The following is a 55,708-nucleotide window of genomic DNA, read 5'->3' as shown; positions in this document are numbered from 1 at the left end:
GCTGTCCCGCACGTGGGTGGCATCACCCGGATGTCCGGGACCGCCGGATCAGACGAGGCCGCCCTCCTCCCCGCGCAGGTGGACGATGTCCCCGGCCGACACGGGCTCCTGGAGTCCGTCGCCCGTGGCCAGCACGAGCCGCCCGTCGCCGTCGATCGCCACGGCCTCGCCGACGACGGACCGGTCGCCCGGCAGTTCGGCCCGCACCGTCCGGTCGAGGGTGGCGCAGCCGGCCGCGTACGCCGCCTGGAGCCCGCTGTCGGCGGCGTCGCCGTGGGCGCCCCGCCATTGCCCGTACCACTGCTCCAGTGAACGCAGGACGGCCCGGAGCAAGGTCTCGCGGTCCGTGGAGACCGCTCCGGCGAGCGCCAGCGAGCCCGCGTGCGGGGCGGGCAGCTCGGCCGCGCGCAACGAGACGTTGAGGCCGATGCCGATGACGACGCCGTCCCCGGCCCGCTCGGCGAGGATGCCGCCGGTCTTGCGTTCCGTGCCGTCGATCATCACCAGGAGGTCGTTGGGCCATTTCAGTGCCATGTCGACGCCCGCCGACTGCGCCAGGCCCGTCGCGGCCGCGACACCGGTCAGCAGCGGCAGCCAGCCCCACCGTTCGACGGGCACGTCGCCGGGGGTCAGGTACACCGAGAGGAAGAGCCCCGAGCGGGGCGGCGCCGTCCAGGTCCGGTCGAGGCGTCCGCGGCCGGCGGTCTGCTCCTCGGCGACCAGCACGGCGCCTTCGGCCTGCCCTCCGGCGGCGGCCCGTGCCGCGAGGTCGGAATTGGTGGACCCGGTCGCCTCGACGACGTCGAGCGAGGTCCACAGCCCGCCTGGCTTCAGCAGCCCCCGACGGAGCGCCGCGACGTTCAGTGGCGGCCGCTCGAGGTCCGACCAGCGGTTGTGCGGCGCATCAGGAGGTGTCATGCAACCCACATTAGGTGTGGCCAACGACGCACTGCCGACGGGTATCCGCGCCGATACGCTACGGATCAGTAGCTGAGCCGACGAGCAGGCAGCCGTCGTGCACCGATGGGACCAGAACCTCTACTGGATGAACCAGCCGTCCCCGTGATCAGGCAGGGAGCCGCCACCCGATGTCCGAGCCGCAGAGCGATATCCACACCACCGCCGGCAAGATCGCGGACCTGCAGCGCCGTATCGAAGAGGCCACACACGCAGGTTCCGCACGTGCGGTCGAAAAGCAGCACGCGAAGGGCAAGTTGACCGCCCGGGAGCGCGTCGAGCTCCTGCTCGACGAGGGCTCCTTCGTGGAGCTCGACGAGTTCGCACGGCACAGGTCCACCAATTTCGGGATCGAGAAGAACCGCCCTTACGGGGACGGTGTCGTCACCGGTTACGGCACGGTCGACGGCCGTCCCGTCTGCGTGTACTCGCAGGACTTCACGATCTTCGGCGGCTCGCTCGGCGAGGTCTACGGCGAGAAGATCGTCAAGGTCATGGACTTCGCGATGAAGACCGGCTGCCCCGTGATCGGCATCAACGACGGCGGCGGCGCGCGCATCCAGGAGGGCGTGGCCGCCCTCGGGCTGTTCGCGGAGATCTTCCGCCGCAACGTGCACGCCTCGGGTGTCGTCCCGCAGATCTCCCTGATCGTCGGGCCGTGCGCGGGCGGCGCGGTCTACTCCCCCGCGATCACCGACTTCACGGTGATGGTCGACCAGACCTCGCACATGTTCATCACCGGACCGGACGTCATCAAGACGGTCACCGGCGAGGACGTCGGCTTCGAGGAGCTGGGCGGAGCCCGCACGCACAACACCACGTCGGGCGTGGCCCACCACCTGGCGGGCGACGAGAAGGACGCCATCGAGTACGTCAAGTCCCTGCTGTCCTACCTGCCGTCGAACAACCTCTCCGAGGCCCCGGCCTTCCCGGAGGAGGCGGACCTGGAGACCACGGACCAGGACCGCGAGCTCGACACCCTCATCCCGGACTCGGCGAACCAGCCCTACGACATGCACACCGCGATCGAGCACGTCCTCGACGACGGGGAGTTCCTGGAGACCCAGGCGCTGTTCGCGCCGAACATCATCACGGGCTTCGGACGCGTCGAGGGCTACCCGGTCGGCATCGTCGCCAACCAGCCGATGCGGTTCGCCGGCTGCCTGGACATCGACGCGAGCGAGAAGGCCGCCCGCTTCGTCCGCACGTGCGACGCGTTCAACGTGCCGGTCCTCACCTTCGTCGACGTCCCCGGCTTCCTGCCGGGTGTCGACCAGGAGTACGGCGGGATCATCCGCCGCGGCGCCAAGCTGATCTACGCGTACGCCGAGGCGACCGTCCCGCTGATCACGGTCATCACCCGCAAGGCGTTCGGCGGCGCGTACGACGTCATGGGGTCCAAGCACCTGGGCGCCGACCTGAACCTGGCCTGGCCGACCGCGCAGATCGCGGTGATGGGCGCCCAGGGCGCGGTGAACATCCTGCACCGCCGCACGATCGCCGCCGCCGACGACCCCGACGCCACCCGCGCCGAGCTGATGGCCGACTACGAGGACGCGCTCCTCAACCCGTACGTCGCCGCCGAGCGCGGCTACGTCGACGCGGTGATCATGCCGTCCGACACCCGGGCGCACCTCGTGAAGGGCCTGCGCCAGCTCCGTACGAAGCGCGAGTCCCTGCCGCCGAAGAAGCACGGCAACATCCCCCTCTGACCACCGGGAGTCACCATGATCAAGGTCGTACGGGGCAATCCGACCCCGGAGGAGCTGGCCGCCGCCCTCGCGGTGGTCCGGGCACGCGCGGCGTCGGTGGCCGCGGAACCGTCCGGTGCTCCGCTGCCGCCCGAGGAGTGGTCGGATCCGGGCAGGATCGCCCGCCGGGGCGCGCTGCGGCCGGGGCCCCGCTCGTGGGCACGGACGTACTGGCCCTCCTGAGGACCCGCCGAGCGGCGCTTGAGTACGCGTACTCAGGCGCCGCAGCCGTGTCCGGAGCACCATCGGAAGCATGCTGTGGTCCGACCCCGAGAACAAGCCTCCGAAGGAACTGCGCGACGCCCAGGACATGATGCGCCGCGCGGGTCTGCTGCTCGCGCTGGCCATGGTCGTGGCGATGTTCGTCCTGGGCACCCGCTGAGGGTTTCCGCCCCGCCTACGATGGCGGGTATGACTGCTCAGCGCCGCCTCGTGCTCGCCTCCGCCTCCCCCGCCCGTCTCGGCCTCCTGCGTCAGGCGGGTTTCGCCCCCGAGGTGATCGTCAGCGGTGTGGACGAGGACGCTCTCACCGCGCCGACCCCGGGTGAGCTGGCGCTCGTCCTGGCCGAGGCGAAGGCCGGCGTGGTGGCGGCCCTTCCCGAGGCCGCGGGCGCGCTCGTCATCGGCTGCGACTCGGTACTGGAGCTGGACGGCGAGGCACTCGGCAAGCCCGCCGACAGCGAGGAGGCCACCGCCCGCTGGAAGTCGATGCGCGGCCGGTCGGGCATCCTGCGGACGGGGCACAGCGTCATCGACACGGCCACCGGCCGTACGGCGTCGGCCACCGCGTCCACCGTCGTCAGGTTCGGCGAGCCGACGGACGCGGAGGTGGCGGCCTACGTCGCTTCGGGTGAGCCGCTGCACGTCGCCGGGGCCTTCACCCTGGACGGTCGCTCGGCGCCGTTCGTCGAGTCGATCGAGGGCAGCCACGGCAACGTCATCGGGCTCTCACTGCCGCTGCTGCGCCGACTGCTCGGCGAACTGGACGTGTCCGTCACCGACTTGTGGGTCTGAGCGGCACCGTCACACCGGCGCCCGCTCCGCAACGATCCCGCCCGCTTCCGGTTCACCCCGTTCGTACGCCACCAGCGTCAGCACGATCAGGGCCAGGACGGCCATCAGGAACGCGAAGGCCGCCCAGCCGAGCAGCCCCACCGCCAGTGCGCCCAGCACCCCGTGGACGACCGCGCAGGCGACGAGGGCGATCCTGCCGAAGCGGCCGGGGGCCCGGTCGCGTATCCCGGCCAGCAGCGGGATCAGCCCGCAGAGCACCAGCAGGACCCCGGAGGCACCGCCCATCACCCACGTACCGGTGACCATGACGTCCGGGTCCGTCCCGGCCAGGGACATGCTCTGGTTCCCGGCGACCGTCGCGAGGACGCCGTTGACGACGACGATGCCCACGGCTTCCACGAACAGAACGATCGCGGTCACGAAGGCCACTGGTCTGCGCACCACGGCGCCTCCCCCTGTTACCTGCAGTACGTGCGTAGCGCGGACCTTACATGGAGGCACCCCCCGCTCGTTAAGGGCTCGGGGGAAGGCAATAGTGGGGACAAGGGGTGGCGCACGGACGGGGCCGCCCTCACGGCGCGGCAAAGAATCCCTCGGCCGTTCGTAGGGACTCCACAAAGAAACGCCGCGCGGCGTTGACCGTCCGGACAGAGACTTGGGCCACACTTCGTGGCTACTGTGCGGTTGAGGATCCCGGCGTACCTTGGTGCGACAAGGGATTTCGCGACTCGAGCAAGCATCGAATCACACTCCGTGTGGGCAAGTTCACTATTGGGGACGGGTCGTACGGCCGTGTCGGTAGTCCCTAAACTCAGCTTGTTCTCAAGGAGGGAGTCATCGTGCGCAAGGTGCTCATCGCCAACCGTGGCGAAATCGCTGTCCGTGTTGCTCGGGCTTGCCGGGATGCCGGAATCGGGAGCGTAGCCGTCTACGCCGATCCGGACCGGGACGCTCTGCATGTGCGCGCGGCCGACGAGGCGTTCGCTCTGGGCGGTGACACCCCGGCCGCCAGCTATCTGGACATGGCCAAGGTGCTCCAGGCCGCCAAGGACTCCGGGGCGGACGCGATCCACCCCGGTTACGGCTTCCTGTCGGAGAACGCGGAGTTCGCCCAGGCCGTGCTCGACGCGGGCCTGACGTGGATCGGCCCGCCGCCGCACGCGATCCGGGACCTCGGTGACAAGGTCGCCGCCCGTCACATCGCGCAGCGCGCCGGTGCCCCGCTGGTGGCCGGCACGCCGGATCCGGTGTCCGGTTCGGCCGAGGTCGTGGAGTTCGCCGAGAAGAACGGTCTGCCGATCGCGATCAAGGCGGCGTTCGGCGGTGGCGGGCGCGGGCTGAAGGTGGCCCGCACGCTGGAGGAGATCCCCGAGCTGTACGACTCGGCGGTCCGGGAGGCCGTGGCGGCGTTCGGCCGGGGCGAGTGCTTCGTGGAGCGCTACCTCGACAAGCCCCGGCACGTGGAGACCCAGTGCCTGGCCGACACCCACGGCAACGTCGTGGTCGTGTCCACCCGTGACTGCTCGCTGCAGCGCCGCCACCAGAAGCTGGTCGAGGAAGCCCCCGCGCCGTTCCTGTCCGAGGCGCAGAACGAGCAGCTGTACGCGGCGTCGAAGGCGATCCTGAAGGAAGCCGGTTACGTCGGCGCCGGCACCGTGGAGTTCCTCGTCGGTGCCGACGGCACGATCTCCTTCCTGGAGGTCAACACCCGCCTCCAGGTCGAGCACCCGGTCACCGAGGAGGTCACCGGCCTCGACCTCGTCCGCGAGATGTTCCGCATCGCCGACGGCGAGGAGCTCGGCTACGGCGACCCGGCCGTGCGCGGGCACTCCTTCGAGTTCCGGATCAACGGCGAGGACCCGGGCCGCGGCTTCCTGCCCGCCCCCGGCACCGTCACCCTGTTCGCCCCGCCGGCCGGCCCCGGTGTCCGTCTGGACGCGGGCGTCGAGTCCGGCAGCGTCATCGGTCCGGCATGGGACTCCTTGCTGGCCAAGCTGATCGTGACCGGCGCGACCCGTGAGCAGGCCCTGCAGCGCGCCGGGCGTGCCCTGGCGGAGTTCCAGGTGGAGGGCATGGCGACCGCCATCCCGTTCCACCGTGCGGTCGTGGCCGACCCGGCCTTCACGGCGGACCCGTTCCGGATCCACACCCGGTGGATCGAGACCGAGTTCGTCAACGAGATCAAGCCGTTCGCGGCGCCCGCGGACGCGGAGGCGGACGAGGAGTCCGGCCGCGAGACCGTCGTCGTCGAGGTCGGCGGCAAGCGCCTGGAGGTCTCGCTGCCCTCCTCGCTCGGCATGAGCCTCGCGCGTACGGGCCTGGCGGCCGGCGCCAAGCCCAAGCGCCGCGCGGCGAAGAAGACGGGCTCCGCCGCCTCCGGTGACACCCTCGCCTCCCCCATGCAGGGCACGATCGTCAAGATCGCGGTCGAGGAGGGCCAGGAGGTCAAGGAGGGCGACCTCATCGTCGTCCTCGAAGCCATGAAGATGGAGCAGCCCCTCAACGCCCACCGCTCCGGCACCGTCAAGGGCTTGGCGGCGGAGGTCGGCACCTCGGTGTCGTCCGGCGCCGCGATCTGCGAGATCAAGGACTGAGCGCACTCTTCCCGCACTGGGGGCCCGGCATCCGCCGGGCCCCCAGTGGCATCCTTGGGACGCGGAGCGGACAGCAGGAGGACAGAGCGATGGCGATGAGCACGGCACCGACACCGGCACGGCCGATGCGCGCCGACGCGCGCCGCAACTACGACCGGCTGCTGAGTGAGGCGCGTACGTCCTTCGCCGCGCAGGGCACGGACGCCTCGCTGGAGGACGTCGCCCGGCGGGCGGGCGTCGGCATCGGCACGCTCTACCGGCACTTCCCGAACCGTCAGGCCCTGATGAACGCGGTGTTCCAGGAGGCCTTGACCGCCCTGCTCGCCCGCTCCCGCGAACTGGCGGAGGCGGACCAGCCGTGCAGCGCCCTGGTGGAGTGGCTGGGTGCGATCGTCACCCATGCGGGTGAGTACCGCGGCCTGGCTCAAGCGCTCATGTCGGCTTCCGGGGACGAGACTTCGGCGCTGACGTCCTGCCATGTGCCGCTGCGCCAGGCGGGTGCGCGACTCCTGACGCGCGCGCAGTCGAGCGGCGCGGTGCGGGCGGACGTGTCGATCGACGACCTACTGCAGCTGACGAACGCGATCGCGCTGGCCGCGGAGCAGACCCCGGCCGATCCCGCCCTGGCCGACCGCCTGCTGCGGCTGACGCTCCAGGGCCTGAAGGCCCACCCGGTGGGCCACGACGCAGCGCCGGGCCCTGCCGACGGTGACTGAGCGCGCCCTCTCGCGCCCGCCCGGTGCTTGCCGCAGCCCTACCGGCGTCTTAGATCCGCGACCCGCCCCTCCGCCAGCGCGGCGGCGCTCCGCAACTGCGGGCCGAGCCCTCCGGGCCCGCCATGGCCGCTCTGGGTGCGGCGTTGACCCGGCAGCGGCATCTCCTGACGGGTCTGCCGCCCGGGCGGCGGGGCGTCACCCGCGGTGGAGTTCGCGTCGGGTCCCGCGACCGTGATCTCCACGCCCTGGTCGGCCAGGGCCTGCAGTTCCGTGGCGGCGCGCTCGTCGTGGGCCGGCGGCCCGTCCGTCACCAGACGGGTGATCAGCTCCGTGGGCACCGTCTGGAACATGGTGTCGGAGCCGAGCTTCGTGTGGTCCGCCAGGACCACCACCTCGGCCGCGGCCTGTACCAGGGCCCGGTCCACGCTCGCCGAGAGCATGTTGGACGTGGACAGACCGCGCTCCGCGGTCAGCCCGCTCCCGGAGAGGAAGGCCCGGCTCACCCGCAGCCCCTGGAGGGACTGCTCGGCACCGCTGCCGACGAGTGCGTAATTGCTCCCGCGCAGGGTGCCGCCCGTCATCACCACTTCCACCCGGTTGGCATGGGCCAAAGCCTGGGCGACCAGCAGTGAGTTGGTGACCACGGTCAGGCCGGGCACCCGCGCGAGCCGGCGGGCCAGCTCCTGCGTGGTCGTTCCGGCGCCGACCACGATGGCCTCGCCCTCACCGACCAGGCCGGCCGCCAGGTCGGCGATGGCCGTCTTCTCCGCGGTGGAGAGATGGGATTTCTGCGGAAAGCCGGACTCCCGCGTGAAACCGCCCGGCAAGACCGCACCGCCGTGCCGGCGGTCGAGGAGTCCTTCTGCCTCCAGTGCCCGCACGTCCCGCCGTACGGTCACTTCGGAGGTCTGGACGACGCGGGCGAGCTCACGGAGCGATACCGCCCCGTTGGCGCGCACCATTTCGAGGATCAATTGACGACGTTCTGCAGCGAACACGAAACTGACAGTAACCTGGCCGTAGGTTGCTTTTCAGCAGTTTGCGCCGAATAAGAGAAGTTGCGCACAGACAGGGCCCCCTGGTGGTATAGGAGGCCCTGCGGTCGTGAGGAACGGTCGGTACTACGCCTCGCCCGCGCTCTTACGGGTGTGCAACTGCCGGGCCACTTCGGCGATCGAGCCGGACAGCGACGGGTACACGGTGAACGCGTTCGCGATCTGCTCCACCGTCAGGTTGTTGTCGACGGCGAGCGAGATCGGGTGGATCAGCTCACTGGCGCGCGGCGCGACGACACAGCCGCCGACCACGATGCCGGTACCGGGGCGGCAGAAGATCTTGACGAAGCCGTCCCGGATGCCCTGCATCTTGGCGCGCGGGTTGCGCAGCAACGGCAGCTTCACGACACGGGCGTCGATCCTGCCGGAGTCGACATCGGCCTGGCTGTAACCGACGGTCGCGATCTCGGGGTCGGTGAAGACGTTCGCGGAGACCGTCTTCAGGTTCAGCGGGGCCACCGCGTCGCCGAGGAAGTGGTACATCGCGATGCGGCCCTGCATCGCCGCCACGGAGGCCAGGGCGAAGATCCCGGTGACGTCACCGGCCGCGTACACGCCGGGGGCGCTGGTGCGGGAGACCCGGTCGGTCCGGATGTGCCCGGACTCCTTGAGCCGCACCCCTGACTCCTCCAGGCCCATGCCGGCGGTGTTGGGGATCGCGCCGACCGCCATCAGGCAGTGCGTGCCGGAGATGACGCGGCCGTCGGCCAGCGTGACCTCGACACGGTCACCGACGCGCTTGGCGGACTGGGCGCGGGAGCGGGCCATGACGTTCATGCCGCGGCGCCGGAAGACGTCCTCCAGCACGGCGGCGGCGTCCGGGTCCTCACCGGGGAGCACCCGGTCACGGGAGGACACCAGGGTCACGCGCGAGCCGAGCGCCTGGTAGGCGCCGGCGAACTCGGCGCCGGTGACACCGGAGCCGACCACGATGAGCTCCTCGGGGAGCTCGTCCAGGTCGTAGACCTGGGTCCAGTTGAGGATGCGCTCGCCGTCGGGCTGGGCGTCCGGGATCTCCCGGGGGTGGCCGCCGGTCGCGATCAGTACCGCGTCGGCGGTGAGCCGCTCCTCGGTGCCGTCGGCCGCGGTCACCACGACCTGACGGGACCCGTCGGCGGCCTGGAGGCCGTCCAGCCTGCCGCGGCCGCGCATGACCCGGGCGCCCGCACGGGTGACGGAGGCGGTGATGTCGTGGGACTGGGCGAGCGCGAGCCGCTTGACCCGTCGGTTGACCTTGCCGAGGTCGACGCCGACCACCCGGGCGGCCTGCTCCAGGTGCGGGGTGTCGTCGGCGACGATGATGCCGAGTTCCTCGTAGGAGGAGTCGAAGGTGGTCATCACCTCGGCCGTCGCGATCAGGGTCTTGGAGGGCACGCAGTCGGTGAGGACCGACGCGCCGCCGAGCCCGTCGCAGTCGACGACGGTCACCTCCGCGCCGAGCTGGGCGCCGACCAGTGCCGCCTCGTATCCGCCGGGGCCGCCGCCGATGATCACGATCCGGGTCACGAAATGTCCGCCTCGCGTGGTGTCATCCCACGGCCGTCTGCCGCCCCGGCCGGGGGTCCGGGGGATCGCCCCGGCGTATGCAGTACGTAATTCATTGTCCCGCACGCGCCAAGCTGCTTCTCCCCGGGGCCCTCCATACGGGAACGCCGCCGGTCGGGGCAGGGCGTCCGGTCCCCCGCACACCCCCACGACCGGGGGGTTTTTCCTCGCCGGATCCGCCACACCCCCCGCCGCCTCCCGTACCCTCGACCCCATGTCGCTCTACGCCGCGTACGCCGGCAACCTCGACGCGCGGCTGATGACGCGCCGCGCACCGCACTCCCCGCTGCGCGGCACGGGCTGGCTCAACGGCTGGCGGCTGACGTTCGGCGGGGAGCAGATGGGCTGGGAGGGCGCGCTGGCCACGGTGGTGGAGGCGCCCCGGTCGCAGGTGTTCGTCGCGCTGTACGACCTGGCTCCGATGGACGAGGACTCCATGGACCGCTGGGAGGGTGTCGGCCTCGACATCTACCGGCGCATGCGGGTGCGTGTGCACACGCTGGACGGCGAGGAACCGGCCTGGATGTACGTCCTCAACGGCTACGAGGGCGGGCTGCCCTCGGCCCGCTACCTGGGCGAGGTGGCGGACGCCGCCGAGTCAGCGGGCGCGCCCCACGACTACGTGATGAACCTCCGCAAGCACCCCTGCTGAACCGGGCCGCCGGGCCCTTCCCGCCCCGCTGCTGTACGAAGATACGAACACGATCGGCCAGACTCTCCGGGGCCACATCTACGCGCGTAGGGATTCAGCGGTTACCCTCATCCGCGTGAACGCATCTGTTATTCCGGACCACATCCAGGGCGACCCGTACGCCGCCGCTGCCGACGCCGCCGCCCGCCTGCGCGAGCTGACCGGCGCCGAGACCCACGACGTCGCTCTCGTGATGGGCTCCGGGTGGGCCCCCGCCGGCGATGCGCTCGGCGTCCCGGAGGCCGAGTTCCCTGTCACCGCGCTGCCCGGATTCCCGGCCCCGGCCGTGGAGGGCCACGGCGGCACGATCCGCTCGTACCGGATCGGCGAGAAGCGCGTCCTGGTCTTCCTGGGCCGCACGCACTACTACGAGGGCCGAGGGGTCGCCGCCGTCGCGCACGGCGTCCGGACGGCCGTCGCGGCGGGCTGCGGGACGGTCGTCCTGACGAACGGCTGCGGAGGTCTGCGGGAGGGCATGCGCCCCGGCCAGCCGGTCCTCATCAGCGACCACATCAACCTCACGGCGACGTCGCCGATCGTGGGCGCGAACTTCATCGACCTGACCGACCTGTACTCGCCCCGTCTGCGCGCGCTGTGCAAGGAGATCGACGAGACGCTCGAAGAGGGCGTGTACGTGCAGTTCCCCGGCCCGCACTACGAGACCCCGGCCGAGATCGGCATGGTCCGTGTCATGGGCGGCGACCTGGTCGGCATGTCCACCGTCCTGGAGGCCATCGCGGCACGGGAGGCGGGCGCGGAGGTGCTGGGCATCTCCCTGGTCACCAACCTCGCCGCGGGCCTGAGCGGTGAGCCCCTCAACCACGAGGAGGTCCTCCAGGCCGGCCGCGACTCGGCGACCCGGATGGGCGCGCTGCTGGCGCGGGTCCTGGACCGGATCTGAGCAGCACCGGCCCGGCCCCGGGGCCCTGGGCAACAAGAATCGTCCCCGCCGGCGTCTGAGGCGCGGGGGCCCGGGTACAGAGCCCCCGGCAGCCCCGCGCCCCGGCCCCACACACCCGCACCCGCACCCGCACCCGCAGAAAGGCGGACACCGTGCAGCAGGACCTCATCACGCGGGCCAGGACCTGGCTCGCCGAGGACCCGGACCCCGAGACCCGCGCGGAGCTCGCCGGACTCATCGACGCCGGTGACCTCACCGCGCTCGCCGACCGCTTCGCGGGCACGCTCCAGTTCGGCACGGCCGGCCTGCGCGGGGAGATCGGCGCCGGTCCGATGCGGATGAACCGCTCCGTCGTCATCCGCGCCGCCGCCGGACTCGCGGCGTACCTGAAGGCGCGGGGTCGGATCGGCGGGCTCGTCGTCGTCGGCTACGACGCCCGCTACAAGTCCGCCGACTTCGCCCGCGACACCGCGGCCGTCATGACCGGCGCGGGCCTGCGCGCCGCCGTACTCCCCCGCCCGCTGCCGACCCCCGTCCTCGCGTACGCCGTACGGCACCTGGGGGCCGTCGCCGGGGTGGAGGTCACGGCCAGCCACAACCCGCCGCGCGACAACGGCTACAAGGTCTACCTCGGCGACGGCTCGCAGATCGTGCCCCCGGCCGACGCGGAGATCGCCGCGGCGATCGCGGCGGTCGGCCCGCTCGACGGCGTACCGCGTCCGGAGTCGGGCTGGGAGACCCTCGGCGACGAGGTCCTGGCCGCCTATCTCGCCCGTACGGACGCCGTCCTCAGCCCGGGCTCGCCGCGCACCGCGCGGACCGTCTACACGGCGATGCACGGCGTGGGCACCTCCGTCCTGACGGCTGCCTTCGCCCGGGCGGGCTTCCCCGAGCCCGTGCTGGTGGCCGAACAGGCGGATCCCGACCCCGCGTTCCCCACCGTGACCTTCCCCAACCCGGAGGAGCCCGGCGCCATGGATCTCGCGTTCGCGACCGCACGCCGAGCGGGACCGGACATCGTCATCGCCAACGACCCGGACGCCGACCGCTGCGCCGTCGCCGTACCGGACCCCTCGGCCGGGGGCGGCTGGCGGATGCTGCGCGGCGACGAGGTCGGCGCGCTGCTCGCCGCCCACCTGGTGGAACAGGGCGCCACCGGGGTGTTCGCGGAGTCGATCGTGTCCTCGTCCCTCCTCGGCAGGATCGCGGAGAAGGCGGGCCTGGGCTACGAGGAGACCCTGACGGGCTTCAAGTGGATCGCCCGCGTCGACGGCCTGCGCTACGGGTACGAGGAGGCGCTGGGCTACTGCGTGGACCCGGAGGGCGTCCGCGACAAGGACGGCATCACGGCCGCGCTGCTGATCGCCGAACTCGCCTCCGTACTCAAGGAGCAGGGCCGCACCCTCCTGGACCTGCTCGACGACCTCGCGGTCGCACACGGCCTGCACGCCACGGACCAGCTGTCGGTCCGGGTCGAGGACCTGACGGTCATCGCGAACGCCATGCGACGCCTGCGCGAGACGCCCCCGACCGCCCTGGCGGGCCTCCCCGTCACCTCGGCCGAGGACCTGTCCCGGGGCACGGACGCCCTCCCGCCCACCGACGGCCTGCGCTACCACCTCACGGGCGCGCGGGTCATCGTCCGCCCGAGCGGCACCGAGCCCAAGCTCAAGTGCTACCTGGAGGTCGTGGTCCCGGTCGCCTCGGCGGACGAGCTGCCCGCAGCGCGCGCGAGGGGCGCGGAACTGCTGGCGGGCATCAAGCACGACCTGGCGGCGGCTGCCGGGATCTGACCCGGCCCGCGGTCGGGGGTCGTCGGGGGATACGGACAGACCGACGCCCGTTCTGAGCAGATATCGCTGTCCGTAACTCCCCGGCGACGAGGTGCCGCCGGCGCCCCGCGCCGGCCCGTCAGCTGATCGCGAGCAGCACCACGAGCAGCACCGCGCCGACGGCGGCCGGGGCGAGCACCTCGTAGGCCCAGCGGACCGACGCGGTGGTCGTGCCCGGCTCCTCGCGGTGGCCGGCGCGCTCGGCGAGCTCCCGCAGGTCCGCCACCGTCCGGTCCGCGGCCGCCACGCGGGCCTGGGTGTCGCGGACGTCGGCGGTCGCGGAGGTCCGGCCGTACGGGTCGTCGGTGGCCTGCCGGGCCGCCTTCCTGGCCGCGCGCTTGCGCTCGCGCAGGGAGACCGGGACCGCCCACAGCTGGTACTTCGCGCCGCTGTGGGTGAAGAGCTCGCTCGAGTACGAGGCGCGCACGGTGGAGACGTCACTCCAGGGCAGCACGATCGTGCGGAAGGGGTTGCGGATCCGGATCCGCTCCTCGTCGGCGAACACCGCGGGCCGCAGGGTGAACGCCACGATCAGCGGGATCACCGTCAGCAGCGCGGCCAGTGCCACCCATGGCACCCACCCGGCGCCCCGGAACACCGCGTCGCCGCCGATCCAGCCGACCAGCAGGATCAGCAGCACGCCGCTGACCAGCCCGGCGCCGGAACGGTAGGTCCGGTCGGCGTAGGCGGGCTCGTCGGGGGGTGTGGGGCTCGTCATGCGTCGATTCTGCCTGAAGGGGGGACGTGCCCGAGGAGGGGCCTCGTCCGGGCTGGTGGAGGACCCGGAACGGGAGGGCCCCTGTACAGGTCGCTACGCGCGTAGATATGCTCAGGTGGTGACCATGCCCACCACTGCTCCGGCATTCTCCGACGCGACGGCGTCCGACAGTGCGCTGCGCCGCTTCCTGCACGGGCTGCCCGGCGTCGACACCGTCGGCCTCGAAGCGCGCGCCGCCGCCCTCGGTACCCGATCGATCAAGACGACCGCCAAGGCGTACGCCATCGATCTCGCCATCTCGATGATCGACCTGACCACGCTGGAAGGCGCGGACACCCCGGGCAAGGTCCGGGCCCTCGCCGCCAAGGCGGTCAACCCCGACCCCACCGACCGTACGACCCCGCGCACCGCGGCCGTCTGTGTCTACCCCGACATGGCGGCGACCGCCGTCGCCGCGCTGGCCGGCTCCGGAGTGAAGGTCGCGTCCGTCGCGACGGCCTTCCCCGCCGGGCGTGCCGCGCTGGACGTCAAGCTGGCGGACGTCCGCGACGCCGTGGCGGCCGGGGCCGACGAGATCGACATGGTGATCGACCGGGGTGCCTTCCTCTCCGGCCGCTACCTCAAGGTCCACGAGGAGATCGCCGCCGTGAAGGCCGAGTGCGGCTCCGCGCGGCTGAAGGTGATCTTCGAGACCGGCGAGCTGTCCACGTACGACAACATCCGGCGGGCCTCCTGGATCGGGATGCTGGCGGGCGCGGACTTCATCAAGACGTCGACCGGCAAGGTCGCCACCAACGCCACCCCCGCGAACACCCTGCTGATGCTGGAGGCCGTGCGCGACTTCCGGGAGCAGACCGGCGTACAGGTGGGCGTGAAGCCCGCGGGCGGCATCCGTACGACCAAGGACGCGGTCAAGTTCCTCGTCCTGGTGAACGAGACCGCGGGCGAGGACTGGCTGGACAACCACTGGTTCCGCTTCGGCGCCTCCAGCCTGCTGAACGACCTGCTGATGCAGCGCCAGAAGCTCAGCACCGGCCGTTACTCCGGCCCCGATTACGTGACGGTGGACTGATACGCCATGGCATCCGCATTCGATTACGCACCGGCTCCGGAGTCCCGCTCCGTCGTCGACATCGCACCCTCGTACGGCCTGTTCATCGACGGCGAGTTCGCCGAGGCGGCCGACGGCAAGGTCTTCAAGACCGTCAGCCCGTCCACCGAGGAGGTGCTCTCCGAGGTTGCGCGAGCAGGCGCCGAGGACGTGGACCGGGCCGTGAAGGCCGCCCGCAAAGCCTTCGAGAAGTGGTCGGCGCTGCCCGGCTCCGAGCGCGCCAAGTACCTGTTCCGGATCGCGCGGATCATCCAGGAGCGCTCGCGCGAGCTGGCAGTCCTGGAGACCCTGGACAACGGCAAGCCGATCCGGGAGACGCGCGACGCGGACCTCCCGCTGGTCGCCGCGCACTTCTTCTACTACGCGGGCTGGGCCGACAAGCTGGGCCACGCGGGCTACGGTCCGGACCCGCGCCCGCTCGGCGTGGCCGGCCAGGTCATCCCGTGGAACTTCCCGCTGCTGATGCTCGCGTGGAAGATCGCCCCGGCGCTCGCCACCGGCAACACGGTGGTGCTCAAGCCCGCGGAGACCACCCCGCTGTCCGCGCTGTTCTTCGCCGACATCTGCCGCCAGGCCGGACTGCCCAAGGGCGTCGTCAACATCCTGACGGGGTACGGCGACGCGGGCGCGGCCCTCGTCGAGCACCCGGACGTCGACAAGGTCGCCTTCACCGGCTCGACCGCCGTCGGCAAGGCCATCGCCCGGCAGATCGCGGGGACGGACAAGAAGGCCACCCTCGAACTGGGCGGCAAGGGCGCCAACATCGTCTTCGACGACGCCCCCGTCGACCAGGCCGTCGAGGGAATCGTCACCGGCATCTTCTTCAACCAGGGCCAGGTCTGCTGCGCGGGCTCCCGGCTCCTCGTACAGGAGTCCGTGCACGACGAGGTGCTGCATGCCCTCAAGCGGCGGCTGTCCACGCTCCGGCTCGGCGATCCACTGGACAAGAACACCGACATCGGCGCGATCAACTCCGCGGAGCAGCTCTCCCGGATCAGCGCGCTCGTCGAGACGGGTGAGGCCGAGGGTGCCGAGCGCTGGTCGGCTCCGTGCGAGCTGCCGTCCGCCGGATACTGGTTCGCGCCGACGCTCTTCACCGGTGTCACCCAGGCGCACACCGTCGCCCGCGACGAGATCTTCGGCCCGGTGCTGTCGGTGCTGACGTTCCGTACGCCGGACGAGGCCGTCGCGAAGGCCAACAACAGCCAGTACGGCCTCTCGGCGGGCATCTGGACGGAGAAGGGCTCCCGCATCCTGGCGGTGGCGAACAAGCTCCGGGCCGGCGTGGTGTGGGCCAACACGTTCAACAAGTTCGACCCGACCTCGCCGTTCGGCGGATACAAGGAGTCGGGCTTCGGCCGCGAGGGCGGCCGTCACGGTCTGGAGGCCTACCTCGATGTCTGACGGGCGACTCAGTGTCTTCAAGACCTACAAGCTGTACGTCGGGGGCAAGTTCCCCCGCTCCGAGAGCGGCCGGGTGTACGAGGTGACGGACTCGAAGGGCACGTGGCTGGCGAACGCCCCGCAGTCCTCCCGCAAGGACGCACGGGACGCGGTCGTGGCCGCACGCAAGGCGTTCGGCGGCTGGTCGGGCGCGACCGCGTACAACCGCGGGCAGGTCCTCTACCGCGTCGCGGAGATGCTGGAGGGCCGGCGGGAGCAGTTCGTGCGCGAAGTGGCGGACGCCGAGGGGCTGTCGAAGTCCAAGGCGGCGGCCGTCGTCGACGCGGCGGTCGACCGCTGGGTCTGGTACGCGGGCTGGACGGACAAGATCGGCCAGGTCGTGGGCGGGGCGAACCCGGTCGCGGGCCCGTTCTTCAACCTGTCCACCCCGGAACCGACCGGTGTGGTCGCGGTGCTGGCTCCCCAGGAGTCGTCGTTCCTGGGCCTCGTCTCGGTGATCGCCCCGGTGATCGCCACGGGGAACACGGCGGTCGTCATCGCCTCGGCCGACGCTCCGCTGCCCGCGCTCTCGCTGGGCGAGGTCCTGGCGACCTCGGACCTTCCGGGCGGTGTGGTGAACATCCTGTCGGGGAGGACGGCGGAGCTCGCCGCTCCCCTGGCCTCGCACCAGGACGTCAACGCCATCGACCTGACGGGAGCCGACGCCGCTCTGGCGAAGGAGCTGGAGATCGCGGCGGCGGACAACCTGAAGCGCGTACACCGCCCGCCCGTCTCCCGCCACCGCCCGGAGAAGGAAGCGCACGGCGCCGCTCGTCCACAGGCTGTGGGCGGCGCGGACTGGTCGGCCGATCCGGGCACGCACCGCCTGACGGCCTTCCTGGAGACCAAGACGGTCTGGCACCCCACGGGCGCCCTGGGAGCCTCGGGCTCCTCGTACTGACCGCCGAGACGCGTGTGGGCCGCCTCCGGGCGGCCTCACACGCGTGTACGGGATCAGCCGGTGACCAGAGCGGCCGCCTCTCCGGTCACGGGCAGGTCGCTGAGCGCCGCGCCGCTGGTCACCGGGTCGGTGACCAGCGCCGTGGTCACGGGCTTGAAGTCGGCGACCTGGGTGCCCACCGCGTTGTCCAACGGGTCCACGCCCGTCCCGGCCAGCGGGTCGAGCTGGAGGTCGGTGACGGGCTCGACGGCCCCGGCGAGGCCGTAACCCAGCGCGCTGGTCACCGCGGGGGCCGCCGCGTCGCCGACCGCCTCCAGGGTGCTGTCCGCGGTGTCCGCACCGGTCACGGGCGGAGCGGGCAGCGGCGCGGCCTGGGCGGCCGCACCTCCCGCACCGAGCGCCGCGCCCAGCGCGGTGAGGGTCAGACCGGCGCGCAGCAGAGCGCGCTTCCGGGGCTTGGACAGTGCATGACGTGCCATGTTTTCCCACCTGTACGGGACGTTTCGGGTAATCGTCCGTGCGCGAAGAGTAATTGAGGTGTGATGCTCGATACCAACAGGACCTCCCGGGGATCCCCTGCGCGGGTCAATGCCTCACACTTCTGTTCTGTGAGTTCCCAACCGATCCCCACACGCGTCGTGCTGCTCGCCGGTCCGTCCGGCTCCGGCAAGTCGTCCCTCGCGGCCCGCAGCGGTCTTCCGGTGCTGCGCCTGGACGACTTCTACAAGGAGGGTGACGACCCGACACTGCCGAGAGTCACCGGCAGCGCCGACATCGACTGGGACTCGGCACTGTCCTGGGACGCGGACGGCGCGGTCGAGGCCATAGCGGAACTCTGCCGCACGGGGCGTACGTTCGTTCCGCTGTACGACATCGCCACGAGCTCGCGGTCCGGCCACGAGGTGCTCGACATCGAACGCACCCCTCTCTTCGTCGCCGAGGGCATCTTCGCGGCGGACATCGTGGAGCGCTGCCAGGAGCTGGGCCTGCTGGCGGACGCCCTGTGCCTGCGCGGCCGGCCGTCGACGACGTTCCGGCGACGCCTGGTGCGGGACCTGCGCGAGGGACGGAAGTCGGTGCCGTTCCTGCTGCGGCGCGGCTGGCGTCTGATGCGTGCCGAACGGCGCATCGTGGCCCGCCAGGCGGCACTGGGCGCCTACCCCTGCGCCCGACAGGAGGCCCTGGGCCGCCTGGCCGCGGCGGCGGCGGGCCGCTGCCGTACTCCACGGAGCCGGGTACCGAACTGACAGCGGGGGTGGACAGGACCCCCCGGCCTGTCCACCCCCGCTGCGTACCGCCGCCTCCCCCGAAGCCGCGGCCTTTCCCCCGTACCCCCGTGCTGTTCCCCCGTGCCCCCCGTAGACCTCAGGCCACCAACTCGCCGAAGGACTCCTCCTCGTCACGGCCGAAGCTGAGGACCTCGTCCTCGCGCAGCCGGCGGAGTGACCGCCAGATGCTCGACTTCACCGTGCCGACACTGATGTCGAGGATGGACGCGATCTCCGGGTCCGTGCGGCCCTCGTAGTAACGGAGGACCAGCATCGTGCGCTGGAGTTCCGGCAGCCGCGCGAGCGCCTGCCAGAGCACCGCGCGCAGTTCCGTGCCCCGCATCGCGTCCGTGTCGCCCACCGTCTCCGGCAGCTCCTCGGTCGGGTATTCGTTCAGCTTGCGCCTGCGCCACGCGCTGATGTGCAGGTTGGTCATGGTGCGGCGGAGGTATCCGCCGACCGCCGCCTTGTCGCTGATCCTGTCCCACGCCCGGTACGTCGAGAAGAGGGCGCTCTGCAGCAGGTCCTCGGCCTCGAACCGGTCGCCGGTCAGGTGATAGGCGGTCGCGTACAGGGAGGCGCGGCGATCCTGGACGTAGGCGGTGAACGCCGCTTCGGCGTCCTCCGCCCCGACCGAGGACTTCCGCTCCCCCGAGGCCTCCCCGTACGCGCTTCCCCCGTTCTCCCCCGTGGGCGCGTCAACCATCGTCAGGTGCGACGTGTGCTGACGCCCGGCGCCCCGGGCGCACCCCCGTCCCCCGGCGCCGGACTTCTCCTGACTCCGCCCGACGTCGTGAAGGCGCGTGACAACTGCGCTCGAGGTGGTGCTGAGCAGTGCGTTCATCTGGCGCCCCCCATCGGTGGAGTCCGGTCGTTCCGTGTGACAACGAGCTTGCCGGGGCAGTTTCATGGCGCTGTCCCTCGACTGTCACAGAGCTGTCACAGGGCATGTCGCGGTCCACGTCGGAGATCGAGCCGACGGACCGAGTCGGGGGGATTGTCGAAACGTGGCAGCACCATGGGCCAGAATGGCCCCCGTGCCTTTCCTGTTGCTGATCGAGGACGATGACGCCATCCGCACGGCCCTCGAACTCTCGCTGTCACGCCAGGGCCACCGTGTGGCCACCGCGGCGACGGGAGAGGACGGCCTGGAGCTGCTGAGAGAGCAGCGGCCGGACCTGGTCGTGCTGGATGTGATGCTGCCCGGGATCGACGGTTTCGAGGTCTGCCGGCGGATTCGCCGCACCGACCAGCTGCCGATCATTCTGCTGACCGCGCGCAGCGACGACATCGACGTCGTGGTGGGACTGGAGTCCGGCGCGGACGACTACGTGGTGAAACCCGTACAGGGCCGGGTACTCGACGCCCGTATCCGCGCGGTCCTGCGCCGCGGGGAGAGGGAGTCCACCGACTCGGCGACGTTCGGGAGTGTCGTCATCGACCGTTCGGCGATGACCGTGACGAAGAACGGGGAGGACCTTCAGCTCACGCCGACCGAGCTGCGGCTCCTGCTCGAACTGAGCCGACGCCCCGGACAGGCCCTGTCCCGGCAGCAGTTGCTGCGTCTCGTCTGGGAGCACGACTACCTCGGGGACTCACGCCTGGTGGACGCCTGCGTGCAGCGGCTGCGGGCGAAGGTGGAGGACGTGCCGTCCTCGCCGACTCTCATCCGCACCGTGCGGGGTGTGGGCTACCGGCTGGACACGCCTCAGTGAGTGATTCCGCGAAACGTTCCATACTCGCGGGTCTTCGCTGGACCAGCCTGCGGCTGCGGTTGCTGATCGTGTTCGCGCTGGTGGCCCTGACGGCGGCGGTGTCCGCGTCGGGCATCGCGTACTGGCTGAACCGTGAGGCCGTCCTGACGCGTACGCAGGACACGGCGCTGGGCGACTTCCGCCGCCAGATGCAGAACCGGGCGGCCTCGCTGCCGTTGCAGCCGACGGCGGACGATCTGCGGGACGCCGCCGAGCAGATGGCGAGCAGCGGCCCGGGTTACCACGTGCTGCTGATCGGCACCAAGGACGGCAAACCGGTCACCGGGACCTCCGACCTCGACGCCTTCACCAAGGCCGACGTTCCCGCCTCGCTGCAGAAGCAGGTGAACAAGAAGCAGCCGCTGACGTCGACGAACACCTTTGAGTACCACCTGTTCTGGCAACGTACGACTTTGGGCAACACCCCTTACCTGGTGGCCGGAACGAAGATCATCGGCGGTGGTCCCGCCGGATACATGCTGAAGTCGCTCGACCAGGAGCGCGAGGACCTCAGTTCGCTGGCGTGGTCCCTGGGGATCGCCACCGCGCTGGCCCTCATCGGCTCGGCGCTCCTCGCCCAGGCCGCGGCGACGACCGTGCTGCGCCCGGTGCAGCGGCTCGGCGACGCGGCCCGCAAGCTCGGCGAGGGCAAGCTCGACACCCGTCTCGTGGTCTCCGGCACCGACGAACTCGCCGATCTCTCCCATACGTTCAACAGGGCCGCGAGCTCCCTGGAGAAGAAGGTCGCGGACATGAGCGCGCGGGAGGAGTCGAGCCGCCGGTTCGTCGCCGACATGTCGCACGAGCTGCGCACCCCGCTGACCGCGATCACGGCGGTCGCCGAGGTGCTGGAGGACGAGGCGGACAGCCTGGACCCGATGATCGCTCCGGCCGTGCACCTGGTGGTGAGTGAGACCCGGCGGCTGAACGACCTGGTCGAGAACCTCATGGAGGTCACCCGCTTCGACGCCGGTACGGCCCGCCTCGTCCTGGACACGGTCGACGTCGCCGACCAGGTGACCGCCTGCATCGACGCCCGGGCCTGGCTGGACGCGGTCGATCTGGACGCGGAGCGCGGCATCATGGTGCGGCTGGATCCGCGCCGGCTCGACGTGATCCTGGCCAATCTGATCGGAAACGCGCTCAAGCACGGCGGATCACCGGTGCGGGTGTCCGTGCGGACCGACGAGGACGAGCTGGTCATCGAGGTGCGCGACCACGGCCCGGGCATCCCCGAGGAAGTCCTGCCCCATGTGTTCGACCGCTTCTACAAGGCGAGCGCCTCCCGGCCGCGTTCCGAGGGCAGCGGGCTCGGCCTGTCCATCGCGGTGGAGAACGCGCACATCCACGGCGGCGACATCACGGCCTCGAATCTCCCGGACGGTGGGGGTGCGGTGTTCGTGCTGCGGCTCCCACGCGACGCGGAGGCGCTGACCGGCGCCCCGGACGACGGCGACCCGGACCGGAACGAGAAGGGCGACGCGAAGTGATGCGCAGCGAACGGCCGTACCGCGCCCCGAACGGGGTCCGGGCGCGACGCCCCGGCCGGGCCGTCTCGGTACTGGCCGTCATGGCGGCCTGTGCCGCACTGGCGTCGGGCTGCGGCATCCGCAGCACGTCGGTGCCGGTCGATGCCGGGGCCGCGCCGTCACGGATGCCGTGCCGGACCGCGTCGGGCGAGGCGACCGCGCCGCCGCCGGAGAGCGTCTCCGTACGTGTCTACCTGGTCTGCGCCTCACAACTGGTGACGGTGGAGCGCACGGTGGAGATCGACGAGTCGCGGGCCTCCTCCCTCCGGACCGCACAGGTGCTGCTGAGTGAACTGCAGCGGGAGCCGGACACCGACGAGCGGCGCGCCGGCATCTCCACCGACGTACCGGTGGGTCTGAGGGTCACCGGCGGCCACACGGACGACCCGGCGGGCACGCTACGGCTCAGCGAGCAGCCGGACGACCTGCCGGCGGAGGCGCTCGCGCAGGTGGTGTGCTCGTACGCGGAGAGCGATGCGCTCGGCTCCGGGGGTTCGGTGCGGCTCGGCGGGCCGGGCGATTACGCCCCGCGGGGCTACCTGTGCACGACCGAGACGAAGAGCCGGCCCGGCGAGGTACCCACGCTGGGCGCGCTCGAGCTGCCCTGAGGTCCGGTACCGGGGCCCGTGCCGCTCGTCACAGGGCCTTCGCCGAACCGGGCGGAACCGATCCTGCCGGTCGTGGCGTCTTGGTGCACGTGCGTCACAGTTCGGACGGCCCGGCCGTCATCCGCTTCCGCGCGCCGGGGGTAGTCCTCCTGCTCGCGCATCTCGTGTTCGTCGGCTGGCTGACGCTGCGCCCGCTGGACGTGCCCTGGATGACTGCCGCGAACTTCCAGCCGTTCGCCGGGATCAGAGCGGATCTGGCCCTGGGCCCGGCCGAGGCGGTGCGCCGTATCGGTGAGGGTCTGGTGCTCCTGGCGCCACTCGGCATACTGCTGCCGATGGCCGGCGGCAGGCTGCTGGTCTCCCCCTGGGCCTCGCTGGCCCGTACGGTCACGGCCGGGGCGCTGATCTCGATGGCCATCGAGCTGGCGCAGACGGGAGTGCCGGGTCAGGTCGTCGACGTCGACTCACTGCTGCTGAACACCTCGGGTGTGGCGCTGGCGCATCTGCTGGTCGTCCCGCTGTCGCGGTCACGGCTGCGCCGGGGCAACCGGGCGGGGGCCGGCGACCTGTCCCGGATCGGGAACGGTCTCCGTACGGCCGGGAACGAGGCTTTTCGTGACTCTCAGGGGTCGACCCCGACGATTACCAGGGTCGGCATCGCCCCGTAGAGCGACGCTTTGTACACCTTCGCGGGGCCACTATGGAGGTACCGGGAGCGCGACGGAGTCGCTCCCCGCAACGGTTCGCGAAGGAGCTCACCATGGCCGCACTTGTCCGCCCCCGTGAGGGACGCATGATCGGTGGGGTGTGCGCAGCGCTGGCACGGCGCTTCGGCACCTCCGCAGGAACGATGCGCGTCATCTTCCTGGTGTCGTGCCTGCTCCCCGGCCCCCAGTTCCTGCTGTACCTGGCGCTGTGGATGCTGCTGCCGTCGGAGAAGAGCCCGGCCGCGACGGCCTGGTGAGCGCCGGCACCACGGGGAGAAGCACGTGGGGCGCACACCCTGGCCGGGTGTGCGCCCCACAGGCGTGAACGGGTGATCAGCCACCGAACGGAAGGGCGGCGGTCAGCCCGCCGGCGGGCAGGCCACCGAGCAGGTTGGTGCCGGGCGTCGAGACCTCCCCGCTGCCACGCTGCTGGTTCTGCTGACCGAGGAAGCCGAACGTCGCCTCCTCGACGAAGGGCAGCGCCTGAGCCACGGAGTCCACGGTGACGGCCGCGGGCATGGCGGCGGCCGCGGGGTCGACGGGCAGGGGAGCAGCGGAGGCACTGCCCGCGCCGACCGCGGCGAAAGCGGCACCGAGAGCGATGACGCCGAGGGTCCTGACAGCAGACTGCTTCATGTGAAACGCATCCTTGGGGAAGGGGATGTGAGCGGCTTTGCAACGTAGTCAGCCCCGCGTCCCCGCCGCAAACACGCCGCGACACGGAAACGGCCGGGATTCCATACTCCCGGCCGTCCGCCAGTCGAATGTCTCAGCCGGCCGCAGACCGAGAACCACTGGTCACGGCCGTCTGGCGGAAGAGCCACTCGGACTTCAGCTCGGCATATCCGGGCTTCACGACGTCATTGATCATCGCCAGACGTTCATCGAAAGGAATGAACGCCGATTTCATCGCATTGACTGTGAACCACTGCATGTCGTCGAGCGTGTATCCGAACGTCTCGGTCAGTCGCTCGAATTCCTGACTCATACTCGTCCCGCTCATCAACCGGTTGTCCGTATTCACGGTGGCGCGGAAATGCAGCTTCCGCAGCAGCCCGATGGGGTGCTCGGCGTACGAGGCCGCGGCACCGGTCTGAAGGTTGGAGGTCGGGCAGAGCTCCAGCGGGATCCGCTTGTCGCGCACGTAGGAGGCGAGCCGCCCCAGCGTCACGGTGCCGTCGTCGGCGATCTCGATGTCGTCGATGATGCGGACGCCGTGGCCGAGCCGGTCGGCGCCGCACCACTGCAGGGCCTGCCAGATCGACGGCAGACCGAACGCCTCGCCCGCGTGGATGGTGAAGTGGTTGTTCTCGCGCTTGAGGTACTCGAACGCGTCAAGGTGACGGGTGGGGGGGTAGCCCGCCTCGGCGCCCGCGATGTCGAAGCCCACCACGCCCAGATCGCGGTAGCGGTTGGCGAGCTCGGCGATCTCCAGCGCCCGGGCGGCGTGTCGCATCGCGGTGAGCAGGGCGCCGACGCGGATGCGGTGGCCGTTCGCGCGGGCCCGGCGCTCCCCCTCACGGAAGCCCTCGTTGACCGCCTCCACGACCTCTTCGAGGGACAGACCCGCGGTGAGGTGCTGCTCGGGCGCGTACCGCACCTCCGCGTAGACGACACCGTCCTCCGCCAGGTCCACGGCACACTCGGCGGCCACCCGGAACAGCGCGTCACGGGTCTGCATGACGGCGCAGGTGTGGGCGAACGTCTCCAGGTAGCGCTCCAGCGAACCGGAGTCGGCCGCCTCGCGGAACCAGATGCCGAGCTTGTCGGGCTCGGTCTCCGGCAGGGCTTCGTAGCCCTGGGCGAGCGCCAGTTCGACGATCGTGCCGGGGCGCAGGCCGCCGTCGAGGTGATCATGGAGGAGCACCTTGGGCGCGCGGCGGATCTGGTCGGGACCGGGGACGTTCAGGGTCTGGCTCGTCATTCGGGCACTCTAACGCCTACGCGCGTAGAGCGCTGGCGCCGATACGTAACAGTGACCGCGAAGCCAGGTGGAATACACCTGCCCTTCTGACACTGTTCTGTCATGGCACAGCACGCACTTCCCCTGCCTGCCGCCAGGCTGGGACGGGCCGTCCACACGGCCGGAGCAGCACCCGAGGTCAGCGGCGTGGTCCTGCTGCTCCCGGACGGCGAGACCGATTCCCGGCGCCGTCCCTCCGCCTTCTCGTACGCGGCGCAACTGCCGTTCGCCCGGACCCTGGCCCGCGCCGGGCAGGACGACGGGCTCGCGGTGCACGTCGTGCGCTACCGCACCCGGGGCTGGAACGCCGGCGCGGATCCGGCGGACGACGCCCACTGGGCGGCCGACGAGATCCAACGCCGCTACGGCGACATCCCCGTGTGCCTCGTCGGGCACGGCATGGGCGGCAGGGCCGCCCTGCGCGGCGCCGGCCACGCCGCCGTCAACTCCGTGCTGGCGATGGCGCCCTGGCTTCCCGAAGGCGCGGACGCGGAGCCCGAACCGGTGAAACACCTGGCGGGGCGCCGGGTCCTGATCGTGCACGGCACGAACGACGCTCGGACGGATCCGGAGCTCTCCTACCGACTGGCCGAGCGGGCCAAGAAGGCGAACCGGGACACCTGCCGCTTCGAGGTCCACTCGGACGGGCACGCCCTGCGCCAGCACCGGTCCGAAGTGCTGGCGCTGGCCTCGGACTTCATCCGGGGTTCACTGTTCGCCCGGTCGTACGCGCGCCCGGTCGCCGACGCGTTCGCCGCGCCTCCTCCGCTGGGCCTGCGGATGCCGCTCGCCGCGGGGTTCGGACGGTCGCTGAGGCACTGATGAGGGCGCGTACGCGCGTACGCGCCCTCAGTCCGGCAGCAGGCTCCCACGGCGCGACAGCAGGAAACGCTTGAAGGCCGCCACCGGCGGCGTGTCGGGGTGGCCGTCGAGCCAGGCGACACCGATCTCACGGGCCGCGCGCGGCGCCGTCACCGTCAACTCGACGACGCCGGGCCGGGCGACGGCCGGCGGCGGCAGCAGCGCCACCCCGAGTCCGGCCGCGACCAGGCCGCGCAGCGTCTCCGCCTCCTCGCCCTCGAACGCGACCCGCGGGGTGAAGCCCGCCTCGGCGCAGAGGTCGTCGGTGATCCGCCGCAGTCCGTAACCGGGTTCGAGGGTGACGAACGTTTCGTCGGCTGCCTCGGCGAGCCGGACGCGTCGGCGCCCCGCCAGCCGGTGGTCGTCGGGGACGACCAGCCGCAGCCGCTGCTCGTCCAGACGCATGGCGACGAGATCCGGGGCGTCCGGGACGGGCGAGGTGAGGCAGAGGTCGAGGCCGCCCGCCCGCAGGCGCTCGATCATCGCCTCGCCGTAGTTCTGGACGAGCTGGAAGCGGACCCGGGGGTGATCGGCGCGGAAGGCGCGGATCAGGGCGGGCACGGTCTCGGAGCCCATGGTGTGCAGGAAGCCGAAGGCGACCTTGCCCGCCGTGGGGTCGGCGTCGGCGCGCACCGAGTCCGCGGCCTTCTCCACCTCCGCCAGCGCGCGCTCGGCGGAGCCCAGGAAGGTGCGGCCCGCGGGAGTGAGCGAGACGGTCCGTCCCCGGCGGGCGAACAGCGCGACCCCCAGGTCCTGTTCCAGCCTCACCATGGCCCGTGACAGCGTCGACTGAGGGACGCCGAGCTCGTGCGCGGCACGGGTGACGTGCTCGTGGCGGGCCACCGCCTCGAAGTACGCGAGGCGTGGTGCGAGTACGGCTCGGATGTCTTCTTCGTAACTGCTCGGTGACAGTCGAGGCTGTGAGCTGTATTGATGCACCATGGGAACGATTATCGCTGTTTCGTGCATTGGACGCATGAAACCGGGCGGTCTACGTTCGCCGTATGCCTCCTGCCAGTACCGGGGCGTCCACCATCGTGCTGGACGCCGCTCCGTCATCCGCCGCCGCGTCCTCGACCGCCCCGGACCGCCTCACCCCTGGTGGTCCCGGTTACCGCCGGATGAGCTTCGCGCTCTTCGCGGCGGGCATCGCGGCTTTCGCCCTCCTCTACTCCACCCAGGCCCTGCTGCCCGCCGTCTCCGCGTCCTTCGGCGCGACGGCCGGACAGGCGAGCTGGACGGTCTCCGCGGCGACCGGTGCACTGGCGCTGTGCGTCCTGCCGCTGAGCGCGCTCTCCGAGCGCTTCGGGCGGCGCCAGATGATGACGGCCTCCCTGGCCGTCGCCGTGGTGATCGGGCTTCTCGTCCCCTTCGCCCCGTCGCTCGGCTGGCTGATCGCGCTGCGCGCGGTGCAGGGCGCGGCACTGGCCGGACTGCCCGCCTCCGCGATGGCCTACCTGGCCGAGGAGGTGCGGCCCAAGGCCCTGGTGGCCGCGATCGGACTGTTCGTGGCGGGCAACAGCATCGGCGGCATGAGCGGCCGCATCCTGGCCGGCTGGGTCGCCCAGCTGTGGGGCTGGCGGATGGCACTCGGTGCGATCGGGCTGCTCGCCGCGGTCTGCGCGGTGGTCTTCCACCGCCTGATCCCCAAGGCCCGGCACTTCAGCCCCGCCTCGCTCGACCCGAAGGCCCTGGCGAAGAACGTCACCGGTCACCTCGCCGACCCGCTGCTGCGCCGGCTGTACGCGATCGGCGCCCTGTTCATGACGGTGTTCGGCGCGGTCTACACCGTGATCGGCTACCGGCTCGTCGAGGCACCCTTCAGCCTCCCGCAGGGCATCATCGGCTCGGTCTTCCTCATCTACCTCGTCGGCACGCTCTCCTCGGCCGCCGCGGGCCGACTGGTCGGCCGACTGGGCCGCCGGGGGGCGCTGTACCTCGCCGTCTCCACGACGGCCGCGGGTCTGCTGCTCTCCCTGTCCGACCAGCTGGCCGCCGTCCTGGGCGGCCTCGTCCTCATCACGGCCGGCTTCTTCGCCGGGCACGCGGTCGCCTCGTCCTCGGTGAGCCGTACGGCGACCACGGGCCGCGCGCAGGCGTCGGCGCTCTACCAGTCCGCGTACTACCTGGGCTCCAGCGCGGGCGGCACGCTCGGTGCCGTCGCCTTCCACGCCGGCGGCTGGGCCGGCACGGTCGCCCTGGGTGTCCTGGCGGTCCTCGGTGTCCTGTCGATCACCCTGTTCGGGACCCGGGCGGCCCGGACCGAGCGGCTCCGCACCGCGTCCCCGGCACCTGTGCACAACTGAGACCTGCCGCCGCACAACCGCTGCTCCCCGGCGCACGTCAAACAAGCGGAGTCACACACCGCGGGCGAAACGCGAAGGGGAGCAGACGTACATGACGATCATGGGGAACATGCGCGGCGCGGGGGTACGGCGCGGGGCCGTCCTGTCCGTCGCAGGTCTGGTGGCCGCTCCGGCGCTGGTCCTGAGCAGCGGGACGGCCGCCCAGGCGGCCTCCTGCACGGCCTCCGCAGGGCCGTACCAGAAGCAGGCCGAGAAGTGGCTGGGGCGAACGGCCGACGGGCGGCAGTCGGCGGCCGACTGCAAGGCGATCCGCTCCTTCCAGAGCGCGAAGGGCATCACCCCGGCGGCCGGATACGCGGGGCCGGTCACCTGGCGCACGATGAAGACGATCACCGCCCAGAAGGCGGCCGGCAAGACCCCGAACAAGGCGAAGAAGTGCCCCACGAACAAGGGCCGCATCGCCTGCGTGGACCTGACCAGGCAGCTGAGCTGGATCCAGGACGGCGCCAAGCTGAAGTTCGGCCCGGTGCCGGTGCGTACGGGGCGTAACGGCGACGAGACGCGGACCGGCGCCACGAAGATCTACTGGCGCAACATCGACCACTGGTCGACGCTCTACGACGTACGCATGCCGTACGCCCAGTTCTTCGACGGCGGGCAGGCGTTCCACTCCGTCACCAAGTCCATGTACAACAACCCTGGATCGGCGGGCTGCGTCAACATGCGCCCGGCGGACGCGAAGTCATACTGGAAGCTGTTGAAGAACGGGGACGACGTCTTCGTGTACGGACGCAAGCCCGGCACCTGAGCAGCGGTTTCCGCGCTTCCCGCCCCTGTTGTCAGTGCCCTGCGGTAGCTTCCACAGTGCTGGGTGAGCGGTGTCACAGCGCAACAGGGGTGGAGCGATGAGTGATCGGACAGCGACAGCGGAGATCGACAGCCGGCTGGAGGGACACCGGGTCGAGCTGACCGGTTACTGCTACCGGATGCTCGGCTCCGCCTTCGAGGCGGAGGACGCGGTCCAGGACACGCTGGTGCGCGCCTGGCGCAACTTCGACAAGTTCGAAGGCCGTTCCTCGCTGCGCTCCTGGCTGTACCGCATCGCGACGAACGTCTGTCTCGACATGCTCACCGCGGGCAACAAGCGCGCCCGGCCGGTGGACCTGACCGGCCCGACACCGCTGGCCCAGGCCGCGTTGAACCCCCGCCCGGAGAACACCTGGCTGGAGCCGATGCCCGACGGACGCGTCCTGCCCTCGGTGGCCGACCCCGCGGAGGCCGCAGTGGCCCGTGAATCGGTGCGCCTCGCGTTCGTCGCCGCGCTCCAGCACCTGCCGCCGAAGCAGCGTGCGGTGCTGATCCTGCGCGAGGTCCTGGCGTGGAAGGCGAGCGAGGTCGCCGAACTGCTCGACACCTCGGTCGCCTCGGTCAACAGCGCCCTGCAGCGTGCCCGGGCGACTCTTTCGGACACGGACAACAAGGCACCGGACACCGCGAATCCGCTCGACGAGGAGCAGCGCAAGCTGCTGGACCGCTATGTGGCGGCGTTCGAGGGGTACGACATGGCCGCGCTGACGGCGCTGCTCCATGAGGACGCCGTGATGACCATGCCGCCGTTCGATCTCTGGCTGCGGGGACACGACGACATCACCGGCTTCATGCTCAGCATCGGGGCGAGCTGTGCCGGTTCCCGGCTGGTGGCGACGGAGGCCAACGGCACCCCGGCCTTCGCCCACTACAAGCCGAATCCGGACGGTCCGGGCTTCGTACCGTGGGCGGTTCAGGTCATCGACATCTCGGACGGTGCGATCACCGGGATGCACTGCTTCCTGGACACTCCGCGCTGGTTCCCGCTGTTCGGGCTCCCCGACCATCTGGACGACGACGCGTCGTGAGGGTGAGACGACCCGTGGTGGTCGGCTGGGCCGTCCTGGTGGCGGGTGGCTGGGCGGCGACGCAGTGGCTGGGCGAGCCGTCCGCCACGGCCGGCCCGGGGCCGGCTCCCGCCCCCTCGGCCGGCGTATCGGCCGGCAACCCCGAACCGGGACCGCAGCCGGAGAGCGGCCGGTGCGAGACGCCGAGGCCGGAACCGGCACCGTCGGCAAGCGACGGGTCATGGCCGGACAAGGAGGCGTACGACTCCGGGAGACCACAGACGACGCTGGTCGTCTGTCACCACGTCGTGCTCCGCGACAGCGCCACGGCCCGCTGAGCGTGGCTCACTCCGGGTCCCACCGGACGTGAGCCTGCACAGCGGACAGCCCGACCAGATCGAGCAGCGCCCCGAGCTCGGCCGGGACGTTGCGCAGCCGCAGCTCGACACCGCCGGCCCTGCGTGCGACGAGCCCCAGCCGGGCGACCGCCTCGACCGCGGCCAGATCCGGCTGCACGACACCACCCACGTCGCAGTCCACCACGGCGATGCCTGGGAGGCCGCTGAGCAGCACTTCCAGCTCGGCGCAGAGTGCCGGCACGTCGGCGCGGGTGATGCGGCCGGTGACGACGAGAGCGTTCGGTGTCATGGCATCCACACCAGGGAGACCTGCGGGATGCCCGAAACTCATCGCTGTCCGGTGAGGCGGGCTCAGCTGACCGGGAAGACCCCCGTGTCCAGATCCAGCCCGAAGGGCTTGGGCAGTGTCAGTGTCTCGCCGTACTCGACCGCTTCCAGGACCCGGTAGGTGCCGTCGCTCGGCTCTCCGTACAGGGTCGCGGTCGGACGGCCGGTGTGCCAGGGGTCGAGCAGCAGGAACAGCTCGACACCGGCTCTGGCATACCCGTGCGCCTTGCCGATGCGGTCGTGGTTGGCGTTGGCCGGTGAGGTGATCTCCACGACGAGCCGGACGTCCTCCGCCGCCACGCGATGGCCGGGCCCGGTCGCGACCGCACGCGGCAGGACGACGAGATCGGGGATGTACAGCCCGGCCCGGCCGGGCACGGAGACGCCGAGCGTCTGGTAGATCCCCCAGTCCTCCGGGATGACGGCGTAGAGCCTGCGCTGAAGCAGTTCTGCTGTGGTGTTGTGGTCCTTGGACGGCGGTGGCGACACGGTGACGATCCCCTCGATGATCTCCACCTTGCAGCCCTCGGGTGCGTCCGTCTCCTCCCAGATCCGGACGAGGTCGTCCCAGTCCTGACCGTGACCCGGCCCGGGATCGACAGTGAGTGCGCTCATGGCGGTCTCCTCTTATCGGTGCATCATCGATAACAGCATGCCGAACGGGACCGGTGGTGGTCCACCGGTCCCGTTCACCCGAAAGGGAAAGCCGCAGGTCAGGCGATACGTTCCCGCACCACCGGCGTGGCGGTGAAGGGTGTGCCGGCCGGGGCGATGTCGTACGAGCCGGGCAGCGCCTTCAGCGCGTACTCGAACTTCTCCGGGGTGTCCGTGTGCAGGGTCAGCAGCGGCTGGCCCTCGGTCACCGTGTCCCCCGGCTTGGCGTGCAGCTCGATGCCCGCGCCGGCCTGCACCGGGTCCTCCTTGCGCGCGCGGCCCGCGCCGAGGCGCCAGGCGGCGACGCCGACGTCGTAGGCGTCGAGGCGGGTCAGCACGCCCGAGGACGGGGCGCTGATCACATGCTGCTCGCGGGCGACGGGGAGCTCGGCGTCCGGGTCGCCGCCCTGGGCGGAGATCATGCGGCGCCAGACGTCCATCGCGGAGCCGTCGGCCAGGGCCTTCTCCGGGTCGGCGTCCTTGAGTCCGGCGGCGTCGAGCATCTCGCGGGCGAGGGCCAGGGTCAGGTCGATCACGTCCTGCGGGCCACCGCCGGCCAGCACCTCGACGGACTCCCGGACCTCCAGGGCGTTCCCGGCGGTGAGGCCGAGCGGGGTCGCCATGTCGGTGAGCAGCGCCACGGTCCGTACGCCGCTGTCGGTGCCCAGTGCGACCATGGTGGACGCCAGTTCGCGGGCGTCCTCGATCGTCTTCATGAAGGCGCCGGAGCCGACCTTGACGTCCAGGACGAGCGCCCCGGTGCCCTCGGCGATCTTCTTGGACATGATCGAACTGGCGATCAGCGGGATCGCCTCGACGGTGCCGGTGACGTCGCGCAGCGCGTACAGCTTCTTGTCGGCGGGCGCGAGGCCGTCGCCGGCCGCGCAGATCACCGCGCCGGTGGTGTCCAGCACGTCCAGCATCTCGGCGTTGGAGAGGTGGGCGCGCCAGCCGGGGATGGACTCCAGCTTGTCGAGGGTCCCGCCGGTGTGGCCGAGGCCCCGGCCGCTGAGCTGCGGCACGGCGGCGCCGCAGGCGGCGACCAGCGGGGCGAGCGGCAGGGTGATCTTGTCGCCGACGCCGCCGGTGGAGTGCTTGTCGGTGGTGGGGCGGGAGAGTGCGCCGAAGTCCATCCGCTCGCCGGAGGCGATCATCGCGGCGGTCCAGCGGGCGATCTCGGTGCGGTTCATGCCGTTCAGCAGGATCGCCATGGCCAGAGCGGACATCTGCTCGTCGGCGACCTCGCCACGGGTGTACGCGTCGATGACCCAGTCGATCTGCTCGGGGCTGAGCTCGCCGCGGTCCCGCTTGGTGCGGATGACGGAGATGGCGTCCATGGGAGGGAGTCCTTCCGGCCGGATGGGTAGGCGAGAGTCCCGTTGACTCTACGCGCATAGAGAGTGAACGTTCCGCCGCGCCGTTCCCCCGGCGGGCCGGGCGGGCCCACCGGAGGGAGACGGAACGGCGGCGGGGCCGCTACCCCAGGTGCTGCGGCCCGAAGGCCTGCGGCAGCATCTCGTCGAGCGTACGGAAGCCGTCCGGTGTCTCCAGGACGAGGCCGGGCCCGCCGAACTCGTACAGCAGCTGACGGCATCGCCCGCACGGCACCAGCACCGCGCCCGCGCCGTCCACGCAGGTGAAGTGGGTCAGCCGGCCGCCGCCCGTGGCGGCCAGCTGCGAGACCAGCCCGCACTCGGCGCACAGGCCGATGCCGTACGAGGCGTTCTCGACGTTGCATCCGGTGATCATGCGGCCGTCGTCGACGAGGGCCGCCACGCCGACCGGGTAGCCCGAATACGGGGCGTACGCCCGGGACATCGCGTCCCGGGCGGCCTCGCGCAACACCTCCCAGTCGACGGGGGCCGCGCCGTCCGTCACTTCCCCTGTCCCTTCCGGTAGCGCATCCCGTCCGCCTTCGGCATGCGCAGGCGCTGCGCGGAGAGCGAGAGCACGAGCAGGGTGACGACGTACGGGGTGGCGCTGACGAACTCGGTGGGCACCGTGTCGGTGGCGAGGTACCAGACGAGCACCGCGGCGGCGATGACCGCGCTGACGACACCGGGCACGAAGCGCTTGCGGTAGAGCTTCCAGGCCGCGAGGACGGCCAGTATCACCACGAGCAGCAGGAGCAGCGCGTGGACGGACTCGCCGCCGTTGCGCAGCTGCAGCGCGTCGGCGAAGCCGAACAGCCCGGCGCCCATGGCGAGTCCGCCGGGCCGCCAGTTACCGAAGATCATCGCGGCGAGACCGATGTAACCGCGGCCGCCGGTCTGGCCCTCGTTGTAGATGTGCGAGGTGACCAGGGACAGGAAGGCGCCGCCGAGTCCGGCCAGGCCTCCGGAGATGATCACGGCGATGTACTTGTAGCGGTAGACGTTCACACCGAGGGACTCGGCGGCGACCGGGTTCTCACCGCAGGAACGCAGGCGCAGACCGAACGAGGTCTTCCACAGGACGAAGAACGTGCCCGCGAACAGCGCCACGGCCACCAGGGTCAGCAGCGAGACGTTGGTGACGAGTCCGCCGAGGATGCCCGCGACGTCGGACACGAAGAACCAGTGGTGCTTCTCCAACGCGTGCAGCCAGTCCGAGAGACCGGGCACGGTGACCTGCGTGATGCTGTCGGCCGGCGGCGACTGCTTGGGGCTGCCGCCCTTCTCCGCCGCGTCACCGGTGTTGAACCACAGCTTGGCCAGGTAGGTCGTGAATCCCAGGGCCAGGATGTTGATGGCGATACCGGAGATGATGTGGTCCACGCCGAAGGTGACGGTCGCGAAGGCGTGCAGCAGGCCGCCGAGCATGCCGCCCACGACACCGGCCAGGACGCCGATCCATGGGTCGGTCTGCCAGCCGGCCCAGGCGCCGAAGAAGGTGCCGAGGATCATCATGCCCTCGAGGCCGATGTTGACCACACCGGCCCGCTCGGCCCACAGGCCGCCGAGACCGGCGAGCCCGATCGGCACGGCCATCGCGAGCGCGGCGCTGATCTGGCCGGCCGAGGTGACGTCCTGGGCGCCGGTGACGGCCCGTACGGCGGACAGCGCGAGCAGGGCGCCCGCGATGATCAGCAGTACGACGGGGAAACTGAAGCGGGTGCGGCCACCCTTGCCGCCGGAGACCTCGGGGGCCGCGGGCGGCGGGGTGGAAGTCGCCGTGGCGCTCACGCCGACACCTCCTGCTGGTCGGAGTTACGTGCGGCCTTGGCGGCGAGTTCCGCGCCGACCCTGCTCTGCTGGCGCTTGAGGCCGTATCGGCGGACGACTTCGTACGCGATGACGACGCACAGGACGATGACGCCCTGGATGACGCCGACGATCTCCTTGTCGTAGCCCTCGAATTCGAGCTTGCCCGTGCCGCGCTCCAGGAAGCCCCAGAGCAGCGCGCCGAGCGCGATGCCCACGGGGTGGTTACGGCCGAGGAGCGCGATGGCGATCCCGGTGAAACCGATACCGATGGGGAAGTCGCCGCTGTACTCGTAGCTGTCGTTGAGCAGCGTCGGCATGCCGATGAGGCCGGCCATGCCGCCGGAGATCAGCATGGAGGTGACGACCATCTTCTTGACGTCGACACCGCTGGCCTCGGCTGCCGAACCGGACTGGCCGACCGTACGCAGGTCGAAGCCGAACCGGGTGCGGCCGAGCGTGAACCAGTAGGCGAATCCGGCGGCGACCGCGATCACGATGAAGCCCCAGACGGGCGTCGGTGTGGTCGGGAACTCGAAGAAGTGCGAGGACTCCGGGATCGGGGTGGTGGAGACCTTCGTCCCCGCCTCGTCGAGGTGGCCCAGACGGCCCTGCTGGAGCAGGTAACCGATGATCGCGGTCGCGATGGAGTTCAGCATGATCGTCGAGACGACCTCGCTGACTCCGCGCGTGACCTTCAGGAGACCGGCGATACCCGCCCACATCGCGCCGACGATCATCGCGGTGAGGATGATCAGCGGGATCTGGAGGACGCCCGGCAGGGTCAGCGCCCCGCCGAGTGCAGCGGCGAAGAAGGCGGCGAGGCGGTACTGACCGTCGACGCCGATGTTGAAGAGGTTCATGCGGAAACCGACGGCGACCGCGAGACCTGCGAGGTAGTAGGTCGTCCCCTTGTTGAGGATGTAGACCTGGCTGTCCGACTTCAGTCCGTAGTCGAACATGATGCCGAAGGCGCTGAACGGTTCCTTGCCGGTGGCGGCCAGCACGAGAGCGGTCACCAGGAACGCGACCACGATCGCGAGCAGCGGGGCGGCGATCCCCAGGAGCACCCGCTCCTTGTCGAACTTCTTCATCGGTCCTCTCCCCCGTCCCGGGGGTCGGTTTCGGAGTCGTCGCCACCCGTGCTTCCGTGTGCTTCCAGGTGACCGGAAGCCGCACCGGTCATCGCCGAGCCGAGCTCCTCTGGGGTGACGGTCGCCGGGTCGGCGTCGGCCACGAGCTTGCCGCGGTACATGACGCGCAGCGTGTCGGAGAGCCCGATGAGCTCGTCGAGGTCGGCGGAGATCAGCAGCACGGCGAGGCCTTCACGGCGTGCTTCACGGATCTGGTCCCAGATCTGCGCCTGCGCGCCGACGTCCACGCCCCGGGTGGGGTGCGCGGCGATCAGCAGCTTGGGGTTGTGGCTCATCTCGCGGCCGACGATCAGTTTCTGCTGGTTGCCGCCGGAGAGCGAGGCCGCGGTGACCTCGATGCCGGGCGTGCGGACGTCGTACTCGCGCACGATCCGCTCGGTGTCGGCGCGTGCCGCCTTGAGGTCGAGGAAGGCGCCCTTGCTGTTGGGCTTCTCGGTGACGTGCCCCAGCATCCGGTTCTCCCAGAGGGGGGCGTCCAGCAGGAGGCCGTGCCGGTGCCGGTCCTCGGGGATGACGCCCATGCCGTCCTCGCGGCGCTTGCGCGTGGCCGCGCGGGAGATGTCCGCGCCGTCGAGGGTGAGCGACCCGGTGTCGAGGGTCCGCATGCCCATGATGGCGTCGACGAGTTCGGACTGGCCGTTGCCCTCGACGCCCGCGATGCCGAGCACTTCGCCCTTGTGGATCGTGAAGGTGATGCCGTCGAGCACGGCGCGCACCACACCGTCGGGGTCGGTGGCCGTCAGCCGCAGGTCTGCCACGCCCAGCATCGGCGTGTCCGTGACGGTCGATTCCCGGGTCTCGGGCGAGGGCAGCTCGCTGCCCACCATCAGCTCCGCGAGTTGCTTGCTGGTGGTGTGCGCGGGATCCGCGGTGCCCACCGTCGTACCGCGCCGGATCACGGTGATCTCGTCCGCGACCGACAGCACCTCACCCAGCTTGTGGGAGATGAAGATGACGGTGAGGCCCTCCGCCTTCAGCTCACGCAGGTTGTCGAAGAGGGCGTCGACCTCCTGCGGCACGAGGACCGCGGTCGGTTCGTCGAGGATCAGGGTGCGGGCGCCGCGGTAGAGGACCTTGAGGATCTCCACCCGCTGGCGGTCGGCGACCCCGAGGTCCTCGACGACGGCGTCGGGGCGGACACCGAGGCCGTACGCGTCGGAGATCTCCTTGATCTTCGCCCGCGCCTTGTCCCCGATGCCGTGCAGCTTCTCGGAGCCGAGGACGACGTTCTCCAGGACCGTGAGGTAGTCGGCGAGCATGAAGTGCTGGTGCACCATGCCGATACCGCGGTTGATGGCGTCACCCGGGCTGCTGAAGGAGACCTGTTCACCATCCACCGAGATGGTGCCCTCGTCCGGCTTCTGCATCCCGTAAAGGATCTTCATCAGGGTGGACTTGCCGGCGCCGTTCTCACCGACGAGGGCGTGGACGGTGCCACGGCTCACCGTGATGTCGATGTCGTGGTTGGCCACGACGCCGGGGAATCGTTTGGTGATGCCGCGGAGCTCTACGGCATGAGGACTGCTGGACGCTTTGATGGCGCACTCTCCTTGGCAGGAGCGGAGGGCGGGCGATGCACGGACACGGCGCGGGGACCGGTGGCGAAAAGTACCGCGCTCGGCGGGCACTACGCGCGTAGCGCCACCGAATCGTCGACCACCCGGCGACGGGTGGTTGAACCAGGGGCACGATACCGACACACGTCGGGGGCCCGGCCCGCAGGTATACGTGAAGCGGGGTCCGCAGGCGCGGCGGAAACCACGCCTGCGGACCCCGAGTTCAGTGGAAGGATCAGACCGTGGACTTGACCTTGATCGAGCCGTCGACGATCTTCTTCTTCGCCTCGTCGATCTTGGCCTGGACGTCCTTGAGGTGGTCACCCGTGGTGGTCAGGCTGACGCCGTCCTCGGCCAGCGAGTAGGCCTGCGTGCCGGTGACCGGCTTGCCGTCCTTGACGGACTTCACCAGGTCGTAGACGCCCGCGTCGACGTTCTTCACGACCGAGGTCATGATCGTGGCGGCGTACTTCGACAGGGCCGGGTCCTTGGCCTGGTCGGAGTCGACGCCGATGGACCAGGCGCCCTTCTTGCCGGCCACGGCCTCGATCGCACCGGCGCCGGAGCCGCCCGCCGCGGCGAAGATCACGTCGGCGCCCTTGTCCAGCATGCCCTTGGCGGCGGCCTTGCCCTTGTCCGGGCTACCGAAACCGGACAGGTCGGAACCGGTGGACAGGTACTGGATCTGAACCTTGGCCTTCGCGTTCGTGTCCATGACGCCCTGCTGGAAGCCGGCCGCGAACTTCTTGATCAGCGGGAGGTCGACGCCGCCGATGAAGCCGACCTGGCCGTCCTTGGACTTCAGCGCCGCCGCGACACCGGCGAGGTACGAGCCCTGCTCCTCGGTGAAGACGATGGACGACACGTTCTTGGCTTCGGAAACCGAGTCGATCAGGCCGAACGTGGTTTCGGGGTGCGCCTTGGCCACCTTGTCGATCGCCGCCTGGTAGGCGAAACCGACGCCGATCACCGGGTTGAAGCCACCCTCGGCGAGCGACGCGAGGCGCTGCTCGCGGTCGGCCGGGGTCTCGCCGCTCTTGGCGGTGAGTTCCTTGGTCTCGGCGTCGAACTCGGCCTTGGCCTTGTCCAGGCCACGGGCGGCGGAGTCGTTGAACGAGTTGTCGCCACGGCCACCGACGTCGTAGGCCATGCCGATCTTCATCTGGTCCTTGTCGGAACCGGTGCTCTCGGTGGACGATTCACCACACGCGGTGGCAGTGAAGGCGAGAGCCGCGGAAACGGTACACGCAGCAGCGATCTTGGATACGCGGCGCAAGGGAAGGCTCCTTCAAACCTGACCGAAGCGCCTCTTCCGGCGCTGGTTTCGCGGCGATCGTAACGCGCGTAGATGTCAGATAAGCGCCCGTACGGAAGCCGTTATCGGATCGTCGCGAACAACAGGTGTCCAGCCCGGTCACGAGCGGCTACCGGCAGGTGACGCACGGCTGACCGGGCGGGGCAGCCGCCTCGCGGAGGCTCGGAGGTCAGGCGTCCAGCAAGGCGGCCGCCGTGAACAGTTCGACCCCGACCGTGATGGCCTCCTCGTCCACGTCGAAGTTGCCCCGGTGCAGGTCGAGGCCACGCTGGTCGCCGGGCGTCCGCACGCCGAGTCTCGCCATCGCGCCGGGGATCTTCTCCAGGTACCAGGAGAAGTCCTCCCCGCCCAGACTCTGTTCGGTGTCCTCGATCGCATACGATCCGCGGCGGATGGTCATCGCCGCGTCGAGGAGGCCGATCGTCTCGGCCTCGTTCACCACGGGCGGCACGCCACGGATGTAGTCGATCACCGTCTTGGCCCGGTACATTCCGGCCACCTCGTCGATCGCCGCGTGCACCAGGTCCGGTGCCTGCCGCCAGCTCTCCAGATCGAGGCAGCGGACCGTCCCGGACAACTCGGCGTGCTGCGGGATGACGTTCGGCGCGTGGCCGGTCTGCAGCCGCCCCCAGGTGAGCGCGAGACCGGCCCGGGCGTCGACGCGCCGGGCGAGCAGCGCGGGAACGTCGGTGGCCACCCGGGCGGCGGCGGTGACCAGGTCGGTGGTGAGGTGCGGCCGGGCGGTGTGCCCGCCGGGGCCGTCGAGGGAGACCTCCACGCGGTCGCAGGCCGAGGTGATCGGCCCGATCCGGAGCCCGATCCTGCCCACGTCGACCTTGGGGTCGCAGTGCACCCCGATGATCCGCCCCACCCCTTCCAGCACCCCGGCCGCGACCACGTCGGCGGCGCCGCCGGGCAGCACCTCCTCGGCGGGCTGGAACAGCAGCCGCACCGGGCGGGGCAGCAGCCCCTGCCGGTCCAGGTCGCTCAGCACCAGCCCCGCCCCCAGGACGCAGCTCGTATGGACGTCGTGCCCGCAGGCGTGCGCACGGTCGGGCACGGTGGACCGGTAGGAGACCCCCGCCTTGGTGTCCGGGATCGGCAGCGCGTCGATGTCACCGCGGAACGCCAGCATCGGCGTCACGCCGTCCCACTCCCCCACGTCACAGATCAGCCCCGTGCCCCCGGGCAGCACCTGCGGTGCCAGGCCGGCCTTCTCGAGCCTGGCCTTGATGGCCGCGGTGGTACGGAACTCCTGGTTGCCGAGCTCAGGGTGCATGTGCAGATCACGGCGGAAGGCGATGAGCTCGGCACGCAGGTCGTCGGGCAGAGTGCCGGGCAGGACGGCCTCGGCGTGGGGCGCACGGGACTTCAACTGGTTCACCCAGTCAAGGGTAGGCCCCTGGTACCCACAACTGACCACTGATCGACAAAAGTTCAGCCGCTCAGGGGAACAAAATGCGGTGCTGCGGCGTGTGACGGGGGCGCGTGATGGGTATCCTGCCCCGCCCTCGGCACCGGAGCCGGGCGGCGTCCTCGTCGGGGGCCCCGAAGCCGTCGTCGCGGAGCCGGGCGGCGAAGGCGTCCGCAGGCGGCCCGTGAGAGCCGGGCCGGCACCGGCCCGCCACGTCTCACACGCTGTTCGGTACCGGAGCTGCGGCTCGGAGTGAGCCATGCCTCACCCAGCTGCGCGTGCTCGGCATCGTGCGCGACCGACACCCCCGGAAGCAACGTGAGCAGCTCGCTCAGCTGCTCGAACCGCTCCTCACCCCGCCCCTGCCGGCAACACCGCGCCCCGAGCGCCCGGTGCGCGGCACGCGCTGATTCCCGGACCGTCGGCCTGCGCCGGCCGGGCATGCCGGGGGCCGGCCGGGTGGAGCCCGCACGGAGGCGGCGTCGGCACGCGCGGCCCACTCCAGCCTCGCGCGGCGCCCCCCGGCGGACCGTCTCCCCGGTGAAGCGTGCGCCGGCCACGGGCGAAGGAACTTCCCGCCCCCGCGCTCAGGACACCAGGGTCTGCTCCTCCAGCTCCGTCAGCTTCACCGTGCACAAGCCACCCCGCTCGGCCTTCACGTCCGTCACCCGCAGCTGCGTGCCCGGCGAGAGGATGTACTCCTCCTCGCCCGTGAAGGCGGAGAAACGGCGGATGCCCACCGCCCGGGCCGGGGTCACCTCGAAGAGTGTCCGCTTGCCACGGCTGCCGAGGAACGACCGGGCCACGCCGACCTCGGACGTGCAGGAGGACACGCCCCACCAGGTGACCGTGCGGCCGAGCGGGTACTGCGCCCGCAGGTCCAGCGACACTCCGCGCCACAACGGCTGGGTGTGGGCGGGGAGTTGCGAGACCGCCGAGAACAGCAGCCGCAGGTAGGGGAGGTACGGGACGACCTGCGCCCGGTCCGGGGAGCGCAGGACCGCGTTGATCTCCCGGTAGAACGCGGACTCGCAGGTGTAGAGGTAGAGGGCGGCGATCGCGTCGGCGGACAGCTCACCGGCCGCCTCGTCCGCACGCCTCTTACCGAACTCGTGCGACTGCTCGACGTGCCGGTCGATGCCGGACAGCAGGGAGGCGACCGGGCTGACGGCGTCCGGGAAGCCCAAAAGCGGTGTGTCGAAGACACCGGTGATCGCGGGCAGGACGAGTCCCTCGTCCTTGACGCCCGCGAGCCGGTCCAGATACAGCTGATGCAGCTCCATGGTCGACGCGATGAACGCTCCCATGCGTTCCGCGACGCCGTCGTCCGCCCCGTCGGGCCCCTCCGCGACCGTGTTCCACCCCTTGCTCGGCAGCCAGTCGATCTCGTCGGCTCCCAGCGAGGCGAGGGCGGCGTTGACCGTCCCGAAGTGCTCGCCCTCGCAGAAGACGTCGCCCTGTGCCGCGGGGTTGGGGTGGTCTATATGCCGGACTTCGACGTCCGGATACTTCTTCTGGAGCCGGAGTACGACCTTCTTCAGGCTGCGTGCGTGAGCGCCCCACCAGGCGAAGACGACGTAGCGGTCCTCCTGCTCGGCGTTCTGCTTGGCCCGGAGGATCTCCTCGACGATCCGCTCGACCGCCGGGCGCCAGAACCTGGTGTGCCGGTCGGTGGCCATCGCCCCGTCACTGCTGGCGGTGAGCGCCGCGTTCAACAGCAGCACCCCCTGCGTGAGCATCGCCTGGAACCACTCCGGCGGCTGGACGGTGTCCTGCTCCTCCAACAGCGCGCGTACGTCGGCGATCGGCGTCTTCCTCGGTATGCCGTACTTCCACATGGCCGCTGCCTTGATGATGCAGCGGATGCTGACGACCCGGCCGAACTGGCTGTCCTTCCAGTCGTGGAAAGTGTTGTCGAACATGGCGATACCGGTGGCGCTCTCCGGCCTCGGGTAGGGGTTCTGGCCGAAGACGACGACCTTCCACTTGTGGGGAGGGTTCGGCTTGAGGGCCTGGAAGGTCAGCTCGCGCACCGGGACGACTCCCGGCCCGCGAGCCGGGCCGATGAACTCCGCGGCGTCCGCGTGCGACTCGATGACAGGCTTCAGCAGGGGGAGCCATGGTTCACCACCGCCCTCGAACAGGCCGGCGAGGGCCAACGGGTCGTTCGGGTCGGGCTGGGCCGGGGTGGTGGCATCGCTCATGGTGGAGGCACTCCGCGGTGTCGGCCCGTGCTGAGAGCCGGGCGAGGTCATCGGGGGCGGCACCGTACGCGCCGTGGTCCCGCACATGACGAGTTATAGCCCTCGCCACTGACAGTGGAGCGGTGCCCGACTGCCGCCCGCCGGGGCGTTGTCAGTGGGGCGCTGTAGCTTCCTGAGCAGTGGAGGAACCACCTTCTGATCGGAGCGCACGATGCCCTCGAACCGCTTGCAGTCGCCGCCTGTCCAGGTGGTTCTCACCGACCTGGACACCGATGTGGTGGAGGCTTGGCGGGCCGCGTTCGCCGACACCCCGGAGATCGAGGTCCGCAAGGGCTCGATCCTCGACGAGAGAGTCGACGCCTGGGTCAACCCGACCAACTCCCGGGGGCGTATGGACGGTGGCACCGACGCCGCCGTCAAGCGGTACCTCGGCGCCGGCATCCAGCTGCGCGTGCAGCGGGCGATCCGTGACCAGTTCGCGGGGAACCTTCCTGTGGGCAGCGCGGTGTGCGTGCCATCCGGGGCGGTCAACCCGAAGTTCCTCATACCGACACCGACGATGGAAGGGTCCTCGCAGAACGTGAGCGAGACCCTGAATGTGGCGCTGGCCTGCGCCGCCGCGTTCCAGGCGATCCACCAGCAGAACAGGAAGGCGCCGGGCAGCATCGGGTCCGTGGCGCTGGTGGGCATGGGCGCCCGCACCGGGCGGGTGCCTGCGCGGGTGTGCGCCAACCTGATGTGGACGGGCTACACCTTGTTCAACGACCACCACTTCGACGACTACGACGACCTGCGGAGCACCATCGTCGCGCAACTCCGCGACATCGAGGCCGCGCCCGCCACGCAGCGCGTCCGCATCCGGCCCCCGAGAAGCACCGCCACCCGTCACTGACGGCGAAGCGCAGCAACGGGGCAGCGTACGGGGGCCGGGTCCTGGTCAGCGCAGGGCCGGGCGTTGGTCAGAGCTTGCGTAGGCGGCGGCGCACCCCCCGTGCCACCGTCCGCCAGTCCGCCGCGACCAGTGCCCCGCTGCCGGAGTTCCGGTGTCGGTCGAGCCGGACCAGCATCGGCCGTGCACGGTGCATGTGCAGCCGACGGGAACCTGCTGCGACGGCCACGGGCCGCCCCGCCGGAGCGCCGTCCGAAACCGGGAGCGGCAGCGGAACGTCATGGTTCCGCCCGCCGCCCTCCGGCGTCACCCGCAGCGCCAACTCCCAGTGTCCCGGGCGCAGTACGTAGCGGTGGAGGCCTCGCAGATCGAGGACTACCCGTCCGGTCAGCGGCGCATCGGTGGCCGTGGCCGGACCGGCCGGGACCCGGACCTCGTAGCCGTCGCGGTGCCTCAGCAGCACGCTGTGCCGGACCTTCTCCACCGGGCCCTCGCAGTAGTACGGGCTACGCACCAGGACGGCGATCCGCCGGCCGCCGTCGAGCCATGTGACGGCGCCGGGGCCGGGCTCGGCCTCGGCCCAGGTGAGGCCGTCGTGGCGGGAGAGCGAGAGCAGTTCGCTGATCCGTCCGCCCTCGCGCAGCAGTCTGTCCCGCAGGCGGAGCAGGGGTGGGAGAGGTGCGACGGCCTCGACCGGAATGAACTCCCGCAACACCTCTCCGGCGATGCGCGCGTAGGACTCCTGCCGCCCCTCAACCGCCCACCGGTGATAACGCGGCCCGAATTTGGCCAGCAGCTCCACCCTGACGAACCGCAGGAACAGCTGATTACGGCGCTCACCGGGCTCGGTGTGTTCCACCACGGCCGCGAGCGCTGCACGCACCGCGGAGTAGAACGACTCCGCCGGCGGCTGCTGCTTCGTCAGGTGGGCGAACCCCTCCCGGTCCACCAGGTAATAGCAGTCGTAGTCGGCCACCACCGAGATGGCGCGTGCGTGCATGTACGCCGGCACGATGAACGGTTGCTCCTCCGCCAGCCGCACCCCCTCCGCGAACCGCAGCCCGTTCTCGACCACCGTCGAACGACGGAACAGCTTCTGCGGCGTCAGGCTGTACATCGCCCTCGTCGACCACACGTCCCCCCGCTCCACGTTCGCCGTGAACGGCTCGGTCGGCGCGCCGCGTCCCACGCCCCGGATCCGGCCCAGCACCACGTCGGAGCCGTTGCGCTCGGCCACCTCCACCATCCGGCGCAGACCGTCCTCCCCCAGGTAGTCGTCCGGATCGGCGAAGAACAGGAAATCCCCCCGGGCCAGATCGATGCCCCGGTTGCGCGGACCGCCCGGAGCACCGGAATTCTCCTGATGCACCACGCGCACGTTCGTGTACCGTCCGGCCCACTTCTCCAGCACCTCACCGCTGCTGTCGGTGGACCCGTCGTTCACCGCCACGATTTCGATCCGGTCGAATCCCAGGCTCTGCCGCACGATCGATTCCAGGCACTCGTCCAGGAATTCGGCCGCATTGTAGACCGGGATGATCACGCTCACCGCTACGCCGCTCATGCCGACCTCTCCGTACTCTCGGCGCCCCCCTCGGGCGTCACTCCTCAGACATACAGAATGGTCCGAAGGTTGCGGCGTCCAAACGGTCGAATGTGCGTGCATTATGCAAGGTATAGCCCTGCCGATATTCGGCAGCCATCCGGTAATTCTCTGTGCAATCGGAATTAACCGCGAAGTCATCAGCAGCTGAACGGAATGTGCGTACGTCACACTCTGTCGACGCCGGCCCGCACCCGGGACCCCGGCCCACGCGGCCGGTGGCCCAGAAGTCCGTCCTCCTGCACGGGGCCGTCACCTGGTGGCGGGTGCCAGACCCCAGCCCGTCGAGGGCACCCGGGGCTCCCCCGGTCCGGTCAGACGGGGAACTTCACACCCGTGAGTTCTTCGGACGCGGACCACAGGCGCTGCTGGACGGCCTCGTCGTAGGACTCCGGACTCGAGGTCACCAGCCGGGGATACCCGCGGACCTGACCCCGGCCACCGGGGCCGTAGTACTGCCCACCGAGGACAGCGGGGTCCGTGGCGGCCCGCAGGGTCGGCAGCGCCCCCATCGCGGCCCGCTGGGTGATCAGCGGCGCGAGCAGGTCCACCGGCCGGCGGACGGCTGCCGGGGCGTTGCGGACCAGTTCGGTGTTGGACACCCCGGGATGCGCGGCCACCGCGGACGTGGTGCCGTGGGCGGCGAGCCGACGCTGCAGTTCGTAGGTGAACATCAGGTTGGCGAGCTTGGACCGGCCGTAGGCGGCGACACGGCTGTACGAGCGCTCCCCCTGCAGATCGTCGAAGTGGATCGCGGCCCGGATACGGTGACCGGTGCTGCTGACCGTCACCACCCGGGATCCGGCCACCGGCAGGAGCCGGTCCAGCAGGAGTCCGGTGAGTGCGAAGTGACCCAGGTGGTTGGTACCGAACTGCGTCTCGAAACCGTCCCGGGTGGTCCCCTTCGGGGTGTACATCACGCCTGCGTTGTTCACGAGCAGGTCGACGCGCTGATGGACGCCCCGCAGGTCCGAGGCGGCGGCGCGGATCGACTCCAGTGATGTCAGATCCAGTTCCTGCACGGTGACGTCGCCGGGCATCCGGGCGGCGGCCCGCTTGCCCTTCTCCGTGTCCCGCACGGCCAGCACCACCGACGCGCCACGCTCGGCGAGCACTCTGGCCGTCTCGAAGCCCAGGCCCGTGTTGGCGCCCGTCACGATCGCCACCCGCCCCGACTGGTCCGGTACCTGCAGCTCTGTCCACTTCACGCTCATGACTGTCCCCCAAAGAACCGGCGGTCTGTTATGTGCAACATTAAAAGACCACCGGTCTGTAAGTCAAGAGACCGGCGGTCTGCAAGCTAGGGTGGCCGCATGACGTTCCAACGGGCCCGCAGCGAGGAGCAGCGAGAGATCCGGCGCCGCGCCATCCTGGACACCGCGGCGGCGATGCTCGACGAGATGCCGGTGTCCGAGGTCAGCCTCAACGAGCTCAGCCGCCGCGTCGGCCTGGCCAAGTCCAACGTGCTGCGGTATTTCGACTCCCGCGAGGCCGTGCTGCTCGAACTTCTGGAGCACTTCCTGCACGGCTGGCTGCCGACCCTTGCCGATGAACTGGCCGCCGCGGTCGACCCCGGGCTCCCCGCGACCGACCGGGCCGATCAGCTCACCGAGGTCCTCAGCCGTTCCCTGGCCGAGCGCACGGGGCTGTGCGACCTCTTCGGCGCACAGGGCGGTGTCCTGGAGCACAACGTCTCGGTCGAGGCCGTCAGCCGCCACAAGCGGGCTTCCCTGGACAGCCTCGATGTCATGTCCGGCCTCGTGCGCCGGCACCTGCCGGAGATCGGCTACGACGCCCAGTGGTTCTGCCTGCAGACCATGATCATGGCCGGCGCGCTGTCGGCGTACTGGCCGCCACCGGACAGCCTGCTCGCCGCTTACGAGGCGGAACCCCGGCTGGCCGTCCTCCACGTCGATCTGCGCGACTCGCTCCGCCTCTCGATCTCCATGAGCCTCAAGGGCGCGCTGCCGCGTCCGTAGTCGTGACCGAGTCGGAGCGGTGCCTCCGGCGGGGGCGTCACTCCCCCGCGGTCGCCGTCTGGCGGGTGCCCACGTGATCGCCGCGGGGCTCGGAGTCGCGCTGGTCCCCTCGCTGGACGCCTGGGCGGTGCCGGACGGACTGGTGCTGGTCCGGCTCACCGACCCTGCGCTGCGCCGGACCGTGCACGCCGCGCGGCCGGCCACACCGCTGCCGGCGGCGCTGACGTCGCGTGATCTGCTCCGGGACGGCAGCCGGGCGCGGTCGGCGACGCCGGACGACCGGGGCACCGCCGCCGTATGAGGCGGCCGGCGCCGGCCGCCTCAGCCCTCCGCGACCGCTGTCACCCGCCACGGGGCCACCCGCTGCACGTCCTTGGCCGTCTCCGTGACTCCGCTCAGGAAGCCCTGGGCGCGCGGCGAGGCCGTGTCGCGGAGCCACTCCGGCGCTATGTCGCACACCGCGACCTTCACGCCCGTACCCGCCAGGGCGAGGGGCAGGGTGTGGACCACGGTGGACGGGAAGCTCAGGACCGTGTGGCCGATGGGGCCTCTGCGGGCGATGAGTTCCAGCGGGAGGTCGGGGCGGACGATCTCCAGGCCGGTGGCGGCTTCCAGGGCGTGGAGTTTGTCCGCGGACTCGCGGCGGTGGGCGAAGTAACGGGTCGCGCCGTGGGCGCGGGCCAGGGTGGTGACCGCCTCCTCGTACGGGACCGGGTCGACCACGCCCGTCTCGACCAGGGAGGTACCGACCAGGTCGGCGCCTTTGGTGATCAGCGGCGGGCCGAAGCGCGCCCGGGTCCAGGCGAAGGTGTTCGCCGTGACGTCGACGCCTTCGGGGGCCTCCACCGGCATCGCGGTGAACACTTCGACGGTACGGGTCGCCGACGGGGTGAAGCTGCGGCGGGCCGCGGAGCTGACCGGGGCCAGGAGCAGCTCGCGCGGGCCCCCGCTCCCCCTGCGGTGCCAGCGCACGAGGCGCTCGCCGCGGGACAGCTGGACGACGAACTCCATGGTGGCGGTGCCGTCGTCGACCACCGTGATCCGGCGCGTGCGGACCAGGGTGAGCAGCAGTTGCACGTACCGGGAGAACGGGTCCCCGATGACGATGCGGTCGGCCTTGCGGATCAGGCCGGTCAGCGCCCGCAGGGCCTTCAGAGGCGCGCCGGTCTCCCCGCGCGCCTCCTGCCAGCGGACGGTGATGCCCTCGTCGCGGGCCAGCTCCGCCATCCTGCGCAGCTGTCCGCGCGACATCGGGTCGACCGGGGGGAGGACGACGACCGTGGTGTCGGGTCCTCCCCGGCTGTGGGTCCACTCCAGGACGTTCAGGAGCTGGACCGGGCTCTCGACGAAGGCGAGGTTCACCGGTCGGCCCGTCAGACCGTGACCGGCTCGGCGGCCGGCGCGTTCTCGGTCTCGGCGACGACGCCCGCGACCCGGCGGAGCTTCTTCATCGGGCCGAGCTCCGACTCGTACACCTTCTTGACGCCGTCACCGAGGGACTCCTCGATGGTGCGGATGTCACGGACGAGGCGCGTCAGGCCCTGCGGCTCGACGGAGGCGGCCTGGTCGGAGCCCCACATCGCACGGTCCAGGGTGATGTGACGCTCGACGAACGCGGCGCCCAGCGCGACGGCGGCGAGGGTCGTCTGCAGGCCGGTCTCGTGACCGCTGTAGCCGATCGGGACGTTCGGGTACTCCTGCTGCAGGGTGTTGATGACCCGCAGGTTGAGCTCCTCGGCCTTCGCCGGGTACGTCGAGGTGGCGTGGCAGAGCAGGATGTTGTCGCTGCCGAGGACCTCGACCGCGTGCCGGATCTGCTTCGGCGTCGACATGCCGGTGGAGAGGATGACGGTGCGGCCGGTGGCGCGCAGCGAGCGGAGCAGCTCGTCGTCCGTGAGGGAGGCGGAGGCGACCTTGTGCGCGGGGACGTCGAACTTCTCGAGGAAGGCGACGGCCTCGGTGTCCCACGGGGAGGCGAACCAGTCGATGCCGCGCTTGGCGCAGTGCTCGGAGATGGCGGTGTACTCGGCCTCCCCGAACTCGACGCGGTGGCGGTAGTCGATGTACGTCATCCGGCCCCAGGGGGTGTCGCGCTCGATGTCCCACTGGTCGCGCGGGGTGCAGATCTCCGGGGTGCGCTTCTGGAACTTGACCGCGTCGCAGCCGGCGTCGGCGGCCACGTCGATCAGCGCGAGGGCGTTGTCGAGGTCACCGTTGTGGTTGATGCCGATCTCACCGGTGATGTAGACGGGGTGGCCGGGGCCGGCGGTGCGGGTGCCGAAGGTGCGCAGACGGGAGGTGTTGCTCATGGTCGTGCTTCCTTACTTGGTGGGGGTGGGGACGTCGGTGATGTCGGTGGAGAGGGTGGGGCCGAGGAGCCAGGTCGCGATCTCACGGATGGCGCCGGAGCCACCGGGGTTCGCGGTCACGGCGCGCGCGGCGGCGCGTACCGAGTCGTGGGCGCTCGCCACGGCGACGGGCCAGCCCGCCAGGCCGAAGCAGGCCAGGTCGTTGACGTCGTTGCCGACGTAGAGCACGCGGTCGGGAGCGATGGACTGCTCCTCGCACCACTGCTTGAGCGCCAGGTCCTTGCGGTCGATGCCGTGCAGGACCGGGACCTGGAGTTTGCGGGCGCGGGCGGCGACGACCGGATTCTGTTCCGTGGAGAGGATCAGGAGCGGTACGCCGGCCCGGCGCAGGGCGGCGATGCCGAGACCGTCACCGCGGTGCACGGAGACCATCTCGCGGCCGTCGGAGTCGATGAGGACGCGGTCGTCGGTCTGCGTACCGTCGAAGTCGAGGACCACGGCGTCGATGTCCGCCAGGGTGGGCAGCGGGGAGGGGTCCAGGAGCGGCGCGAGGGCGCGGGCGCGGGCCAGGTCGTGCGGGTCGTCGATCTCCAGGACCCGGGCCGGGTCGGTGGGGACGAGCGCGGTGTGGCCGAAGAACCGGTGGCGGTGGGTGCGGAAGCCCTCGACGTCCATGGCGTACGCGGCGCCGGTCTCCAGGTAGTCCTGCGGCCGGTCCTGGCGGCGGGGGCGTACGGCCTTGTCGTGGTTGACGCCGTAGGTGTCGTCCTCGACCGCGCTGCCGTCGCGCCACACGAAGCCGTGGAAGGGGGCCACCGTGACCGCGGTGTCGGCGCCTTGGCGGGTGACCGCGGCGGCGACGCCGTCGATGTCCTCGCGGGTGATGAAGGGGCTCGTGCACTGGACCAGGAGGACCACGTCGGCCTTGCGGCCGTGCGAGCTCGTCTCGTAGGAGTGCAGGGCGTGCAGGACCGCGTCCTCACTGGTCGCCGTGTCACCGGCGATGGCCGCGGGGCGCTGCACGCAGTGCAGCCTCGACTCCTCCCCCAGCGCCTCCCCCGCTGCCCTGGCCGCGGCGGCGATGGCCGGGTCGTCGGTGGTGACGACGACGTCGGTGACCTCGGGTGAGGTGAGGCAGGCGCGGACGGCGCGGGCGACGAGCGGTACGCCGCCGACCCGGGCGAGGTTCTTCGCGGGCACGCCCTTGGATCCGCCGCGGGCGGGGATCACTGCGAGGACGGTGGGGGGCGGGGTCATGGTTGCTCCTGAATCGGTGGTCACAGCTCGCCCATCCGCCGGATCACGGGGGCGACCCGCTGGACGCCGTGGCGGTAGGCGCCGCGTGCCGCGTTGCGTACGGTTTCGCGGACCGCGCCCCGGACCCGGCCCGTGTCCTTGGGGGTGACGGCGCCCGGCAGCGGGTGGCCGTCGGGGCCCAGGTGGTGGCGGGCGAGGATGCCGGGGAGGTATCCGGGTGCGGTGGCGGGGGTGTAGTAGGGGGCGAGGGGGGGAAGCGGCCCGGCGTCGAGCAGGGCCGCGACCCGGGCCCGGGCGGTGTCGTAGGCCGCCTTGTAGGTGCCGTCGGCGGCGACGCCCTGCCCCGCGAGCCAGTCCTCGTCGGGCTCCGGGCGGTGGCCGCCGTCGAGGTGGTCCCAGGACGTGATCAGTCCCGATCCGATGAAGTGGTGGTTGCCGAGGGCCTCACGGACGCCGAGGTCGGAGAGGATCGCGGTCGGGATCCGCCGGTGCAGGGACTCCAGCGCGGCGGTCGACGACACGGTGACCAGCAGGTCGGTGCGGTCCAGGACCTCGCCCATGTGCCCGTACACCAGGCTGAAGTTGGGCGGCAGGCCGCCGGGGATCCGTTCGGCGAGCCGTTGGTAGGGCAGTTCCTCGATGTGCGTGGTGTGCTCGCCCGGCTTGGAGCGCAGCTTGAGCAGCACCTCGCGGCCGGGGTGCAGCCGAGCGTGCTCGACGAGCCTGCGCAGCAGGTACGTACGCTCGGCGCGGGAGGCCGGTACGGAGGGCTGGGCGGCGAACACGACGGTGTCCCGGCCGTCCCGCGCCCGGTGCGGCTCCCCGCCGAGGAACGGCAGGGCGGCCTCCGTGACGGACGACGCGTCGGCGCCGACCCCCTCGTACACGGCGCGGAAACGCTCCCCGTCGTGGCGGGAGTTGGCGAGGACGACGTCCGCGCCGTGCCGCAGCAGGAGCCCGTCGGCGAGCTTCTCGTAGACGACGCCGACATAGCCGGTGACGACGACGGGCCTGCGGGGCAGTCCCAGTGCGGCCAGACCGTGCAGCATCGCCTGGACCGCGCCGCCGACGAGCGCGAGGACCACGACGTCGTACTTCTCGTCCCGCACCGTGTGCAGGAACTCGACGGCGGTCACCTCACGCACCCGGCCGGTGTCGATCCCGACCTCGCCGACTTCGGCGAGCTGGCGGGGTGTGGGGGTGGCCCGGCCGCGCAGCAGCAGTCCGCTGATCTCGACGGGGCGCTCCGTCGCGCCGGCGTCCGGGGCCGTGGAGAGGCGGCGCGCGGTGAGCGCGCCCCACTTCCACCGGGTGTCGGAGTCGGCGAGCACGGCTATGCGGAGGGCCGCACGGCCGGCTGCTGGAGTGTCGGCCGGAGCGGCCGTGTCATCGGTACGGGAGGGCACGTCCAAGAAGCTAGGAAGGCATTGCGAGGAGCGGCCCAACGCGGGGGCAACAGCTGGTTAACAGCCCGCCGACGCTTGGAGACCGGGCCGCACGCGGGCCTCCCGCCCCAGGTGAGGCCAGCAGGTTAACGGAGCCGACACGGCCCGTTCATCCCCTGTCCTTTCCGGGGACAAGCCGCATGACAGGCCGGCGCCTAGCGTGCAGCTCGTGGTTAAGCTCTCCGTCATCGTGCCGTTCTACAACGTGCAGACCTACGCGCCCGACACTCTCAGAAGCCTGCGCGCGAACGCGCGTGAGGACTTCGAGTTCATCCTCGTCGACGACTGTTCAACGGACGGGACGGCCGACATCCTGCGCCGCGCGCGGGACGACATCCCCGGGGCGGTCGTGATCACGCACGAACAGAACGGCGGGCTCGCGACCGCCCGGAACACCGGTCTGGACGCCGCGACCGGTGAGTTCATCACCTTCCTGGACGGTGACGACTGGCTCGCCCCCGGCTACTACGAGCGGCTGCTGGCCGCCGCGGAGGACCTGGGGTGCGACTTCGTACGCGCCGACCACGTGCAGGTCACGGGCAGGGCCCGGACCGTGCACCGGGTGCCGCACGGACTGCGGGGGGTCCCCTTCAGCCCGCGCGACGCCATCCTTCCGGCCGACCGCACCACCTCGGTGGACTACCCGTACGCCTGGGCCGGCATCTACCACCGCCGGCTCGTCGACCGCGGGCTGCTGCACTTCACGCACGGGCTGCGGACGGCCGAGGACCGGCCGTGGATCTGGCGGCTGCACCGGGAGGCGGAGTCGTTCGCCGCGGTCGGGCTCCTCGGGGTTTTCTACCGGCGCGGCGTCGCCTCCTCGCTCACCCAGATCGGTGACGTGCGGCAGCTCGACTTCATCCGGGCGTTCGACCAGGTCATCGAGGAGACGGCGCGGGACCCCGAGGCGGACCGGCTGCTCCCGAAGGCGGTCCGCACCTATGCGGCCGTCATGGCCCACCACCTCAACTCCATCGAGAGGTTCGAACCGGCGGTCGCACGCAAGCTGCGCTCCATGAGCGCCGCGGCGCTCCAGCGGCTTCCGCAGGACCTCCTCAGCGACACGCTGGACTCGCTCGGTGACCAGCGGGCGGCGCGGCTCCGCCGGCTCCGTCGCCGTCCCGTCCCCGCGGGGACCGTCCCCTCCGTCACCACAGGAGCCTCCACCTGATGTCCGGCCGCCGTTCCACCCAGCTCTTCTTCGCCTGCTCCCAGTACGCCGCCGCCACGGTCACCGCCGCGATCCGCGCGGGCCTGTTCGGCCCCCGCGACGCACACCGTCGGATGCTGGTCGTCAGCGACACCTCGTACGCCCCGGAAGTGGGCACCGCGCTCGACCGGATGGACGGATTCGAGTGCCTGCGGCCCGAGTTCGACGCCGTGATCTCCTGGAACGACTTCATCAGCCCCTTCCACCCGGCGGGCTGGTTCCCCCGCGATCAGGACGCCCTGCTCTGGGAGCGGTATCTGCGTCTGGCCTGGGACATCGGTGACGGGCCGGTGGAGATCGCCTGCGAGTCCATCCAGGCCAACCCCTCCAACGCACTCGCGAAGATCTTCGGCGAGAGCCCCGTCCACGTCTACGCCGACGGGCTGATGAGCTACGGCCCGACCCGGAGCAAGATCGACCCGCTGATCGGCACCCGTGTGCAGCGGCTCCTCCACCTGGATCTGGTGCCCGGCCTCCGGCCGCTGCTGCTGTCCGAGTTCGGCGTCGAGCCCGAGGTCGTCCCGACGGCCGAGTTCCTCAAGGTGCTGGCGGAACTGTCCGACGCGGCGCCCGCCTTCACCGCCGGACAGGTCCCGGACGCCCCGGCCCTGCTGCTCGGTCAGTACCTGTCGGCGATCGACGTCCTGACCGCGGCGGAGGAGGAGGACCTCCATGTGCGGATGGTGCGCGGCGCCGTCGCGCTCGGGCATCGCCACCTCGTCTTCAAGCCGCACCCCTCCGCACCGGCCGGCTGGTCACGCGCCCTGGAGGAGGAGGCGGCGCGGCTGGGAGCCGAGCTGACCGTCCTGGACGCCCCGGTCATCGCCGAGGTGGTCTACCAGCGGCTGACCCCGGCCCTCGTCGTCGGCGCGTTCTCCACGGCTCTGCTCACCGCCGCCTCCTTCTACGGCATCCCCGTCGCCCGCATCGGAACCGACACGCTGCTCAACGGGCTGACTCCGTACCAGAACAGCAACCGCGTGCCGCTGACGATCGTCGACGCGCTGCTGCCCGACCTGGAGGCCCCGGCGGCGGTCACCGGCTGGTCCCTGCCGGACGAGGAAAGCGTCCAGCGGGAGCTCACCGGGCTGGTCACCGCCGTCGGCTTCGCGATGCAGCCGAAGATCTACCCGGACCTGCGCCCCACGGCCGAGGCGTTCCTGGCCCAGCAGCCCGCGTCCGGCCGTAACCGCTACTTCCGGCGCCGCCGGCTGACGGCGCTCGCCCTGCCCGGAGCACTGCCCTCGCAGCTCGGCTTCATCCCGCGCAACCCCACCGTGCGCAGGTTCGCACGCCAGGCCAGGACCTGGCAGCGGGCGGCGAGCCGTCGCCTGCCGGGCACGGGCCGGGTCAACGGCAGCTGAAGTCACCCAAGACCGTCCGTCTTCCCGGGGGGGGAAGACCGTGGAAGACGTGGAAGGACCACCGAAGTGACGATCGCGCCACCGCTGCCTGCCCAGGCGGCGGCCCACCCACCGGAATCCCGCCCCGCACCCAAGGGCGGGAGCCGCCTGCGCGCCCTTGACGGGCTGCGCATCCTGGCTGCCCTGATGGTCTGCCTCTACCACTACGCGGGCAAGAACGGCCCGACCGCCGAGTCCTGGGGCCAGTCGCCGGGCCTGAAGTTCCCCACGCTGTCGGCGTTCGCGACGTACGGCGGTCTCGGCGTGCAGCTCTTCTTCATCATCAGCGGCTTCGTGATCTGCATGAGCAGCTGGGGCAGGAGTCCGGGGGACTTCCTCCGCTCCCGCGTCGCCCGCCTCTACCCCGCCTACTGGGCGGCGATCGTCATCATCACCGCGGCCGCGGTGCTGCTCCCCGTGGTGGTCCGGCCGCTGCCGGCGAACGAACTCCTCGTCAACTTCACGATGCTCCAGCAGCCGATGGGGGTGGACCGGGTACTCGGAGTGTGCTGGACGCTCTGGGTGGAGATGCGCTTCTACCTGCTGTTCGCCGTCTTCGTCGTGTGGCGGGGTGTCACCTACCGCCGGGTGGTCATCTTCTGCATCGGCTGGATCTTCGCGTCCGTGTTCGCCCGGGTCGCGCAGAGCCCGCTCACCGACGTGCTGGTGATGCGGGACCACGCCCCGTACTTCATCGGTGGCCTGGCCCTCTACCTGATCCACCGCTACGGCAGTGACCTGCTGCTGTGGGGCCTCGTGATCACGAGCTTCCTGCTGGGCCAGCGCTATTCGGTCACCGCGGGCTGGCACGAGGGCATGACCGGCGACTTCGCGCGTTCGCCCTACGTCATCCAGGCGATCGTGGCCCTCTCCTTCCTCGCGGTGGCCGCGGTGGCTCTCGGCTGGCTCCGCTGGGCGAACTGGCGCTGGCTGACGGTCGCCGGCGCGCTCACCTACCCGTTCTACCTGATCCACGAGCATCTGGGCTGGTTCGCGATCCGGATCATGAACCGCTCGCTGCACCTGCCTCCCCAGGTGACGATGATCGCCACGGTGGCCTGCATGCTGGCGCTGGCCTACCTGCTCCACCGCCTGGTGGAGAAGCCGCTCGGCCCCCGGCTCAAGCGCACGATGGCGGCGCAGGCGGCGAAGATCCCGGTGCGGGAGCGAGTGGGCTGAGAGCGGGGCCGGGGGACGCGGCACCTGCTGCGGCCGTACACGGACCACAGCCACTCGCAGGACCGGAACGGCGGCGCCGGGGGCCCCCCGCCCCCCGGGGGGGGGGGGGCCCCCCCGGCCCCCGGCCCCCCCCCCCCCCCCCCCCCCCCGGGGGCCCCCCCCCCCCCCCC

General features: G+C 71.1%; 55 protein-coding genes. 29 read left to right on the top strand and 26 right to left on the bottom strand.

The window, feature by feature from the left end:
• Positions 1-48: 48 nt before the first annotated feature.
• Positions 49-918 carry a biotin--[acetyl-CoA-carboxylase] ligase gene (locus ACFYSH_RS03230; protein WP_359467084.1) on the bottom strand — a complete coding sequence of 290 codons (870 nt, stop codon included), beginning with the start codon at positions 916-918 and terminating at the stop codon, positions 49-51.
• A 170-nt stretch (positions 919-1,088) separates the two neighbouring features.
• On the opposite strand from ACFYSH_RS03230, the gene ACFYSH_RS03225 reads away from it, so the two are divergent.
• The 4 genes from ACFYSH_RS03225 to ACFYSH_RS03210 all read left to right on the top strand — a co-directional run bounded on the left by ACFYSH_RS03225 (position 1,089) and on the right by ACFYSH_RS03210 (position 3,722).
• On the top strand, positions 1,089-2,669 hold the full coding sequence (locus ACFYSH_RS03225; protein ID WP_359467087.1) for an acyl-CoA carboxylase subunit beta: 1,581 nt from the start codon (positions 1,089-1,091) through the stop codon (positions 2,667-2,669).
• A 15-nt stretch (positions 2,670-2,684) separates the two neighbouring features.
• Positions 2,685-2,891, top strand: coding sequence for an acyl-CoA carboxylase epsilon subunit (locus ACFYSH_RS03220; protein WP_359467090.1), 207 nt, complete (start codon positions 2,685-2,687; stop codon positions 2,889-2,891).
• Between the two features lie 70 nt (positions 2,892-2,961).
• Positions 2,962-3,090: a morphogenic membrane protein MmpB gene (mmpB, locus tag ACFYSH_RS03215; RefSeq protein WP_099174806.1), complete on the top strand. Its 129-nt coding sequence runs from the start codon at positions 2,962-2,964 to the stop codon at positions 3,088-3,090.
• 20 nt (positions 3,091-3,110) lie between these two features.
• The gene (locus ACFYSH_RS03210) at positions 3,111-3,722 is read left to right on the top strand and encodes a Maf family protein (protein ID WP_388750622.1); all 612 of its coding nucleotides are present in this window, start codon (positions 3,111-3,113) and stop codon (positions 3,720-3,722) included.
• Positions 3,723-3,731: 9 nt separating this feature from the next.
• On the opposite strand, the gene ACFYSH_RS03205 is transcribed toward ACFYSH_RS03210, so the two are convergent.
• Positions 3,732-4,163, bottom strand: a complete 432-nt coding sequence (locus tag ACFYSH_RS03205; RefSeq protein WP_388750845.1) for a hypothetical protein — start codon at positions 4,161-4,163, stop codon at positions 3,732-3,734.
• A 398-nt stretch (positions 4,164-4,561) separates the two neighbouring features.
• Between ACFYSH_RS03205 and ACFYSH_RS03200 the strand changes: the two genes are divergently transcribed.
• Complete coding sequence (locus ACFYSH_RS03200) at positions 4,562-6,316, top strand: acetyl/propionyl/methylcrotonyl-CoA carboxylase subunit alpha (RefSeq protein ID WP_388750620.1); 1,755 nt, start codon at positions 4,562-4,564, stop codon at positions 6,314-6,316.
• Between the two features lie 89 nt (positions 6,317-6,405).
• A complete protein-coding gene (locus ACFYSH_RS03195) occupies positions 6,406-7,032 on the top strand; it encodes a TetR/AcrR family transcriptional regulator (protein ID WP_388750617.1) in 627 nt (208 codons plus the stop codon).
• 38 nt (positions 7,033-7,070) lie between these two features.
• On the opposite strand, the gene ACFYSH_RS03190 is transcribed toward ACFYSH_RS03195, so the two are convergent.
• Together ACFYSH_RS03190 and ACFYSH_RS03185 are read right to left on the bottom strand one after the other, a co-directional pair.
• Positions 7,071-8,030 carry a DeoR/GlpR family DNA-binding transcription regulator gene (locus ACFYSH_RS03190; protein ID WP_359467101.1) on the bottom strand — a complete coding sequence of 320 codons (960 nt, stop codon included), beginning with the start codon at positions 8,028-8,030 and terminating at the stop codon, positions 7,071-7,073.
• A 123-nt stretch (positions 8,031-8,153) separates the two neighbouring features.
• On the bottom strand, positions 8,154-9,593 hold the full coding sequence (locus tag ACFYSH_RS03185) for an NAD(P)H-quinone dehydrogenase (RefSeq protein WP_359467104.1): 1,440 nt from the start codon (positions 9,591-9,593) through the stop codon (positions 8,154-8,156).
• Positions 9,594-9,846: 253 nt separating this feature from the next.
• Here ACFYSH_RS03185 and ACFYSH_RS03180 point away from each other — a divergent pair, with 253 nt between their 5' ends.
• The 3 genes from ACFYSH_RS03180 to ACFYSH_RS03170 all read left to right on the top strand — a co-directional run bounded on the left by ACFYSH_RS03180 (position 9,847) and on the right by ACFYSH_RS03170 (position 13,017).
• A complete protein-coding gene (locus ACFYSH_RS03180) occupies positions 9,847-10,284 on the top strand; it encodes a gamma-glutamylcyclotransferase (protein ID WP_073746014.1) in 438 nt (145 codons plus the stop codon).
• Positions 10,285-10,399: 115 nt separating this feature from the next.
• Positions 10,400-11,224 carry a purine-nucleoside phosphorylase gene (locus ACFYSH_RS03175; RefSeq protein WP_359467107.1) on the top strand — a complete coding sequence of 275 codons (825 nt, stop codon included), beginning with the start codon at positions 10,400-10,402 and terminating at the stop codon, positions 11,222-11,224.
• 152 nt (positions 11,225-11,376) lie between these two features.
• A complete protein-coding gene (locus ACFYSH_RS03170) occupies positions 11,377-13,017 on the top strand; it encodes a phospho-sugar mutase (RefSeq protein ID WP_359467110.1) in 1,641 nt (546 codons plus the stop codon).
• A gap of 118 nt (positions 13,018-13,135) precedes the next feature.
• Here ACFYSH_RS03170 and ACFYSH_RS03165 read toward each other — a convergent pair whose 3' ends face one another.
• Positions 13,136-13,774 (bottom strand): PH domain-containing protein, encoded by a 639-nt coding sequence (locus tag ACFYSH_RS03165; RefSeq protein WP_359467113.1) that lies wholly within the window; start codon positions 13,772-13,774, stop codon positions 13,136-13,138.
• A 124-nt stretch (positions 13,775-13,898) separates the two neighbouring features.
• Between ACFYSH_RS03165 and deoC the strand changes: the two genes are divergently transcribed.
• From deoC to ACFYSH_RS03150, 3 genes are read left to right on the top strand one after another with little or no spacing between them, the layout of a single operon-like run.
• Complete coding sequence (gene deoC, locus ACFYSH_RS03160; RefSeq protein ID WP_359467116.1) at positions 13,899-14,846, top strand: deoxyribose-phosphate aldolase; 948 nt, start codon at positions 13,899-13,901, stop codon at positions 14,844-14,846.
• Positions 14,847-14,852: 6 nt separating this feature from the next.
• Positions 14,853-16,289, top strand: a complete 1,437-nt coding sequence (locus tag ACFYSH_RS03155) for an aldehyde dehydrogenase family protein (protein WP_388750610.1) — start codon at positions 14,853-14,855, stop codon at positions 16,287-16,289.
• Positions 16,282-17,229: an aldehyde dehydrogenase family protein gene (locus ACFYSH_RS03150; protein WP_359467121.1), complete on the top strand. Its 948-nt coding sequence runs from the start codon at positions 16,282-16,284 to the stop codon at positions 17,227-17,229. The genes ACFYSH_RS03155 and ACFYSH_RS03150 overlap by 8 nt, the downstream gene beginning before the upstream one ends.
• Before the next feature lie 53 nt (positions 17,230-17,282).
• Here ACFYSH_RS03150 and ACFYSH_RS03145 read toward each other — a convergent pair whose 3' ends face one another.
• Positions 17,283-17,708: a hypothetical protein gene (locus tag ACFYSH_RS03145; RefSeq protein WP_359467124.1), complete on the bottom strand. Its 426-nt coding sequence runs from the start codon at positions 17,706-17,708 to the stop codon at positions 17,283-17,285.
• Positions 17,709-17,771: 63 nt separating this feature from the next.
• On the opposite strand from ACFYSH_RS03145, the gene ACFYSH_RS03140 reads away from it, so the two are divergent.
• Complete coding sequence (locus ACFYSH_RS03140) at positions 17,772-18,476, top strand: uridine kinase (RefSeq protein ID WP_359467127.1); 705 nt, start codon at positions 17,772-17,774, stop codon at positions 18,474-18,476.
• 118 nt (positions 18,477-18,594) lie between these two features.
• Here ACFYSH_RS03140 and ACFYSH_RS03135 read toward each other — a convergent pair whose 3' ends face one another.
• The gene (locus ACFYSH_RS03135; RefSeq protein WP_388750605.1) at positions 18,595-19,341 is read right to left on the bottom strand and encodes a SigE family RNA polymerase sigma factor; all 747 of its coding nucleotides are present in this window, start codon (positions 19,339-19,341) and stop codon (positions 18,595-18,597) included.
• Between the two features lie 193 nt (positions 19,342-19,534).
• Between ACFYSH_RS03135 and afsQ1 the strand changes: the two genes are divergently transcribed.
• The 5 genes from afsQ1 to ACFYSH_RS03110 all read left to right on the top strand — a co-directional run bounded on the left by afsQ1 (position 19,535) and on the right by ACFYSH_RS03110 (position 23,352).
• On the top strand, positions 19,535-20,212 hold the full coding sequence (gene afsQ1, locus ACFYSH_RS03130; RefSeq protein WP_176724363.1) for a two-component system response regulator AfsQ1: 678 nt from the start codon (positions 19,535-19,537) through the stop codon (positions 20,210-20,212).
• The gene (locus tag ACFYSH_RS03125) at positions 20,209-21,741 is read left to right on the top strand and encodes a HAMP domain-containing sensor histidine kinase (RefSeq protein WP_359467132.1); all 1,533 of its coding nucleotides are present in this window, start codon (positions 20,209-20,211) and stop codon (positions 21,739-21,741) included. The genes afsQ1 and ACFYSH_RS03125 overlap by 4 nt, the downstream gene beginning before the upstream one ends.
• Entirely contained in the window at positions 21,741-22,388 is a 648-nt protein-coding gene (locus ACFYSH_RS03120; protein WP_388750602.1) for a hypothetical protein, read from the top strand. Before ACFYSH_RS03125 ends, ACFYSH_RS03120 begins: the two co-directional genes overlap by 1 nt.
• A gap of 83 nt (positions 22,389-22,471) precedes the next feature.
• Positions 22,472-23,056 (top strand): VanZ family protein, encoded by a 585-nt coding sequence (locus ACFYSH_RS03115; RefSeq protein WP_359467136.1) that lies wholly within the window; start codon positions 22,472-22,474, stop codon positions 23,054-23,056.
• A gap of 92 nt (positions 23,057-23,148) precedes the next feature.
• The gene (locus ACFYSH_RS03110; protein ID WP_359467139.1) at positions 23,149-23,352 is read left to right on the top strand and encodes a PspC domain-containing protein; all 204 of its coding nucleotides are present in this window, start codon (positions 23,149-23,151) and stop codon (positions 23,350-23,352) included.
• Between the two features lie 76 nt (positions 23,353-23,428).
• On the opposite strand, the gene ACFYSH_RS03105 is transcribed toward ACFYSH_RS03110, so the two are convergent.
• Both ACFYSH_RS03105 and ACFYSH_RS03100 read right to left on the bottom strand, forming a co-directional pair.
• Positions 23,429-23,731: a hypothetical protein gene (locus ACFYSH_RS03105; protein ID WP_359467141.1), complete on the bottom strand. Its 303-nt coding sequence runs from the start codon at positions 23,729-23,731 to the stop codon at positions 23,429-23,431.
• 133 nt (positions 23,732-23,864) lie between these two features.
• Entirely contained in the window at positions 23,865-25,019 is a 1,155-nt protein-coding gene (locus ACFYSH_RS03100; RefSeq protein WP_359467144.1) for an adenosine deaminase, read from the bottom strand.
• Between the two features lie 102 nt (positions 25,020-25,121).
• On the opposite strand from ACFYSH_RS03100, the gene ACFYSH_RS03095 reads away from it, so the two are divergent.
• On the top strand, positions 25,122-25,880 hold the full coding sequence (locus ACFYSH_RS03095; RefSeq protein WP_359467147.1) for an alpha/beta fold hydrolase: 759 nt from the start codon (positions 25,122-25,124) through the stop codon (positions 25,878-25,880).
• Positions 25,881-25,907: 27 nt separating this feature from the next.
• Here the strand turns inward: ACFYSH_RS03095 and ACFYSH_RS03090 are convergent, their stop codons facing one another.
• Positions 25,908-26,861 (bottom strand): LysR family transcriptional regulator, encoded by a 954-nt coding sequence (locus ACFYSH_RS03090; protein ID WP_359467150.1) that lies wholly within the window; start codon positions 26,859-26,861, stop codon positions 25,908-25,910.
• Positions 26,862-26,923: 62 nt separating this feature from the next.
• Between ACFYSH_RS03090 and ACFYSH_RS03085 the strand changes: the two genes are divergently transcribed.
• The 4 genes from ACFYSH_RS03085 (at position 26,924) to ACFYSH_RS03070 (ending at position 30,437) form a co-directional block, all read left to right on the top strand.
• Positions 26,924-28,225: an MFS transporter gene (locus tag ACFYSH_RS03085; RefSeq protein ID WP_359467152.1), complete on the top strand. Its 1,302-nt coding sequence runs from the start codon at positions 26,924-26,926 to the stop codon at positions 28,223-28,225.
• Between the two features lie 91 nt (positions 28,226-28,316).
• Positions 28,317-29,033, top strand: coding sequence for a L,D-transpeptidase (locus tag ACFYSH_RS03080; protein WP_359467154.1), 717 nt, complete (start codon positions 28,317-28,319; stop codon positions 29,031-29,033).
• A gap of 97 nt (positions 29,034-29,130) precedes the next feature.
• Complete coding sequence (locus tag ACFYSH_RS03075; RefSeq protein WP_359467157.1) at positions 29,131-30,120, top strand: sigma-70 family RNA polymerase sigma factor; 990 nt, start codon at positions 29,131-29,133, stop codon at positions 30,118-30,120.
• 2 nt (positions 30,121-30,122) lie between these two features.
• On the top strand, positions 30,123-30,437 hold the full coding sequence (locus ACFYSH_RS03070) for a hypothetical protein (RefSeq protein ID WP_388750595.1): 315 nt from the start codon (positions 30,123-30,125) through the stop codon (positions 30,435-30,437).
• 7 nt (positions 30,438-30,444) lie between these two features.
• Here the strand turns inward: ACFYSH_RS03070 and ACFYSH_RS03065 are convergent, their stop codons facing one another.
• The 10 genes from ACFYSH_RS03065 to ACFYSH_RS03020 all read right to left on the bottom strand — a co-directional run bounded on the left by ACFYSH_RS03065 (position 30,445) and on the right by ACFYSH_RS03020 (position 42,264).
• Complete coding sequence (locus ACFYSH_RS03065) at positions 30,445-30,789, bottom strand: STAS domain-containing protein (protein ID WP_388750592.1); 345 nt, start codon at positions 30,787-30,789, stop codon at positions 30,445-30,447.
• 20 nt (positions 30,790-30,809) lie between these two features.
• Positions 30,810-31,400 carry a Uma2 family endonuclease gene (locus tag ACFYSH_RS03060; RefSeq protein WP_388750589.1) on the bottom strand — a complete coding sequence of 197 codons (591 nt, stop codon included), beginning with the start codon at positions 31,398-31,400 and terminating at the stop codon, positions 30,810-30,812.
• 98 nt (positions 31,401-31,498) lie between these two features.
• Positions 31,499-32,776, bottom strand: coding sequence for a thymidine phosphorylase (locus ACFYSH_RS03055; RefSeq protein ID WP_359467170.1), 1,278 nt, complete (start codon positions 32,774-32,776; stop codon positions 31,499-31,501).
• Positions 32,777-32,915: 139 nt separating this feature from the next.
• Positions 32,916-33,317, bottom strand: coding sequence for a cytidine deaminase (locus tag ACFYSH_RS03050; RefSeq protein WP_388750586.1), 402 nt, complete (start codon positions 33,315-33,317; stop codon positions 32,916-32,918).
• Positions 33,314-34,603 carry an ABC transporter permease gene (locus ACFYSH_RS03045; protein ID WP_359467175.1) on the bottom strand — a complete coding sequence of 430 codons (1,290 nt, stop codon included), beginning with the start codon at positions 34,601-34,603 and terminating at the stop codon, positions 33,314-33,316. The genes ACFYSH_RS03050 and ACFYSH_RS03045 overlap by 4 nt, the downstream gene beginning before the upstream one ends.
• Positions 34,600-35,715: an ABC transporter permease gene (locus tag ACFYSH_RS03040; protein WP_359467177.1), complete on the bottom strand. Its 1,116-nt coding sequence runs from the start codon at positions 35,713-35,715 to the stop codon at positions 34,600-34,602. Before ACFYSH_RS03040 ends, ACFYSH_RS03045 begins: the two co-directional genes overlap by 4 nt.
• Positions 35,712-37,313 carry an ABC transporter ATP-binding protein gene (locus ACFYSH_RS03035; protein ID WP_359467346.1) on the bottom strand — a complete coding sequence of 534 codons (1,602 nt, stop codon included), beginning with the start codon at positions 37,311-37,313 and terminating at the stop codon, positions 35,712-35,714. Before ACFYSH_RS03035 ends, ACFYSH_RS03040 begins: the two co-directional genes overlap by 4 nt.
• A 253-nt stretch (positions 37,314-37,566) precedes the next feature.
• Positions 37,567-38,607 (bottom strand): BMP family ABC transporter substrate-binding protein, encoded by a 1,041-nt coding sequence (locus ACFYSH_RS03030; RefSeq protein WP_359467180.1) that lies wholly within the window; start codon positions 38,605-38,607, stop codon positions 37,567-37,569.
• A gap of 208 nt (positions 38,608-38,815) precedes the next feature.
• Positions 38,816-40,030: an amidohydrolase gene (locus ACFYSH_RS03025; RefSeq protein WP_359467182.1), complete on the bottom strand. Its 1,215-nt coding sequence runs from the start codon at positions 40,028-40,030 to the stop codon at positions 38,816-38,818.
• Positions 40,031-40,647: 617 nt separating this feature from the next.
• Positions 40,648-42,264: an ADP-ribosyltransferase domain-containing protein gene (locus tag ACFYSH_RS03020; RefSeq protein ID WP_388750582.1), complete on the bottom strand. Its 1,617-nt coding sequence runs from the start codon at positions 42,262-42,264 to the stop codon at positions 40,648-40,650.
• 211 nt (positions 42,265-42,475) lie between these two features.
• Between ACFYSH_RS03020 and ACFYSH_RS03015 the strand changes: the two genes are divergently transcribed.
• Positions 42,476-43,156: a macro domain-containing protein gene (locus tag ACFYSH_RS03015; RefSeq protein ID WP_359467188.1), complete on the top strand. Its 681-nt coding sequence runs from the start codon at positions 42,476-42,478 to the stop codon at positions 43,154-43,156.
• A 67-nt stretch (positions 43,157-43,223) separates the two neighbouring features.
• On the opposite strand, the gene ACFYSH_RS03010 is transcribed toward ACFYSH_RS03015, so the two are convergent.
• Together ACFYSH_RS03010 and ACFYSH_RS03005 are read right to left on the bottom strand one after the other, a co-directional pair.
• Positions 43,224-44,717 carry a glycosyltransferase family 2 protein gene (locus tag ACFYSH_RS03010; RefSeq protein WP_359467191.1) on the bottom strand — a complete coding sequence of 498 codons (1,494 nt, stop codon included), beginning with the start codon at positions 44,715-44,717 and terminating at the stop codon, positions 43,224-43,226.
• A 353-nt stretch (positions 44,718-45,070) separates the two neighbouring features.
• Positions 45,071-45,970, bottom strand: a complete 900-nt coding sequence (locus ACFYSH_RS03005; protein WP_359467194.1) for an SDR family NAD(P)-dependent oxidoreductase — start codon at positions 45,968-45,970, stop codon at positions 45,071-45,073.
• Positions 45,971-46,069: 99 nt separating this feature from the next.
• Here ACFYSH_RS03005 and ACFYSH_RS03000 point away from each other — a divergent pair, with 99 nt between their 5' ends.
• Entirely contained in the window at positions 46,070-46,735 is a 666-nt protein-coding gene (locus ACFYSH_RS03000) for a TetR family transcriptional regulator (protein ID WP_388750579.1), read from the top strand.
• Between the two features lie 73 nt (positions 46,736-46,808).
• Positions 46,809-47,036: a hypothetical protein gene (locus ACFYSH_RS02995; protein WP_388750576.1), complete on the top strand. Its 228-nt coding sequence runs from the start codon at positions 46,809-46,811 to the stop codon at positions 47,034-47,036.
• A gap of 20 nt (positions 47,037-47,056) precedes the next feature.
• On the opposite strand, the gene ACFYSH_RS02990 is transcribed toward ACFYSH_RS02995, so the two are convergent.
• The 4 genes from ACFYSH_RS02990 to ACFYSH_RS02975 are packed head-to-tail and all read right to left on the bottom strand — an operon-like array spanning position 47,057 to position 51,707.
• Positions 47,057-48,097 (bottom strand): hypothetical protein, encoded by a 1,041-nt coding sequence (locus ACFYSH_RS02990; RefSeq protein ID WP_359467199.1) that lies wholly within the window; start codon positions 48,095-48,097, stop codon positions 47,057-47,059.
• An 11-nt stretch (positions 48,098-48,108) separates the two neighbouring features.
• Entirely contained in the window at positions 48,109-49,044 is a 936-nt protein-coding gene (locus ACFYSH_RS02985) for an N-acetylneuraminate synthase family protein (RefSeq protein WP_359467202.1), read from the bottom strand.
• Positions 49,045-49,056: 12 nt separating this feature from the next.
• Positions 49,057-50,301: a cytidylyltransferase domain-containing protein gene (locus ACFYSH_RS02980; protein ID WP_388750573.1), complete on the bottom strand. Its 1,245-nt coding sequence runs from the start codon at positions 50,299-50,301 to the stop codon at positions 49,057-49,059.
• A 20-nt stretch (positions 50,302-50,321) separates the two neighbouring features.
• Positions 50,322-51,707 (bottom strand): DUF6716 putative glycosyltransferase, encoded by a 1,386-nt coding sequence (locus ACFYSH_RS02975; RefSeq protein ID WP_359467206.1) that lies wholly within the window; start codon positions 51,705-51,707, stop codon positions 50,322-50,324.
• Between the two features lie 208 nt (positions 51,708-51,915).
• Here ACFYSH_RS02975 and ACFYSH_RS02970 point away from each other — a divergent pair, with 208 nt between their 5' ends.
• The 3 genes from ACFYSH_RS02970 (at position 51,916) to ACFYSH_RS02960 (ending at position 55,538) form a co-directional block, all read left to right on the top strand.
• Positions 51,916-52,917, top strand: a complete 1,002-nt coding sequence (locus tag ACFYSH_RS02970; protein ID WP_359467209.1) for a glycosyltransferase family 2 protein — start codon at positions 51,916-51,918, stop codon at positions 52,915-52,917.
• Complete coding sequence (locus ACFYSH_RS02965; RefSeq protein WP_359467212.1) at positions 52,917-54,320, top strand: polysialyltransferase family glycosyltransferase; 1,404 nt, start codon at positions 52,917-52,919, stop codon at positions 54,318-54,320. The genes ACFYSH_RS02970 and ACFYSH_RS02965 overlap by 1 nt, the downstream gene beginning before the upstream one ends.
• A 66-nt stretch (positions 54,321-54,386) precedes the next feature.
• Positions 54,387-55,538, top strand: a complete 1,152-nt coding sequence (locus ACFYSH_RS02960; protein ID WP_388750570.1) for an acyltransferase family protein — start codon at positions 54,387-54,389, stop codon at positions 55,536-55,538.
• The last annotated feature ends 170 nt before the right edge of the window (positions 55,539-55,708 follow it).

Origin of the sequence: Streptomyces sp. NPDC005791 (genome assembly GCF_042871485.1) — a bacterium.
In the GTDB taxonomy this organism is placed as follows: domain Bacteria; phylum Actinomycetota; class Actinomycetes; order Streptomycetales; family Streptomycetaceae; genus Streptomyces.
The sequence above is the reverse complement of the archived record's forward strand: the minus strand, read 5'-3'. Positions and strand labels throughout refer to the sequence as shown.

Bases quoted from the DNA above. Each gene is read 5' to 3' on its own strand.
- ACFYSH_RS03120 (WP_388750602.1), top strand. From the start codon at position 21,741: ATGCGCAGCGAACGGCCGTACCGCGCCCCGAACGGGGTCCGGGCGCGA.
- ACFYSH_RS03080 (WP_359467154.1), top strand. From the start codon at position 28,317: ATGACGATCATGGGGAACATGCGCGGCGCGGGGGTACGGCGCGGGGCC.
- ACFYSH_RS03010 (WP_359467191.1), bottom strand. From the start codon at position 44,717: ATGAGCGGCGTAGCGGTGAGCGTGATCATCCCGGTCTACAATGCGGCC.
- ACFYSH_RS03075 (WP_359467157.1), top strand. From the start codon at position 29,131: ATGAGTGATCGGACAGCGACAGCGGAGATCGACAGCCGGCTGGAGGGA.
- ACFYSH_RS02980 (WP_388750573.1), bottom strand. From the start codon at position 50,301: ATGACCCCGCCCCCCACCGTCCTCGCAGTGATCCCCGCCCGCGGCGGA.
- ACFYSH_RS02965 (WP_359467212.1), top strand. From the start codon at position 52,917: ATGTCCGGCCGCCGTTCCACCCAGCTCTTCTTCGCCTGCTCCCAGTAC.
- ACFYSH_RS03065 (WP_388750592.1), bottom strand. From the start codon at position 30,789: ATGAGTTTCGGGCATCCCGCAGGTCTCCCTGGTGTGGATGCCATGACA.
- ACFYSH_RS03165 (WP_359467113.1), bottom strand. From the start codon at position 13,774: ATGACGAGCCCCACACCCCCCGACGAGCCCGCCTACGCCGACCGGACC.
- ACFYSH_RS03135 (WP_388750605.1), bottom strand. From the start codon at position 19,341: ATGAACGCACTGCTCAGCACCACCTCGAGCGCAGTTGTCACGCGCCTT.
- ACFYSH_RS03145 (WP_359467124.1), bottom strand. From the start codon at position 17,708: ATGGCACGTCATGCACTGTCCAAGCCCCGGAAGCGCGCTCTGCTGCGC.
- ACFYSH_RS03090 (WP_359467150.1), bottom strand. From the start codon at position 26,861: ATGGTGCATCAATACAGCTCACAGCCTCGACTGTCACCGAGCAGTTAC.
- mmpB (WP_099174806.1), top strand. From the start codon at position 2,962: ATGCTGTGGTCCGACCCCGAGAACAAGCCTCCGAAGGAACTGCGCGAC.
- ACFYSH_RS03220 (WP_359467090.1), top strand. From the start codon at position 2,685: ATGATCAAGGTCGTACGGGGCAATCCGACCCCGGAGGAGCTGGCCGCC.
- ACFYSH_RS03055 (WP_359467170.1), bottom strand. From the start codon at position 32,776: ATGGACGCCATCTCCGTCATCCGCACCAAGCGGGACCGCGGCGAGCTC.
- ACFYSH_RS03230 (WP_359467084.1), bottom strand. From the start codon at position 918: ATGACACCTCCTGATGCGCCGCACAACCGCTGGTCGGACCTCGAGCGG.
- ACFYSH_RS03040 (WP_359467177.1), bottom strand. From the start codon at position 35,715: ATGAAGAAGTTCGACAAGGAGCGGGTGCTCCTGGGGATCGCCGCCCCG.
- ACFYSH_RS03100 (WP_359467144.1), bottom strand. From the start codon at position 25,019: ATGACGAGCCAGACCCTGAACGTCCCCGGTCCCGACCAGATCCGCCGC.
- ACFYSH_RS03195 (WP_388750617.1), top strand. From the start codon at position 6,406: ATGGCGATGAGCACGGCACCGACACCGGCACGGCCGATGCGCGCCGAC.
- ACFYSH_RS03155 (WP_388750610.1), top strand. From the start codon at position 14,853: ATGGCATCCGCATTCGATTACGCACCGGCTCCGGAGTCCCGCTCCGTC.
- deoC (WP_359467116.1), top strand. From the start codon at position 13,899: ATGCCCACCACTGCTCCGGCATTCTCCGACGCGACGGCGTCCGACAGT.
- ACFYSH_RS03180 (WP_073746014.1), top strand. From the start codon at position 9,847: ATGTCGCTCTACGCCGCGTACGCCGGCAACCTCGACGCGCGGCTGATG.
- ACFYSH_RS03150 (WP_359467121.1), top strand. From the start codon at position 16,282: ATGTCTGACGGGCGACTCAGTGTCTTCAAGACCTACAAGCTGTACGTC.
- ACFYSH_RS03110 (WP_359467139.1), top strand. From the start codon at position 23,149: ATGGCCGCACTTGTCCGCCCCCGTGAGGGACGCATGATCGGTGGGGTG.
- ACFYSH_RS03015 (WP_359467188.1), top strand. From the start codon at position 42,476: ATGCCCTCGAACCGCTTGCAGTCGCCGCCTGTCCAGGTGGTTCTCACC.
- ACFYSH_RS03000 (WP_388750579.1), top strand. From the start codon at position 46,070: ATGACGTTCCAACGGGCCCGCAGCGAGGAGCAGCGAGAGATCCGGCGC.
- ACFYSH_RS03095 (WP_359467147.1), top strand. From the start codon at position 25,122: ATGGCACAGCACGCACTTCCCCTGCCTGCCGCCAGGCTGGGACGGGCC.
- ACFYSH_RS03140 (WP_359467127.1), top strand. From the start codon at position 17,772: ATGCTCGATACCAACAGGACCTCCCGGGGATCCCCTGCGCGGGTCAAT.
- ACFYSH_RS03060 (WP_388750589.1), bottom strand. From the start codon at position 31,400: ATGAGCGCACTCACTGTCGATCCCGGGCCGGGTCACGGTCAGGACTGG.
- ACFYSH_RS03105 (WP_359467141.1), bottom strand. From the start codon at position 23,731: ATGAAGCAGTCTGCTGTCAGGACCCTCGGCGTCATCGCTCTCGGTGCC.
- ACFYSH_RS03210 (WP_388750622.1), top strand. From the start codon at position 3,111: ATGGCGGGTATGACTGCTCAGCGCCGCCTCGTGCTCGCCTCCGCCTCC.
- ACFYSH_RS03085 (WP_359467152.1), top strand. From the start codon at position 26,924: ATGCCTCCTGCCAGTACCGGGGCGTCCACCATCGTGCTGGACGCCGCT.
- ACFYSH_RS02985 (WP_359467202.1), bottom strand. From the start codon at position 49,044: ATGAGCAACACCTCCCGTCTGCGCACCTTCGGCACCCGCACCGCCGGC.
- ACFYSH_RS03225 (WP_359467087.1), top strand. From the start codon at position 1,089: ATGTCCGAGCCGCAGAGCGATATCCACACCACCGCCGGCAAGATCGCG.
- ACFYSH_RS03005 (WP_359467194.1), bottom strand. From the start codon at position 45,970: ATGAGCGTGAAGTGGACAGAGCTGCAGGTACCGGACCAGTCGGGGCGG.
- ACFYSH_RS03020 (WP_388750582.1), bottom strand. From the start codon at position 42,264: ATGAGCGATGCCACCACCCCGGCCCAGCCCGACCCGAACGACCCGTTG.